Genomic DNA, 57,671 nt, shown 5'->3' with positions numbered 1-57,671 from the left:
TTGCCGTGGCCTGGCTGCTGCAGATCGACAGCTCCAGCCTCACCGCACCCAAGGACAACCTCGAACAGCTGACCTGGGTGCACAGCCTGGAATGGGGCTACTACAAGCATCCGCCCCTGCCGACCTGGCTGCTTTCGGTGCCGGTCCATTTGTTCGGCCTGTCTGCGCGCACCAGCTACGCCACCGGCGCGCTTTTCACGCTGGCGGGCCTGTTCCTTTTCTGGAAGCTGCTGAATGACTTGCGCGGCAGCCGCTACGCCACGCTGGCCCTGTTGGCGGCCATGTGCATCACCTACTACAACGAGCGGATGCACTTCTTCAACCATGAAGTGGTGCTGATGCCCTTCTTCGCGGCCAGCGCCCTGCTAGTGTGGCGTGCGGTGGGCAGCAGGCAGCTGCGCTGGTGGGCCGCCCTGGGCTGCTGCCTGGGGCTGGGCGCACTGGCCAAGTACCAGATGATCCTGGCCGCCGTGGCGGTATTCCTGTTCTGGCTGGCGTCAGGCGCCTGGCGCGAGCGGGTCCACATGATCGGCCTGGTGCTGGCGGCAGCCATCTCGCTGGCCATCATCTCGCCGCACCTGTACTGGCTTTTCCTGAACGACTTCGGGCCCATCCGCTATGCCACCGAATCCTCGCTGGGCGCCAGCCTGGGCGGTGGCGCAAGACTGCTCAATACGCTGCACTGGCTGGCCGACCAGCTGCTCAACCGTGCATTGCTCGCCTGGGTGCTGCTGGGACTGGTGATGGCCCTGCACCGCCGCAGCCGCCGTGCGCCGCAGGACACACCGCAGCGCCCCGGGACAGCCGATGCATCGCGCGCGCTGATCCTGTGCTTTGGCCTCACGCCCATCGTGCTGACGTGCGCCATCGGCATCTTTGCGGGCTCGTCGCTGCAGCTGCACTGGGGCACGCCCTTTCTGCTGCTGGCCGTTCCCGTCGCCATGGAGCTGGCCGGTGCCAGGCTGCACGCGTCGCGCATATCGATCACCACCGCCATCAAGTGCTTCGTGGCGCTTCAACTGGCCTTGCTGCTCGTGGCCCAGATGACCTCGGCGCGCAGTGAACTGCGGCTTAACAGCCGGCACTGGAGAAACTTCGATTCAAAGGCCTTGAGCCAGGCGCTTGCCGAACCCGCGCGCGAAGCGCTGGGCGGCGATATCCGCGTGATCGCAGGCCCCACGGCCGAGGCCAAGGCCCTGGCCCTGAAGCTGCGCGAAAAGCCACTGGTGCTGATCGATGGCCGCATGGACATCAGCCCCTGGATTTCCCAGCACATGGTGGATGCCTGCGGCGTGCTGCATCTGCAGCTGGCGGCATCGCAGCCGCCCGGCCATCAGCCGGTGGGCGAAGGATTTCCCTCCCTTTTCTGGCGTGTCACCCCGCCGGAGGAAGATGCGGGCAGCTGCGTCCCAAGCTGAACAGGGTGATGGCCGGGCCGGGCACTAGCGAACCAGCACGTGCCGCACATCGATGGCAAAGCCGCTCAAACCCTTGCCCGGGGTTTCGCCGTCTTCGACGTCCACATCGAACAACTGCCAGTGCGCTTGCCTGCCTTGCGGCAAAGGCAGACAGGAGATCTGCGGCCCCATGTCGATCATGGCTGCGATGTCATTGACAGCATGCACCTGTGCCGCTCGCAAGGGGCATCAGCAAGTCGTCGGCAATGCCCAACGCGCGCAGGCGGCCCAGCGCCTGCTGCGCATCGCTGAGCAACGGGCCTTCGTTGACGTTCAGATCTCCTTGGTGCAACTGCTCCAGCCAGCGGCTGTCTCCGGCAGCCGATACCTCGCTGCACAACCCGTGAACCAGTGCCGCCATTGCCACGGTGGGCTCTCCGCGGCTTTCGCTCAGAGCCCATAGCACGGGCTCGGCCATACCAAGCGATTCGTAATACGGGAACAGCCCGTGCAGTTCGGGATGCTGTTCGAGCAGGTACTCGCTGTAGGACTTTTTGGGCATGAGCGTGCAGTGTGTTTTCAGATCAGGGCTTGGGGATTTTCTGAGCAGATGGCGATATCTGGCTCATTGGCTCCGTGCTTTTTCTTGCGCCGGAGGAAGACAGCAGAATCCGGGTCATATTTGCGGGCAGCCTGCCTTCGGGGCTGAAGAGGCTTTCGCACCCTGAGGACCTGGCGACCAAATCGCGCTTCGCATCCTCAACCCAGGGCAGGCGCTCGCAGATACCCCATCAGCACCTGCACGATGCCATCCTCCAGGGCCTGGGGGGTGAACATGGCCGGCGGATCGATGACGGCGGCATGCACCAGGGACTCCATGGTCTGCAGCAGCATCCAGGTGGCCAGGTCCAGATCGCGGTGGGCGAGCTGACTGCGGTGCAGCTCCAGGAGCTGGCGCACCTGGCGGAAGATGCCGCCGTCCGCCGCGCTTTGCTCGCGCGGCGCGTCGAAGAAGGGGAACTCCTTTTCCAGCACCCGGTGCAGATCGGGCTCGACCCGGTGCGCCGCCAGCAGCGCCCGGACCATGGCCTGCACATGGCCTTGCAGGCCCTGCGGCCGCTCTGCCGCAAGCACGGCGGCAATGGCCGCGTACATCTGCGCGGCGTGGCGCTCGTGCAAGGCCGTGATCAGCGAGTCCTTGTTGGGAAAGTACTGGTAGAGCGAACCCACGCTCACACCTGCGCGCTCGGCCACCAGATTGGTGTTGGTGGCGGCGTAGCCGCGTTCTGCAAGAACGCGAGCCGCGGCCTCCAGAATGGCCTCGACCGTGGCAAGGGAACGCGCCTGCCGTGGCTGCTTGCGGGGCTGGGGCAGCTGCCGCTGCGCCGCCTGCGAATGCGAGTTTTCAATGCGAGCCATGGCTCATATTCTCCTGGACATGTGATCTGAGTTTTTACTCGTATTTGAAAGGGAATGCACATGTCTTCCGGAATTTCGCCATCCGCGGCCGCGTCGCCGCCGGTGAACGCATTTGCGCGGCTGCTGCCGCTGACGCTGGCGGTCTTCGTCAGCTTTCTCTGCCTGGGCATGCCCATGCCCGTGCTGCCCCTGCACCTGAGCCAGACCCTGGGACTGGGCACGCTGGGCGTGGGCACGGTGATGGGCTGCCAGTTCGCGGCGGCCCTGCTGTCGCGGGCCTGGGCCGGCTCTCTGGCCGACACGCGCGGCGCCAGGCGTGCCATGGTGCTGGGTATGTTGCTGGCCGCCGCTTCGGGCGTGGCCTACCTGATGTCCCGCGCCTTCGAGGGCGGACAGGCCGCAGTCTGGGTGCTGGCCGCCGGCCGCGTGCTGCTGGGCTGCGCCGAGAGCCTGATCATCACAGGCGCCCTGAGCTGGGGGATGGGAATGATCGGCCCGCAACATGCTGGCAAGGTGATGGCCTGGGTGGGCATTGCCATGTACGGCGCCTATGCGGCGGGCGCGCCGGCCGGCGTGGCAGTGCAGGCTGCCTGGGGCTTCTCGGGCATTGCCGTGGCCACCATCGTGCTGCCGCTGGCCGCCCTGGCCATGGTCTGGGGCCTGCGCGCCACGCCGGCTGCGGCCCAGCGCCGCACGCCGTTCTACAAGGTGCTGGGCACGGTGTGGCTGCCCGGCCTGGGGCTGGCCCTGTCCAGCGCGGGCTTTGGCGTGATCACCACTTTTGCGGCGCTGCTGTTCGCGTCGCGCGGGTGGGGCGCGGCCTCGCTGGCCTTTACGGCCTTCGGCCTGGCCTTCATCGGGGCGCGTTTGTTCTTCGGCCATCTGCCTGACAAGCTGGGCGGCGTGCGGGTGGCGCTGGCCAGCATTCCGCTGGAGGCAGCGGGCCTGCTGCTGATCTGGGGCGGCGGCGATGCGGCCTGGGCCTACGCGGGAGCCGCACTCACCGGCTTCGGCTATTCGCTGGCCTTCCCGGCCTTCGGCGTGGAAGCCGTCCGCCGTGCGCCACCCCAGGCGCGCGGTGCGGCCATGGGCGCCTATGTGGCCTTCTTCGACCTGTCCATGGGATTGACGGCTCCCGCCGCCGGGCTGCTGGCCAGTGTCACGGGCGTCGGAGACGTGTATTTCGCCGCCGCCGTGAGCGTGGCCCTGTCCATTGCCGTGGCCCTGCTGCTGCGCGTGAACGCAGCCCGGGGAGCCTCCCATGGCTGAGCCGCTTCACACCCCCGCCGGCACGCAGCGCGCCCTGGGCACCGTGGTGAACGTGCAGTCCATCACCCCGCGCATGCGCCGCATCACGCTGGGCGGCGAGCAGATTGCCGCCTTCTCGCGAGCGCCCGCAGCGGATGCGCCCGCCGCCTGGGTCAAGCTGTTCCTGCCGTCCGGCGAAGGTCGGGCCTATACGCTGCGCAGCGTGGACCGCCAGGCCGGCACGCTGGACATTGACCTGGTGCTGCATGGCGATGCGTTCAATGCCAAGCATGAGAACAACACCTCAGCTGGCGGCGACAGCCCCGCCTCCCGCTGGGCCGCCCAGGCCCGCGTGGGCGAGCAGGTGGCCATTGCCGGCCCACGCAGTGGCGGCTTCGCTCCACCAGCCGACACCGATTGGATGATGCTGGCGGGCGATGCCTCGGCCCTGCCGGCCATGCAGTCCATCGCCGCGAGTCTGCCGGCCTCCGCCCGGGTCAAGGCCTATGTGGAAATCGTCGACGACGGCGAATGCCAACCCATGGACAGCGCCGCCAACTGGCGCACCGAGTGGATCACCGCTGCGCCAGGCCAGCCCGGCCAGAGGCTGTGCCAGCGGCTCATGTACCGGCCGCTGCCGCTGGGCACCGGCTATCTGTGGATGGCCGGCGAGTCCGGCGCCATGCGCACGTTGAAGATGCACTTCCTGGACCGTGGCATCGCCCGCACCCAGCTGAGCACCAAGGGCTACTGGAAATCCGGCGAGGCGGACCACAAGGATCGCCAGGGTCGCTAGGGCCGCGCACGCAGCTTTCTCCCCCCATCAACAGCGCCACATCCCCCGGGTAACCACCCGGACGCGGGATGCAGGCGCTCACTAGAATCAAAAAATGAACTTTGACATCAACATTCAAATTCAATGAAAACCAATGGCTGCCAGACGGCGCCTCCCTCGGCCTCCGAACTGCATGCGGCGTATGCAGCCGGCACGCTGACGCCCATGCAAGCCACCGAGCACTGCCTGCGGGTGGCCTGCGCAAGCCAGTCCGTGTTCACGCGCATCACGGCGGACCGCGCGCTCGAAGAGGCCCGGCAGTCCACCGAGCGCTGGCGCTCGGGCCGGCCGCTGGGGCCGCTGGACGGCATCCCCATCAGCTGGAAGGACTTGTTCGACGTGCGCGGCACGCCGACCACGGCAGCCTCGGCCCTGCTGCAGTCGGCCGCGCCAGCCCGGGCCGACGCCGCCGTGGTGGCGCGTGCCGCAGCGGCCGGCATGGTCTGCCTGGGCAAGACCAATCTCAGTGAGTTCGCCTACTCGGGCCTGGGGCTCAATCCCTGCTTCGGCACGCCGGTGTTTGCACATGAGGGAGGCCACGACCGGGCGCCCGGGGGCTCGTCCAGCGGCGCTGCGCTGGCCGTGGCCCTGGGGTGCGGGCCGCTGGCCATGGGCACGGACACGGCGGGGTCCGTGCGCATTCCCGCCGCCTTCAACGGGCTGGTGGGCTATCGCGCCAGCAGGGGGCGCTATTGCCTGCAGGGCGTGTTTGCGCTGGCGCCGTCCCTGGACACCCTGGGGCCGCTGGCCCTGAGCGTGGCCGACTGCATGGCGCTGGACCGCGTGCTGCGCGGGCTGACCGACGACGGCCATGCGAACGCATCCCCCGCCGCGGACCTGCGCAATCAGGTGTTCTGCACGGACCTCAGCCTGCTGGATGACGACCGCGTGCAAGCTCCCGTGCGCAACAACCTCCTGTCCTCCCTGGCCTTGCTGGAGACCCGGGGTGCCCGCGTGGAGCGCCGCACGCTGCGCAGCCTGCGCGCCGTACGGACGCTGACCCGGCGCCATGGCTGGCTGGGCGCCCATGAAGCCTTTGCCACCCACCGCGCGCGCCTGGACGATGCCGATCAGGCCGCACGCATGGACCCGCGCGTGCGCCAGCGCCTGGAGGCGGCCAGGCATCTGAGTCCTGACAGCTACCGGACATTGATCGCCCAGCGCGCACCACTGATGGCCTTGTTTGCGCAGGAGCTGGGCGATGCCACCCTGGTGCTGCCCACCACGGGCCACAGCGCCCCCCTGCTGCTGCCGCTGCTGGACGACGACAGGCTGTTTGCCGAAACCAACCTCGCCACGCTGCGGCTGACCATGCCCGGCAGCTACCTGGACACGCCGGCCGTGGCCCTGCCCAGCGGCGTGCAGCGCATTCCCGGCCTGGACGGCAGGCCTGCGTTTCTGCCCACGGGCCTGCAGCTCATGCGCCCCCGGGGCGATGACGACCAGCTGCTGCGCATTGCGCTGAGCGTCGAACAGGTTCTTTCCCCCTCCACCGTTCCCATTGATAGGAGTGCATGACATGAGCAAGGAAATCCAGATCACGTTTGGCGTGGACGTCGATGCCGTCGGCGGCTGGCTCGGTTCGTATGGCGGGGAGGACTCTCCCGACGACATCTCGCGCGGCATGTTCGCGGGCGAGGTCGGCTCGCTGCGGCTGCTCAAGCTGTTCCACAAATACGGCCTGAAGACGACCTGGTTCATTCCGGGCCACTCTGCCGAGACCTTTCCCGAGCAGATGAAGGCCGTGGTGGACGCGGGCCACGAAATCGGCATCCACGGCTACAGCCATGAGAACCCGATTGCCATGACGCCCGAGCAGGAAGAGGCCGTGCTGGACCGCAGCATCGAAGTCATCACGCGGCTGGCCGGCCGCGCGCCCACGGGCTACGTTGCTCCGTGGTGGGAATTCAGCCCGGTCACCAACGAGCTGCTGCTCAAGAAAGGCATCAAGTACGACCACAGCCTGATGCACAACGACTTCCACCCGTACTACGTGCGCGTGGGCGACCAGTGGACGCGCATCGACTACAGCAAGCATCCGGACACCTGGATGAAGCCCCTGGTGCGCGGCAAGGAGACACGGCTGGTCGAGATCCCCGCCAACTGGTATCTGGACGACCTGCCGCCCATGATGTTCATCAAGAAGTCGCCCAACAGCCACGGCTTCGTCAATCCGCGCGACATAGAGCAGATGTGGCGCGACCAGTTCGACTGGGTCTACCGCGAGCACGACTACGCGGTCTTCCCCATCACCATCCACCCCGATGTCTCCGGCCGCCCCCAGGTGCTGCTGATGCTGGAGCGCCTGATCGAGCATTTCCAGTCGCATGAGGGCGTGCGCTTCATGACGTGCGACCAGATCGCCGACGACTTCCTGCGCCGCCAGCCGCGTTGATGCCGCATCCCACCTCAGCGAGGACACCATGAATACCTCCGCCATTGCCTCCGACGCCCCAGGCGCCGGCCATCCGGCCCCGGCCGGGATCGATGCCCCCTGGACCGCGCCTACCGTGACGCGCAGGCAGGTCAGCTACGCCACCTGGGTCTGCTTTTTCGCCTGGGTCTTTGCCGTCTACGACTTCATCCTCTTCGGCACCCTGCTGCCGCAACTGGGCGAGCACTTCCAGTGGAGCGCCGAGCAGCAGGCGCGGCTGAACACCTGGGTGACGCTGGGCACGGTGATCGTGGCCTTTGCCATCGGCCCCATCGCCGACCGGCTGGGCCGGCGCAAGGGCATCATCATCGCCGTGGCAGGCGCCGCGCTGTGCTCGGGCCTGACGGCGCTGGCCGGCTGGGTGATCGGGCTGTCGGCGGGCCTGGGCTTCGTGCTGCTGATCGTGGTGCGCTCGCTGGCGGGCCTGGGCTATGCCGAGCAAAGCATCAACGCCACCTACCTGAGCGAGCTGTTCTCCCTGGTCTATACCGACCCGGCCTCGCTGCGGCGGCGCGGCTTCATCTACTCGCTGGTGCAGGGCGGCTGGCCCGTGGGCGCCGTGCTCACGGCCGTGCTGGTGGCCCTGCTGTATCCGCTGGGCGAGCGCTGGTTCGGCCAGGGCGGCGGCTGGGCGCTGTCCTTCGTGTTCGCCATGTTCCCGGCCCTGGTGATCGCCGTGCTGGGCCGACGGCTGGTGGAAACACCCCAGTTCCTGACCGCGCGGCGCGTGGCCGATCTGCGCCGCGCCGGGCGCGAGGCAGAGGCCATGCGCCTGGCGCAGGAGCATGGCGCCAGCCCACAGCAGGAGCAGCACACCGGCCTGTCGGCCATGTTCCGCGGTGCCTCGCTGCGGCCCACGCTGTCGCTGGCCCTGGGCTTTTTCCTGAACTGGTTCGCCATCGTGATCTTCGCGGTGCTGGGCACCTCGGTGCTGGGCGGCGCGGGCGGCACGCCGGGCAAGGGCGTGGATTTCTCCAGCGCGCTGCAGGTGCTCATCATCTCCAATCTCGCGGGCTTTCTGGGCTATGTCTTCCATGGCTGGCTCGGTGACCGCATAGGCCGGCGCAACGCCGTGGCCATCGGCTGGATGCTGGGTGGCCTGGCCTTCGCTCTCATGCTGAACGCGCCCTCGGGCGACTTCTGGCGCATCGTGCCGCTGTACTCGCTGGGGCTGTTCTTCCTGATCGGCCCCTATGCAGCCGCCCTGTTCCTGATCGGCGAGAGCTTTCCCAGCCACATCCGTGCCACGGCCAGCTCCTTCGTCAACGCCATGGGCCAGGTGGGCGCCATCGCGGCAGGCTTTGGCGTGACCTGGACGCTGTCGCAAGGCTCGGACTGGGTGCAGGCGGCGCTGTACTGGGGCGCCATTCCCTGCGCGGCCTCGGGCCTGCTGATGTTTCTGGCGCCCCATGTCGATCCCGAGACCGTGAAGTGAGGCCGACATGAACCCGGACACCCCCAGCAACAAGGTGGCCCTCGTCACGGGCGCCGCCAGCGGCATCGGCCAGGCGCTGGCCCTGGCCTATGCGCAGGCAGGCATTGCCGTGGCCGGCAGCTACTACCCCCGGGATCCGCACGATCCCGGCCAGACCCTGGAACTCGTCGAACGCGCGGGCGGGCGGTGCGTCATGGAGGCGGTCGATGTGGGCGATGCCGAACAGGTCGAGCACCTGGCCCGGGTCGCAGTGGACCGCTTCGGCCGGCTGGACTTCGCCGTCGCCAATGCGGGTTTGCTGCGCCAGGCGGCCCTGGTCGAGATGAGCGATGCGCAGTGGCTGGAGGTCATCAACATCGACCTGGGCGGAGTGATGCGCACCTTCCGGGCCAGTGCGCGCCACATGGCTGCAGGCGGGGCCATGGTGGCCGTCTCCTCCATTGCAGGCGGCGTCTACGGCTGGGAGCAGCATGCCCACTATGCAGCCGCCAAGGCAGGCGTGCCCGGGCTGTGCCGCGCCGTGGCCATGGAGCTGGCACCGCGCGGCATACGCTGCAATGCCGTGGTCCCCGGCCTGATCGAGACGCCGCAATCGCTGGACCCGGTCAACTCGCTGGGGCCGGAGGGCCTGGCGCAGGCGGCCAGGGGCATCCCGCTGGGACGCGTGGGGCAGGCCCGCGAAATCGCCGCCCTGATCCGCTTCCTGACCAGCGACGAGGCCTCCTACATCACCGGCCAATCCATCATTGCCGACGGCGGCCTGACCGTGCGCTGGCCCAGTTGAGGACATCCGACATGAACACCTCCAAGCCCCTGGACGGCCGCCGCGCCGTCGTGACAGGCGCCGGCAGCGGCATCGGCGAGGCCATCGCCCTGGCCTATGCGCAGGCCGGCGCGCAGCTGTTGCTGGCCGACATCGATGCCGCCCGCGCCGACAGCGTGGCACAGCGCTGCCGCGCTCTGGGCGCGCAGGCCGAAACCGTCATCGGCGACGTGGGCGACGAGTCCACGGCCCACCGCATCATCGACCGCTGCGTGCAGGCCTTCGGCGGCATCGACATTCTGGTGAACAACGCCGGCATGCTCACCCAGTCGCGCTGCGCCGACATGTCCACCGCGATGTGGGACGAGATGCTGCGCGTGGACCTGCGCAGCGTCTTCCTGTGCGCGCGGCGCGCGGTGCCGCACATGCAGGCCCAGCGCTGGGGCCGCATCATCAACATTGCCTCGCAGCTGGGCATCAAGGGCGGCGTGGAACTGAGCCACTATGCGGCGGCCAAGGCCGGCGTGATCGGCTTCACCAAGTCGCTGGCGCTGGAAGTGGCACCCGACAACGTCCTGGTCAACGCCATTGCCCCCGGCCCCATCGCCACGCCGCTGGTCGATGGCATCAGCGCGGACTGGAAGCGCGCCAAGGAGGCCAGCCTGCCGCTGGGCCGCTTCGGCCGCGCCGACGAGGTGGCGCCCACGGCCGTGCTGCTGGCCTCCGATCCCGGTGGCAATCTGTATGTGGGACAGACGCTGGGCCCCAACTCCGGCGATGTCATGCCGTGAAAAGAAGCACCCCCTGAGTCGCTTCGCGCCTTCCCCCTCTCTTCGGAGGGGGGCGTACGGGCAGCCGGCGACACCCTCGGTGCGGGGCGGCGCGGCCGGCATAGGCCCTTCCTCGGTGTCTCTGCTCTTTGGCTGCGCCAGTTTCGCAGGCGGCTCCATTCGCAACCGAAAGGGTTTCTGTCATGTGTGGAATGTGCGGTTTGCTGCAGGCCTCCGGCCACTGGAGCCAGGCGCCGGCCGGATCGGCCGGGCGCCGCCAGCGGCTGATTCAGATTGCGCGCGCCAACCGGCTGCTGGCGCTGTGGCGGCTGCGGCTCAGCGATTTCCATGGCCAGTCCTATGTGCTGGCCGGCCCCACGGGGGCCAGCGTGCTGATTGCCGATTTCGGCGCGCTGTGGCCCGCCGCCGAGCAGATGCTGGGCCGAGCCCTGGATCCGCTGGCCATGCCGTGGCAGCCGGCGCAGGCACAAGGGCAGGCACAAGTGCGTGCACCATCACAGGAACACAGGGAGCAGGTGCCATGAGCGGCCTGACGGACCACCACGGCGAGCGGCTGCCCGTGGGCGTGCTCACGGGCTTTCTGGGCAGCGGCAAGACCACGCTGCTCAGGCAGTGGCTGCAGGACTCGCCCGCGGGCGAGACTGCAGTGCTCATCAACGAATTCGGCGCCGTGGGGCTGGACCATCTGCTGGTGGGCCGCATAGACGCCGACACGGTGCTGCTGGACAACGGCTGCGTCTGCTGCGCCATACGCGGCGAACTCAAGGACGCTTTGTGGCGCCTGCACCAGCGCCGCCTGCGCGGCGAGCTGCCGCCTTTTCAAAGGGTGCTGATGGAGACCACGGGGCTGGCCGCGCCCGGCCCCGTGATCGCCACCCTGATCGGCGATGCGCAGCTGCGCCAGATCTTCAGGCCGGCCTTCATCTCCACCGTGGTCGATGCACTGCATGCCCCGTGGCAACAGTCCCGGCGCCCCGAATGGCTGGCCCAGGTCGCGGCGGCCGACCGGCTGTACCTGAGCAAGACCGACCTGGCCACGCCACAGCAGGCCGAGGCACAGCGTGCACGACTGGCGCAGATCAATCCCCTGGCCAGCATCGTCACCTGCGGCCCTGGCGCAGCGGTACCGCCTGCCTGGCAGATGCAGGAATCCCATGCCCTGCAAACCGATTGGCTGGCACGCGCCATTGCCGGCACGCCGCGCGGCCGCACGGGCCAGCGCCAGGGCCAGGGCCAGGGTCTGCACGCAGGCGCCCAGGCGTTCTGCCTGGAACTTGACAGCCCGGTGGACTGGTGCGTGCTCACCCTGTGGCTGACCATGCTGCTGCACCGCCATGGCGACCGGCTGCTGCGCCTGAAGGGACTGGTGGCCGTGGCCGCGGATGGCTGGCCGCAGGGGCAGCCCACGGCGCTGCACGGCATGGGCCATCTCATGCACGCCCCCGAGCATTTGCCCGAGTGGCCGGGCGAGGACAGGCGCTCTCGCCTGGTCTTCATCACGGCCGGGCTCGATGAGCAGCAGGTCATGGCCTCCTGGCAATCGTTCCAATCGTTCTACCGCCTCCACTCGCAGGACAATGGCAGCCAGACCCCGGCAAGCCCCTCACCCCACACTGCGTGAACCTCCACGGCAAGGACCGCAACATGCGCAAGAACGATCCCGAACTGCGTGTCCTCGGCACCTCGGTGACGCTGACCGAAGCCCTGCGCCAGCGTGCGCAGCAGGACCTGGGCATACGCATCCATTTCGAGGTGCTGGACGGCTTCGACGCCCAGCGCCAGGCCGTGATGCGCCAGGACAGCTTCGACCTGTACGACCAGTGGTTCCACAGCGTGGATTTCCTGTGGCCCACCGGCACCCTGCAGCCCATCGACACGGCGCGCCTGACCTGTTGGGACGAGGTCAACGCCCTGCCCCGCACCGGCCGCATCACGCCGCAGGCGGCCTTTGGCGCGGGCTGCAATCCTGTCACGCGCCTGTATGTGCAGGCCGATGGCAGCGTCAGCGATGTGCCCAGCGCGCATATCTCAATGCTGCCGCTCACGCACAACGTCGACAGCTTTGTCTACCTGCCCGCCGCCCTGCCCGCGCTGTTCGACCAGGCAGAGGAAAGCTGGTCCTGGCTGGTCTCCCCCGCCTGCCGAGGGCGTGCTGCGCTGCAGGCCGATGCCGCCATCGGCGCGCTGGACGCGGCCCTTGCCCTGCAGGCCAGCGGCGACATGCGTTTCGGCGACATCAGCAACCTGGGGCTGGAGGAAATCGACCGGATGATGGCCGTGCTGCTGCAGCGGCAGGAGTCCGAGCAGTTCCGGGGCTTCTGGGGCAACTACGCCGATGCGGCACGGCTGATGATCGATGCAGGCGTTGCCATCCAGAGCCACTGGTCGCCGGCCATGGGCCACTACCGCGCGGCGGGGCTGGACTACCGGCTGGCCTGTCCGCGCGAAGGCTACCGCGCCTGGTACGGCGGCCTGGGCATCTCCAGCCAGGCCAGGGGCGACACGCTGGATGCCGCCTACCGCTACTTGAACTGGTGGCAATCCGGCTGGCCCGGTGCCGCGATGGCGCGGCAGGGCTACTACATCTCCAACCCGCTGCGCACGCGCGAGCACCTGAGCGCCAGCGAATGGGACTACTGGTACGCCGGCCTGCCCGCCGCCGAAGACCTGCAGGGCACCGACGGCCAGCTCGTGATCCCGCGCGGCAGCGTGCGCGACGGCGGCTCCTACGAGCAGCGCCTGGGCCGCATCGCCGTCTGGAACACCGTCATGGACGAGCACAACTACCTGGTGCGCCAGTGGGCCACGCTGCTGCGCCGTGCGCGCGCCTTATAGTCCTGCCCGATGACGGCCCCCGCCCGCGGCGGCACACGCACACGCACACGCACACGCACACGCACACGCACACGCACACGCACACGCAGATGAAGCAGGAATGAGAAGAGCCACACAAGCATCCACGCAGACTGCGCGGGACGAAGAGACCGGCGAGAGCGGCGAATCTGGCGATTCCGAGCGCCGGCTGCGCTATGAACTGATACGCCAGCGCCTGCGCCAGGCCATCGTCGAGCAGCGGGTGGCGCCCGGCCTGGTGCTGCTGGAGGGGCCGGTGGCCAAGGTCTTCGGCACCAGCCGCATTCCCGTGCGCAAGGCCTTCGAGCTGCTGCATGCCGAAGGGCTGCTGAGCACCTTCGACGGACGCGGCTACCTGGTCGCCCGGCCCGGGCAGGCCGTGCAGCCCCAGCGCCTGACACTGGACGCGCAGGCCCTGGGCCTGGAGGCGGGCCAGGCCACGATCCACATTCCATCGGAAAGCGAGCGCATCCACGACGAGCTGGAGCAGTCCATCTCCATCGCCATGATCTTCGGGCGCTTTCAGATCGATGAGAGCGCCGCCATGGACCACTTCAACGTCAACCGCGTGGCCCTGCGCGAGGTGCTGAGCCGGCTGGTAGATAGAGGGCTGGTGGAGAAAAGCACCTACGCCGCCTGGCGTGTGGCCGCGCTGACGGCACGCGCGGTGAATCAGGACTTCGAACTGCTCGCCTTGCTGGCGCCCGCAGCGCTGCGCGAAAGCGGGCCGCGCTTGGACAGGGACATGCTCGCCAGCCTGCGCCACGGCCTGCAAGGCGCGACGGCGCCAGGTGTTCCGGACACGCAGGAACCATTGCGCCTGGAGCAGCGCCTGGAACAACGAGTCGAGCAGCACCTGCACGGCGACTTCCTGGCCCGGCATCCCAACGACAAGCTGGTGGGCATGCTGCAGCAGTGCCAGATGCCCTGGCTGATCCACAGCACCTTCTGCCGCATGTTTCCGCAATCGCCCAACCCGCCGCTGACGGAGAACTGCCGGCAGATCGTCGATGCCTTGTGGGAGGGGGAGTACGAGCGGGCCGCACACGCGCTGCAGGACTATCTGGCCCAGGCGCGCAAGCGCGCCCAGCTGCAGCTCAAGGTGCTGGCCGTGCTGCCTGAGACGCAATTGCCCGCCTACCTGGTGCGGCAGACCTGATCTTGTGATTCCTGCAATCGGCTGCCGCTGCCAGGCGCGGCTGGTTGCATGTGGAACCGCTGGTTTGCCTGCCGTTCACCGGGCGTTTACGCAAGCACGGCATATTGGGCGCCCAAAGGACCGCACCGATGAACGCCCTGCGCATCAGCACCACCGTCTTCACCGAAGCCAGATTCTGGAGCCTGGTGGTTTTCTCGGTCGTTCTTCCCTGCGCCATCTACGCGGCCCTGCTGGCCAAGCGCAGCATCTCGCGCACCACGGTGCTGCTGTTCGGGCTGGCCCTGGTGGCCATGGCGGGGGTGGATGTCTACCTGCTGCAGAGCCTGGCATCGGCGGCCCGGCAGACGCCGTCGCTGTCGGACAACGCCATCTTCGTCTCGGAGCTGTCCACGGCGCTGTACCTGCTACCGGCCATGATTGGCGGGATCGGCGTGAACATGACCTCGCATGTGCTGATACAGCATCTGTTCGATGCGGAGCGCCGGTTCGACAGCAACCGCAAGAACGAGACTACCTGAGCCGGCCGGGCCCCGCCTGGCGCTATCGGACGCTATCGGGAGCATCCGGACTCGGCCCGGTTCAGCCCATCACGTCTTCGGAAAAGAGCTGCCAGCGCCCGCCCGTCTTGCGCCAGTACTGGCGCAGCGGCAGGCCTTCGGCGAAGGCCTTGCTGCTGGCGCGCAGGTTGACCACGCGGATCTCTCCCTTGGCATCTTTCCAGGAATAGATGGACAGGTCCTGCAGCGTCACGCCGGGGCGGTTCAGGTAGGCGGCCAGCCGCTCCTGCGATGCGCGCGAGGCGGGCGACTGCAGCAGGTCCGGCGCGTAGAGCGCGGCCAGCTTGCGCGGGTCGGCCCCGTCCCAGGCGCTCTTCCATTCCTCGACGACACGCACAAAGGCATCTGCCGCCTTCTGCTGGGCCTGGGCCTTGGGGGCCACCCACTGCAGCTTTTCGCGGATCAGCACCGGCGTCTGCCGGTCCACGGTCTGCATGAGCAAGGTGAGGTCGGGGTTGGCCAGCACCAGGCAGCCATCGCTGGCCTCGGGCGCGCGCGAGAACTGGTCGGGCGGCGAGCCATGCAGCCAGATGCCGCTGCCCGAGCGGCCCACGGCCTTGTCCCAGTCGTTGGGAAAGTTGACCGTGAGCGCACCCTTGCCATAGAACTCCGGCAGCCGGGGTCCGGGGATGTGGCGGCCCACGAAGTAGATGCCCAGCGGCGTGCGCTGGTCGCCTTCCTGCCATTTGTCCGTGCCCAGCTTGCCCACGGAGACATAGAAATCCCCCACCAGCCGCAGCCCGCCCGCCTCATGGGCGAACAGGTACAGCCGTGACTTGCTGGCGTCGATGGCAATCGCATGCCGCACCGACGCGCCCAGCATCAGGAACTCGCCCGGAACGGAGCCCGCGGGCGGCGCGCCGCTGTCGGCCTGCAGGCGGCGCTTGAGTTCGTTTTGCAGATCCTGCAGCTGGGCCTGCGTGGGACTGGCCGGGCCTTCCAGCCGCGCGACACTGCCCACGGACAGGTTGTGCCGCACCAGCACGCCCTGGCCCGGATGGCCGGGAGCGGAGGAGGCGGCGACGGGCGTGCCCGCCAGCACCTCGCCGGCACGACCGGTCTTGAAGCGCAGCAGGTCGGCATACACCAGCTGGGCTGCACGGAAATTGGGAACCTCGGCGGTGAGATCGCCGGCGGCCTTCAGCGCACCGTCCAGATCCCGCTGCTCCACCTGGCGGATGATGGCCAGCAGGCGCGCCTCCGCCTGGCTTTGCTGTGCGGGGGCGGCGGCCTTGGCATGGGTGGCTGCCACGGCAGCGGCACCGCCCGCCGTGGCCACCGCAGCGGCGGCCAGGGCAGGCTTGCCCGATGCCGCGCGCAACTTGGCTGCGCCCGCCTTGCCGGAGGCAGGCTTGGAGGAGACAGGCTTGGCAGCTGCCGTTTTGGAGGCCTTGGCCTTGGCCTGCCTGGCATGGGCTGCCGGGCTGAAGGACACCGCGGACAGCGCGACCAGCAGCACGGCCACCCCGGCGGCCCGCGCATGCAGGCGCAGCAGGCCGGTGGGTGGCAGTGCCAGGGGACGCGCTTTTTCAGGCATCAGGAGCCGGTTCCTTCATGGGTGATGCGCCATTGTCCCTTTTCGCGCTGCATGCGCAGGGTCTTGCGGGTAGTGGTCTTGAGCGCGCCCGATGCGTAGTACTGGCGGAACTGGGCCGTGGCCTTGTCGCCATCCACGGTCACCTTCAGGTCGCGCACATTGACGACGATGGCGGTGCGGCCAACGATGCGCTGGCGGCGCTGTTCCTTCCACTTGGCCAGGCTGCTGCCATCGGCCGGGGAGAAGTGGTCGCTGTAGGCGTCCAGGTAGCGGTCCATGTCCTGGCCGGCCCATGCGGTGGACCAGGCCTTGACGGCGGCTTCCACTTCCTGCGCGGCAGCCGATTGTGCGGCCTTCTTCTCATCGACGGCAGGCGCTGCCTTGGCAGGCTCGGCGGCGGCCACGGCGGTGGCGGCTGCTGCGGTGGCCGGAGCAGCGGCCTTGGCCGCTGCCTGCCTGGCTTCCTCGGCCGCGCGGGCCTTGTCCTGTGCTGCCTGAGCGGCCTTTTCCTGGGCCAGCTTGGTCTCTGCCGCCTTGGCTTCCGCCGCCTTGGCCTGGGCCAGCTTGGCTTCTGCAGCCTTGGCCTCGGCAGCCTTGGCTTCTGCAGCCTTCGCTTCCGCCGCCTTGGCCTGGGCGGCCTTGACATCGGCGGCCTTCACTTCAGCGGCCTTGAATTCGGCAGCCTTGGCCTCTGCGGCCTTGGCTTCGGCGGCGCGGGTCTCGGCCAGCTTGGCGTCGGCTTCGCGAGCCTGGGCGGCCTTGGCATCGGCCACCTTGGTCGAGGCGGCCGTTGCCGTTGCCGTGGCCTGGGCCGTCTTGACCTGGGCGCCGCCCTGCTTGGGGAAGATCTGCGTGATCAGGGCCAGCTTGGGCTGGATGGCCTGGCGCGACCCGTCCAGCTGCAAGGCCTTGGCATAGGCATCGCTGGCCATGCGCGCATACAGGTCGCCCAGGTTCTCATGTGCCGTGGCGTAGCTGGGGTTGGTGCGAATGGCCTGCTCCAGCACTTCCGAGGCCTTGCGCTCCTGGCCCTCGGCGGCGTACAGCACGGCCAGGTTGTTGTAGGGCTCGGGCAGGCTGGGGTAATCACGGGTCAGCGCCGTGAAGATCTTGATGGCCTGGGCGTTCTGGCGCTGCTCCGCCGCGATCACGCCCTGCAGAAAGCGCATCTGCACATCGGCCGGGTTCTGCTTGAGGTAGGCCTCGGCCTGCTTGGCGGCCTGGGGCGCCTTGCCCTGCTCCAGCAGCCGGGAGACCTCGTCCACCGCCTCCTGCGACGCATGGGCAAACGCCCCGCACAAAGCGGCCCCCAGGCTGAAGGCGGCAATGGCCACAGGTCGGGCTATCCGCAAATAGGTACGACCCGGCACTCGCGACGGAACTCTGGACGAAATCAGCATATGGGCGCTCTCTACGCAATGAAAGTTGGAAGACGGGCCTGTTCGCTTTTGGGCTTCTTGCACACGCCGATATGCGCCTGCAGCCAAAAGCCAGCGATTTTATAGGCGAAAGCCACCTTGCCCCGCTGCATGGGTCCTTGAGACAAGGGCCATGAAACACGGCGCAAAGCCTGCTCCGAGGTAACGGAGCGGACCGGGCGGCGTTACGTAACGTGTGCCGTAACAGACCGTTGCTGAGACATTGTGATCAATAACAAAAACCATACAAATCAATATCTTAGGAAGATTCCTAGGCCATCCAGACCTGCCACCGGCACATGGCATGCATGTTGCACAAAAGGGCTCGACAGATTTCACGGCTTCCAAGCCACCGTCTGACCTTGTCGTTTCAACCCTTGTCTGGAGAGAGCAAATGACCGCCCAATCGATGCAGCCCACTGGCAACACCACCGTCAGCCCCGTGCAGTTTGCTGACCAGCAGCCCTCCACCGTTGTGCTTGCACAGCTGGGCACATCGAACACGCAGCCCGGCGCGGCTGCGGTGCTCATGCCCCGGGGCGCCGGTCCCGCCACGATGTCCCAGGTCAGCCCGGGCGTGCAGATCGTGCGCAACGGAGAAACCCTGATGGCCCAGCCCGGCAGCGCGCTGCAGGTGGGCGACAAGATCATCGTGCCCGCCGACGGCAGCGCCAAGGCGCTGTTCCAGGGCAAGGACGGCCAGACCCTGGTCGGCACCTTCGAGGGCGGCACGCAGGCCACGCTGACGCAGCGCGACGGCGACGGCGCAGGGGCCATGGTGCTGGACCTGGCCTCTGGCAACGTCCAGGTGGCACCCGCCAATGACGGCGACGCCCTGGGCCTGATCGTCACCAAGGAAAGCGCCGCGGCCGCAGCCGGTGGCTCCGTGCTCAGCGACTTCCTGCTGGCCGGCCTGATCGGCGCGGGCGGCGTGGGCCTGATCGCAGCAGCCAACAGCAGCGACGACGATCCGGCGCCCCCGCGCCCGACCGACCCCACCAACCCGACGAATCCGACGGATCCCACGAATCCGACAAACCCCACCAATCCGACCAATCCGACGGACCCCACGAATCCGACAAATCCCACGAACCCGACAAATCCGACCAATCCTACGAATCCGACCAATCCCACGGATCCTACGAACCCGACCAACCCCACCAATCCAACAAACCCAACGAACCCGACCAATCCGACCAACCCCACGGATCCCACGAATCCGACCAATCCCACGAACCCGACAAATCCGACCAATCCTACGAATCCGACCAATCCCACGGATCCCACGAACCCAACCAACCCTACGAACCCCACCAATCCGACCAACCCCACGGATCCCACGAACCCGACCAACCCTACGAACCCGACCAATCCGACCAACCCCACGGATCCCACGAACCCGACCAATCCTACGAACCCCACCAATCCGACCAACCCCACGGATCCCACGAACCCGACCAATCCCACGAACCCGACCAATCCGACCAACCCCACGGATCCCACGAACCCGACCAATCCCACGAACCCCACCAATCCGACCAACCCCACGGATCCTACGAACCCGACCAACCCCACCAATCCCACGGATCCGACGAACCCGACCAACCCGACCAATCCCACGGACCCCACCAATCCGACGGATCCCACGGACGGCCATGGCCTGATCACCTCGGTGCAGGACGTGGTGGGTGCACTGGCAGGCGGCACGGTCGCCGGCCCGGTGGGCAACCTGATCGATACGCTGGTCAATCCCGGCAACGGCACGCTGTCCGGGGTGACAGGCCTGCTGGAGAGCCTGACCAGCACCAATGGCGGGCCGCTGGGCGTGCTGACCGAGCTGGTGGACGGCCTGGTCAATATCCAGAATCAGGGCCTGGAGCCCCTGATCAGCACGCTCAATGAGCTGCTCAAGGGCCTGGACGAAGCGGGCTCCGGCGGCTCCATCGGCACGGTAGTGGACAACGTGCTCGGCGGTCTGCTCGACGAAGACGGTGCGCTGGGCGGCCTCCTGGCCGGCGTGGGCGGACTGCTGGGCGGCCTGGTGGGCGGCGGAACGGGCAATCCTCCCGGCACGCCTGACAGCGGCGTGGTCACCTCCGTGCAGGACGTCGTGGACGGCCTGCTGGGCGGCACCGTGGCGGCCCCCGTGGGCCAGTTGCTCGATGCGCTGACCAATCCCACGGACGGACTGCTGTCCACCGTGACCGGCGCGCTGGAGAACCTGACCAATGTGGAAGGCGGCCCGCTGGGCGTGCTGACCGAGCTGGTCAATGGCCTCACCCAGGTGGACGGCGAAGGCCTGGCCCCGGTGATCGGCACGCTCAACGAGCTGATTGCAGGTCTGGGCAACGGCCTGGGCGAAGATGGGCTGGGCGGACTGGTCGGCAGCCTGCTGGGCGGCCTGGTGCCCGGTGGCGGCACGGGTGGCGGCACGGGCGAAGGCCTGGTCACCACGGTGCAGGATGTGGTGGACGGCCTGCTCGGCGGCACCGTCGCAGCCCCTGTGGGCCAGCTGCTGGACGCGCTGGCCAATCCCACCGATGGCACGGCCTCGGTCGTCACCGGCCTGCTGGAAGGCCTGACCAGCGTGGACGGCGGCCCCCTGGGCGTGCTGACCGAACTGGTCAATGGCCTGACCCAGGTGGACGGCCAGGCCCTGCAGCCCGTGATCGGCACCCTCAACGGCCTGATTGCCGGCCTGGGCAACGGCCTGGGCGAGGGCGGCATCGGCGAGCTGGTGGACGGCCTGCTGGGCGGCCTGATCCCCGGCGGCACGGGCGGCGGCAGCGGCGACGGCCTGGTCACCACGGTCCAGGACGTGGTGGACGGCCTGCTCGGCGGCACCGTCGCAGCCCCTGTGGGCCAACTGCTGGACGCGCTGGCCAATCCCACCGATGGCACGGCCTCGGTCGTGACCGGCCTGCTGGAAGGCCTGACCAGCGTGGACGGCGGCCCCCTGGGCGTGCTGACCGAACTGGTCAACGGCCTGACCCAGGTGGACGGCCAGGCCCTGCAGCCGGTGATCGGCACCCTCAACGGCCTGATTGCCGGCCTAGGCAGCGGCCTGGGTGAAGGCGGCATTGGCGAGCTGGTCAGCGGTCTGCTGGGTGGCGATGGCGGCCTGCTGGGCGGCGTGATCGGCGGCGACGGTGGCTTGCTGGGCGGCGTGCTTGGCGATGACGGCCTGGTCGGCGGTCTGCTGGGTGGCGATGGTGGCCTGCTGGGCGGTGTCCTTGGCGGCGATGGAGGCCTGCTGGGTGGTGTGCTTGGCGATGACGGCTTGGTTGGCGGTCTGCTGGGCGGCGATGGTGGCCTGCTGGGCGGCGTGCTTGGCGACGACGGCCTGGTCGGCGGCCTGCTGGGCGGCCTGGTTCCGGGCGGCGGCACAGGCAGCGGCGACGGCCTTGTCACCACGGTGCAGGACACCGTTGGCGACCTGCTCGGCGGCACGGCCGGCGCCCCTGTAGGCCAGGTACTGGATGCGCTGATCGACCCCGGCACCGGCGCACTGTCCGTGGTCACAGGTCTGGTGGAAGGCGTGACCCAGGTCAACGGTGGTCCGCTGGGTGTGGTGACCGACCTGGCCAACGGCCTCACACAGGTCCCGGGCCAGGCACTGCAGCCGGTGATCGGCACCGTCAATGGCGTGCTGGCCGGCCTGACCGGCGGCGATGGCCTGCTGGGTGGTGTGGTCGGCGGCGACGGCGGCTTGCTGGGTGGCGTGCTCGGCGATGACGGCCTGGTCGGCGGTCTGCTGGGCGGTGACGGCGGCCTGCTGGGCGGCGTGCTTGGCGATGATGGCCTGGTCGGCGGTCTGCTGGGCGGCGTGGTCGGCGGCGACGGCGGCTTGCTGGGTGGCGTGCTTGGCGATGACGGCCTGGTCGGCGGTCTGCTGGGTGGCGACGGTGGCCTGCTGGGCGGTGTCCTTGGCGGCGATGGCGGCTTGCTGGGTGGCGTGCTTGGCGATGACGGCCTGGTCGGCGGTCTGCTGGGTGGCGACGGTGGCCTGCTGGGCGGCGTGCTCGGCGGCGACGGCGGCCTGCTGGGTGGCGTGCTTGGCGAAGACGGCCTGGTCGGCGGCCTGCTGGGCGGCCTGGTTCCGGGCGGCGGCACAGGCAGCGGCGACGGCCTTGTCACCACGGTGCAAAACACCGTTGGCGACCTGCTCGGCGGCACGGCCGGAGCGCCTGTGGGCCAGGTACTGGATGCGCTGATCGACCCCGGCACCGGCGCCCTGTCCGTGGTCACGGGCCTGGTGGAAGGCGTGACCCAGGTCAACGGTGGTCCGCTGGGTGTGGTGACGGACCTGGCCAACGGCCTGACGCAGGTCCCGGGCCAGGCACTGCAGCCGGTGATCGGCACCGTCAACGGCGTGCTGGCCGGCCTGACGGGCGGCGATGGCCTGCTGGGTGGCGTGGTCGGCGGTGACGGCGGCCTGCTGGGTGGCCTCACGGGCGGACTGACGGGCGGCTCCGGCCTGGTCGGCGGCCTGCTCGACACGGTGGTCGGCGACAACGGCATCGTTGGCGGACTGCTGGACGGCGACGGCGGCCTGCTGGGCGGCCTCACTGGCGGACTGACGGGCGGTCTGACGGGTGGCTCCGGCCTGGTCGGCGGGCTGCTCGACACGGTGGTGGGCGACAACGGCATCGTTGGCGGACTGCTGGGCGGTGACGGCGGCCTGCTGGGTGGCCTCACGGGCGGATCGGGCCTGGTCGGTGGCCTGCTGAACACCGTGACGGGCGACAACGGCGTCGTCGGCGGGGTGCTCAACACCGTGGCCGGTGACAACGGCGTCGTCAGCGGCGTGCTGGACACGGTGGCAGGCAACAACGGCATCGTCAGCGGCGTGCTCGACACCGTGGCCGGTGGCAGCGGCATCGTCAGCGGCGTGGTCAACACCGCGGCGGGTGACAACGGTGTCGTCAGCGGGCTGGTGAACACCGTGGCCGGCGACAACGGTGTCGTCAGTGGGCTGGTGAACACCGTGGCTGGCGACAACGGAATCGTCAGCGGCGTGGTCAACACCGTGGCCGGCGACAACGGAATCGTCAGCGGCGTGGTCAACACCGTGGCCGGCAACAACGGCATCGTCAGCGGCCTGCTGGGTGGCGGCAGCAGCGGCGGCGGCCTGCTGGGCGGGCTGCTGGGGGGATCGTCCGGCGGCGGGCTGCTCGGTGGCCTGCTGGGTGGCACATCGCACGCGGCAGCGGCCTCGGTCGCCGAGCTGGATCCGATTGCCACCTCCATCAGCAGCCATGCCAGCAGCACGGCCGATGCAGCAGCCAGCGTGCTGACGCAGCAACTGCACCACAACACCCTGCTCTGAGCGGCCGCGGCGCCTGCGGGCGCCGCATCCATCCCCTGCGCCGCCGCCCCACGGTGGCGGCGCACGTCCCAGGAGATCCTCCATGTCACACACTTTCAGGCTGTGCACCATCGTGCTGCTGGCCGCAGGGCTGGCCGCCTGCGGATCCACCGCCACCACCAGCACGCAGCGTTCCGAGCACCACTACGCCTTCGGCAAGGCCCCGGCCCCGGCGCCGGCAAGCTCCGGCGTCGCGCCCGTGGTGGCCACCACGCAGGCCGACCAGCGCGGGCCCGCCAACGTCGCCCACATCGTCTACTTCGACTTCGACGCATACACCATCCGCAACAGCGACCGGGCCATCGTGGAAAGCCATGCGCAGTGGCTGCGCAGCAATCCCGGCCGCTCGGTGATGCTGCGCGGCCATACGGACAGGCGCGGCGGCATCGAATACAACCTGGCGCTCGGCCAAAAGCGTGCCGACGCGGTGCGCAACAGCCTGCAGCTGCTGGGAGTGAACCCGGCCCGCGTGGAGTCCGTCAGCTACGGCAAGGAGCGGCTGGCCGACGAAGGCACGAGCGAAGAAGCCCACCAGCGCAACCGGCGCGTGGAATTCGACTACCGCTGAGCCGCCGCGCTCCGCATCCGCCTGCCGCCGGGCCGCCATGAAGGAACAGATCCGCACGCGGTCGGTGTACCGCAGCCCGGCGTCCCGTCCCCACGGGAAGAGCAGCCTCCCAATGACCCTGACCGAGGCCGAGAGCATGTTGTCGCAGCAATTGGCAAATGGCCTGGAGTACCTCGCACGGCACATGGTGCTGCTGCCCGAACCCTACCCCGGCTGCATTCTTTTCTTCACGGTGTCGGCCGAGAACAAGGTTGCCTCCGTCTTCCACGTGCGCGCCACCACGCTGGAGGCTGCCTGGCGCGAGGGTGCGACACGCGTGCGCCAATGGGCCTGGGCCCGCAAGCGTGACGAGGTCGATCTGCGCATCGACTGGGCGCAGGACATCACGCCGCTGAAGGCGGACAGTCCGCTGCCGGACTGCAGCGCCTGGACCCAGGCGCCCATGCGCTCCCTGGCCCTGGCAGATGCCGGTCTGGAGCGTGCGCAGCTGCTGCAGCCCCTGCTGCCAGATCCGCACCCGCTGGGCAGTGAAACAGGCAGCGCCCAACGGCCCCTGCACCCGCCCTGCCTGCTGCTGCACCTGCGCGGCATCTATATCAGCGGGGAGCAGCCCGCCATGGCCGTGCCGCGCACCGATCCGCCGGAGCAGCGCCTTTGGCCCCACCTCGTGCCCGTGCACGCTGCGCTGCAGCAACTTCTGGCGCAGCAGGGCAAGGACGGAAGCTGGCCTGGTTGCGGGGATGTCTGCGACCACCTGGGCGTGACCTACGCCCTGCTGCAGGCCCAGCGCCATGCGGGCAGCGCCGCGCTGGCGCAGGCCATTGCGCTGGCCGTGGACCATGTGGAGCAACGGCTGCAGCCATTGCCCGGCGACTGCCTGCCCAGCGCGCTGGCCATGCTGGTGCTGGCCCGCCACCTGCGCAACAGCTTTGTCCTGGGGCCGGGAGCCGACAGCCAGGCCCGCGCCCGCATTCCGGCGCTGATGGACCCGCTGGCGGAAAGCCTGCTGTCCATGGCTGCCGCTTCGGCCAGCACCACCAAGGCTGCCGCCGCTGCCGCCAATGCCGCTGAAGCCGGCACACCCCGCTCCGGCCAGCCCATGCTGACCTGGGCCGAGCTGGCCATGCATGTCTATGCAAGCTCGCGCCCCCCCACCAGCGACAGCCCCACGCTGCGCGCGGCGCGCAGCGCACTGCCCGACACGGCGGCCCTGCCTGCCGCCTTCCTGCAGGCAGCGCTGCCGCAGCTGCTGGGCATGGAGGGCGGCAATGACGGCAATGGCGACGATGGCGACGATGGCGAATGTGTCGACAAGGCAGGCGCCCCCTGTGCACGCTGGATAGGCATTGCCCTGGTCGAGAGCCTGCAGCTCGACGCAGGCCTGGAGCCGCAGCCCACCGACCTGCTGCGCCAATGGCAGATCAGCCTGCAGCGCCATCTGCAAGGCATGGCCCAGCGCGCCATCTGGCCTGAACAGGCGCTGTACCTGCCGCCCGCCCGGCGCCGCCATGCAGCCTTTGCCGATGGCAGCCTGCGCCAGGTCCTGCAGTCCCCGCGCGAAATCGCCTGGCTGCTGGCATCCAGCCTGGCAGGCCTGGAACTGCTGGACGCTCTGACCCAGGCACTGCGCGCGGCCACCAGCCATGCCGCGGCCGAATCCGGGGAAGACGCGCTGCCTGCGCAGGCAGGCCATGGCTTGAGCGCGGGCGACGGCCCTGCCAAAGCTTCCTCGCCCTCGCAATCACTCTCCCTCGCGTCGCGGGCCGATGAGACTGCGGGCCAGCCGGCTTTCCCGCCCACAGCGGGCTCCATGTACCCGTCCATGTCCTGGGACAGAGCTTCCCTGGCCGAACTGATGAACGGGCGCTGGGTGGATGCAACGACAGATCCCGGCTCAGATCCCAGCAACGATAGCCGCACAGATAGCGGCACCGGCTGCGCGGGATTGGACGCCAGCCGCCTGCACCACCAGCCCGGCGCCGCCGTGCTGGTGCGGCGTGCAGGCATGGCGCTGGGCGTGCAGGCTGCGGCCCTGCCCACGCTGCGCGCCTCGGCGCTGATCAGCAGCAGCCCGCAGGGCCTGCTGGACCACGGCGTGCCGGTGCTGCATGTGCCTGATATGGAAGAGGGCCTGCGCAATCTGGCGCAGGCGGCCCGCCGCCGCATCCAGTCGCCCGTGGTCGCCGTCAGCGGCTGCGTGGGCAAGACCTCCACCCTGGGCATGATGCGCCAGTGCCTGCAGGACGGGGGAGACGCGCGTGGCGATGCCCTGCTGTCCCAGGGCACGGCGCTGCAGATGATCAATTGGAGCGAGGCCTCGCCCTGCGCCCTGCTGGAGCTGCCATTGCAGGCACTGCGCGGCGACCTGCCGCTGATTGACCCAGATATTCTGGTTATTACTAATCTTTCAATAAATAACACCCCCCATTCAGGGGAGTCCGAGCCCTCCGGACAGGCCGGTCTGTCCGGTGAAAGAAAATACGAAGCATTGCAGGAAGTGCTTGAAGCCATGCAGCTCATGCACAAAGGCAGTGCGCTGGTCACCGATCAGGACATAGGTGAAAACCCCAGTGTTATTGAGCATGCCAAACGCATGGGACTGCGCCTGATCACGTTTGGCCCCCATTGCAATGCACAGGTCCGTGAAATGGGGTTTCACAATGGAAATCTGCAAATAGGCATGGGCAGCCTGCGCCTGGGCATTTCCCTGCAATCCGACGGCCACCACATGGCACTCAATGCGCAGGCGGCCCTGGCGGCCCTGCATGCATTGGGCTATGCGCCCGCACAGGTGCAGGCCTCACTGGCCCATTGGCAGCCCATGATCGGAGCCGGGCAGCCGCAGCTCCTGCCCAGTGGAATCTGCCTGCTGGACCACAGCCTGAGCAACCACTTACTGTCCATGACGGCTGCATTTTCCCAGCTGCAGTCGGTCGCTCCCCATGTGAGCAGAAGGCTGATCGTGCTGGCGGGCATACAGCCCGGCCAGGCCAGCATCGACGCTGCGCAGCTGGCCCTGGAGCCGCTGGTGCGGGATGCCCAGGCCCGGCGCGTGCTGCTGTACGGGGAGCCGCTCAGGCCGCTGGCGGCAGCCTTGGGCGATCTTTTGCACGTCAATTGGTATGACGATCTGAATCAGCTGATTTGCTCGCTGCTGAGAACAACCCATAAAGGCGATACGGTTTTGTTGGCCGGCCGCGCCACGACCAATCTTGCCCTGGCGGCCGATGCCATACGGGATAGTTTCAGTGGGCACGGGGGCCATTTAATAGCGTCTATTCAGGCTCCCTGCTTTGATCCACATCAAAAACAAATGAACATGCATTCTTGATTGAATAAAACTTATAGAGGGCTGTATATAACTCGCTACAGTGTTTGTGAAACGAGTACCTTTACATTTTGTAAAGATGCTTACTAAGCCCATCAGAACATGATCCGATACCTTCTTCCCCGTCAGTTGGCCAAGGCCACGGCGATGCCGTCGGGAACGGAGACGGTGGGGGCTTTTGCATCTGCCATCGCCGAGTCCTTCGACCGGGCTGCGCACCAGCTGCGCCGGGCTGGCTGGCTGTCGCTGCCCATCAGTCTGCTGGGCCTGCTGCCGTCCATCTTCCTGCTGCAGGTCTACAACCGCGTCATTGCGCGTGGAGGCACCGCCACCCTCACGGCCATGGTGGCGGGCGTGCTGTTCTTCCTGGGCGTGGAATGGTGGCTGCGGCGCAGGCGCGCCCGCGCCCTGCGCGAAGCCGGCGCCATGATCGACCGCGACGTGTCCCAGGCGCTGATGCACTCCATGCTGCGCCACCCGCTGGCCGCGCTGGAGCAGCGCTCCTCCAGCCAGTGGCTGCAGCTGTTCCGCGACGTGAGCGCCATGCGCTCGGGCATGTCCGGGGGCCTGGCGACCTCGCTGCTGGACCTGCCCATGGCCCTGCTGGCCCTGGTCGTCATCGGCATCATTGCCTGGCCCGTGCTGCCGGTGATTCTGGTGGCCATGCTCATCATGGGCGTGCTGGCCTGGTGGTGGGCCGACGAGGTGCGCAGCGGCCGCGTGGAGGAAATCGCCCAGGCCCGCATGCTGGACCGGGGCACGGCCGAGATCTGCAATGCCCGCGCCACGCTCAAGGTGCTGGGCTACGACGCCGCCGCACGCCAGAACTGGCAAAGCGGCTATGACCGCTGGCTGGCCGAGAGCTTTGGCAAGAACGGCGAGATGGAGAACGCACGCGAGGCCAGCACCGTGCTGCTGACGCTGTTCTCCATTGCCGTGATCACCGTGGGCGCCATTGCCATCAATGCGCAGTGGATGAGCATCGGCAGCCTGATGGCCGTGAACCTGCTGTCGGGCAAGGCGCTGGGCCCCATCTCGCAACTGGCCAGCAACTGGCGCTCGCTGGCCCATGCCAACGAGGCCGCACGCCGCCTGCAGGCCGTGCTGGAGGAACCCGTCGAGGCCATGACCGACACCGTGGACCTGCCCCGGCCCCAGGGCCGGCTGCGCCTGGACCAGGCAAGCTTCCACTACCCGGGCGGCCATGTGGCGCTGGAGCAGGCATCGCTGGAGATCGGCCCCGGCGGGCTGCACGCCATCGTGGGGCGCAACGGCGCCGGCAAGTCCACCCTGGCCAAGCTGCTGGCCGGCCTCTACCAGCCCACGCAGGGGCGCATCTTCATCGATGAATACGACATGGCCCAGTTCCCGCGCGCCGAACTGGGCCGCTGGATAGGCTGCCTGGCGCAGCAGGTGTACTGGTTCAGCGGCCCCATCGTGGACGGGCTGCGCATGGTCAACCCCGATGCCGACGACCACAAGATCGTCACCGCCTGCCAGATCTCGGGCGCGCACGGCTTCATCAGCCGCCTGCCCCAGGGCTACCAGACCGTGCTGGGCGAAGGCGGTGCGGGCCTGTCGGCCGGCGAGCTGCGCAAGCTGGCCCTGGCCCAGCTGTTCCTGCGCAACCCCTCGGTGCTGATCCTGGACGAGCCCAGCAACGACCTGGACTTCGAGAGCGAAACCGCGCTGCTGCAGACGCTGCGGCAGATTGCGCTCAAGCACACGGTCATCGTCGTCACGCACTCGCTGCGCGTGGCCTCCATGGCGCAGCATCTCTACCATGTGCGCGGCGACGGCGGCATCGAGCATGGCTCGCCCCAGCTGCTGCTGCCCCAGCTGTTCGGCACGGCGCGCGAGCCTGCGGCTTCCGCAGCTCCCACAGCACCCACAGCACCCGCAGCATCCGCAGCATCCGCAGCATCCGCAGCGTCCGCAGCCCCCGCAACGCCGGCCGACCCGGCCCCGCATGCCGATCACCCCGCCGTGGCGCAGGAGCTTGCCTCATGAGGGCCGGGCGCTACGACGACCTCCCCCTGGTGCTGCGCCAGTCGAGCGAAGCGCAGGCAGCCGTGCACGGCCAGCCGCCTGCGGACGCGTCCGGCGCAACGCCCCCCAGCCCTGGCCGGACCGCCCTGGCGCGGGGCAAGTGGCTGCTCGTCATCCCCGTCGCCGCCCTGGTGGTCACCGGCCTGTTCTACCCGGTGGAGAACGTGGTGGTCGCCAGCGGCCAGGTCATCCCTTCCGACCGCGTGCAGACCGTGCAGCATCTGGAAGGCGGCATCGTCACCGCCGTCCATGTGCGCGAAGGCCAGGCCGTGACCCAGGGCCAGCCGCTGCTGGAAATCGACCTGGGCAGCAACAGCCTCAACCTCGAACAGCTCACCGCCCGCATGGCCACGGCCCAGGCCGTCAAGGCGCGTCTGGGCGCGGAAAGCCAGGGCCGGCCGCTGCAGCGCACCGCCTTCCCCGCCGACCTGGACGCGCAGGTGGTCCAGGCCGAACTGGGCGCCTTCTCGGCACGCGCGCTGGAGCACCAGGGCAGCCTTGCCGCAGCCCAGGCCCAGCTGCAGCAGGCGCGCGGCGACGTGGCCCAGGTGCAGGCGCGCATCGAGGGGCTGGAGACCAATCTGCGCCTGCACCAGCAGGAGGCCTCCATTGCCGGCCAGCTCGCCTCCGAGCAGCTGATAGGCCAGCTTGAAGTGCTGGACAAGCAGCGGGCGCTGGAGCAGGTGCGGGCCGAGCTGGCTGCCTCGCGCCAGACGCTTTTCAGCAACCGCGCCAAGATCGAGCAGGCCCAGGCCAAGCTGCAGGAGACCCAGGGCGCCTTCCGCCGCCGCGCCTCCGACGAGCTGGCCCAGACCGAACGCGAGCTGGCCAGCCTCAACGAAGACCTGGTCCGCGCCCGCACCCAGCGCACGCGCACGGCCGTGCTGGCGCCCACCAGCGGCTTCGTCAAGGGCCTGCGCAGCTCGGGCGCCGGTTGGGTGGTCAAGCCCGGCGAGCCCATCCTCGAAATCGTTCCGGACAAGGACGAAGTCATCGTCGAGGCGCGCCTGAGCCCCGCCGACCGTGGCTATGTGCGCCCCGGGCAGGCCACCCGGGTGAAGATCTCGGCCTACGACTTCCTGCGCTACGGCTCGGTGCCCGGCCAGGTCACCCTGGTGGCGGCCGATGCCGACCGCGATCCCAACCTGGCCGACTCGCCCTCGTACTTCCGCATCCAGGCCAGCCTGGAGCAGCCCTGGGTGGGCCGCACCGACAACCGCATCACCACCGGCATGCAGGCCGAACTCGACCTGCTGCTGGGCCACGAACCCTTTATCTGGTATTTGCTGCGGCCCGTGCTGCGCATCCAGAGCGAAGCCTTCCGGGAGCCCTGATGCCAGGCCGCCCGACCTCCCCTTCCATGGGCTGGCACGCCCGCTGCCACACCCGGCTGCGCCAGCTGCTGGCCGCTGCCTGCTGCCTGTCCGCACTGCAGGCGATGCAGGCCGCTGCCGCGCCCGTGGCTGCGGCGGACAGGGACCTTGATACGGACATCGGCATGGTTGCCGCAGCCGCACCCGCATCCACATCCGCAAACACGGCTGCAGCCGCACCGGACCCCGTGGTCCTGCGCCTGGCCCAGCACCTCACGCCCGGCACCCTGGCCAGCGACGGCGGGCAGCGCCGCCTGCTCGATGCGCTCTACGCCCTGATCGACGAATACCCCGACGTGCGCAAGGCGCGCGCCGCGCTGGAATCGGCCGGGCATGACGTGAACACCGCGCGCGGCGCGCGCTGGCCCACCTTCAAGGTGGGTACCAACACGGGCGATGCCAAGCTGCGCCGGGGCCGCGAGTCCTACACCGCCGTCAACGCCGAAGTGCGCATGGCCCTGCTGGACGGCGGCGCCATCGGCGCGGGCATCCGCTCGGCCGAATCGCAGGAGGCGGCCCAGGGCAGCGTGCTCTACGGCACGCGCCAGAACGTGCTGCTGGAGGCGCTGACCGCCCTGCTGGAGCTGCACCGCTTCGAGGACAAGGCGCGCGTGGCGGCCGAGTCGGCGCGCATCATCGGCCAGCTCGCGCGCATCGAGGAGCGCCGCGCCGAACTGGGCGCCGTGGGCCGCAACGACCTGCGCCAGGCCGCCTCGCGCCAGGCCGGCGCCCTGGCCCAGCAGCATGCGCTGGAGTCGCAGCGCATGGATGCGCAGGCCCGCTTCACGCGCTACTTCGGCTTCACGCCCCAGCCCGGCTGGCTGCCCCAGCTCAACGTGCCCGTGCAATGGATGCCGGCCAACGAGGACTCGGCACTGCAGGCCTCCGAAACCGTCAGCCCCGAGCTGCAGGAGATGGAGCAGCAGATCGAGAAGGCCCGCGCCGAAGTGGACCGCAGCAAGTCCCAGCGCTTTCCCACGCTGGCCGCCGTGGTGGCCCACACGCGCGACCCCAGCGGCGTGCTCTATGCCGAGGGCACGCGCTACGGCGTGGAGCTGAGCTGGAACTTCGGCAACGGCTTCGAGCTGCGCGACCGCATCCTCAAGGCCATCAACGAACTGCAGGCCCAGGAAGCGCAGCAGGAAACCGTGCGCCGCCAGGTGCGCGAAACCGCCTCCGCCGCCTGGGGACGCACCCAGTCCGGCCGCCAGCGCGAAAGCCAGCTGGCCGACGCCGTGCGCGAGGCGCGCGCCGCCTTCGAGGGGCGCCGCCGCCTGCTCGAAGTCGGGCGCGGCAGCCTGGCCCAGGTGCTGGACGCCCAGCTGGACATGCAGCGCCTGCTGCTGGACGAGGCCGACGCCATCTACGACCAGCGCATCAACGAACTGCGGCTGGCACGCACCACCGGCCGCCTCCTGCCCCAGGACCCGCCCGACCATTGGCTGAACGCGCTGTTCACCCCGCAAAAACCGATTCCGGCAGGTGGTGGTGCGCCAGGCACTGCCCCCATGGACGAGCCCGGGAACGCACCCGGCCCTGCGCCCGGGAATGCCCCCGACATCAAACCCGGCCCTGCGCCCTCGCGCAGCCGCCCCGAACCCCAGGACGCTGCCGTGGCCACCCTGTCCGCCAGCGCCATGCCCCAACGAATACAGCTGCGCCTTGAGCAGCAGTTGCGCCCCGTTTCAGACGCTTTTCCAACCACCGCCTCGCGACAGCAGTGGTGAAGTGAGAAGCGGCAAGTGAGGTTTCCCGTGCAGCGGCCGGCTTCTGCCCATCGCCAGCCGCCGCCATCGACAACGATGGGCTTTTGCAACCGAAAGGACGATGCCATGACCGACATCATCAAGAACTTCTGGAAAGACGAAGAAGGCGCCACCGCCATCGAGTACGGCTTGATCGCCGGCCTCATCGCCGTGGGGATCGTGGTGGGCGCCACCGCGCTCGGCACCAATCTGAATGGGCTGTTCACCCGGATCGCCACCAAGCTCACCGGCTTCGTTCCCTGAGCGCCGGCTCCGGCGCGATCTGGCCGGGCTCGGGCGGGGCTTGCCTCCGCCCCCGGCGCCAAGGCATTTTGCAAACCGAAAGGACCATGCCATGACCGAAATGATCAAGAACTTCTGGAAAGACGAGGAAGGCGCCACCGCCATCGAATACGGGCTGATCGCCGGCCTGATTGCCGTGGGCATCGTCGTGGGCGCCACCGCGCTGGGTACCGATCTGAACGGATTGTTCAGCCGGCTTGCCACCAAGCTCAACGGACTTGCCCCCTGAAGATGGAGTGGGCCTCGCTATGGCTGTGCGTCTGCATCACATGGCTCGCAACGATTGCGGTCATGGATCTGCGCATCCGGCGCGTGCGCAACTGGATGGTGCTGCTCGGCCTGGCCACAGGCGCGGCGGCACTGGCCAGTGGGGCGCAGCCGTTCCAGGTCTCGGCCTGGAACGCGCTGGCCGGACTGCTGGCGGGGTTTGTCGTGCTGCTTCCTTTCTATGCACTGCGCTGGATGGGAGCGGGCGACGTCAAGTTCGGCGCGGTCGCAGGGCTGTGGTTCGGGCTGAGCTTCGACCTGCTGCTGATCTGGACTGGCGGCAGCCTGCTGGCCGGCCTGCACGGCCTTCTGGTGCTGTCATTGCGCCACCTGAGCCACAGCCCCACCGGCCTGTGGCTGCAGGCCCGGCTGCCCCTGGCCTGGGCGGCCCGCCTGGCACCCCTGGGCGCTGCGTCTCAGCCCGCAGGCGCCACCGATGGACCGCGCCAGCCCCAGCGCTCCATTCCCTATGCCGGCTACATGGCCATTGCGGCCATTGCCCTGGCCTGGCGCCACAGCCAGCCGCTTGCCTGAACGGGAGATGCCCATGCAGATCGCTTTCCCCTCGCCACGCACCACACGGCCCGGCCCCGCCGCAAGCCGCCGCCGTGCGCTATCCGGACGCTTTCCTGCCCTGGCGGACCCTCTGCGCCATGGCAGGAAAGCGCCAGGGCAGCCCCCATGCCTGAACACCGTCGCCACCCACTTGCACCAGGAGCCCCAGCCATGAACCTCACCAAGATTCTTGCCGGACTGCTGGTTGGGCTGGCCATCGTGCTCGCAGGCCTTGCCTGGCTGCTGGGCAGCCAGCCCGCACGCCCCGTGGCCCAGCCCTCACCGACCGCCTCGGCGCAGCCGGCCCCAGAGCCCGTGCCGCAGCATGCCGTCGTGGTCGTGGCCCAGGCCATTGCCGCAGGCCAGCGCATCGGCAGCGAGGATGTGAAGCTGGCCCAGCTGCCCGCCCCCGTACCCGGCAGCTTTGCCGCAACCGACGACGTGCTGGGCCGCACCACGCTGATGGCGCTCACCCCGGGCACTCCGCTGTTCGAGCAGCAACTGCTCAGCGGTCTGGCGCTGCAGCTGGAGCCGGGACAGCGCGCCCTGGCGATCGCCATCCGGGAGCAGATGGCCGCGGGCCACCATGTGCGCCCCGGCGACTTCGTGGATGTCTACTTCACGCTGGACGGCAAGTCCGACCAGGCCCCCGTGGACGCGCAGACCCGGCTGCTGCTGGCGCGCAGCCGCGTGCTGGCCTACGGCTCCGGCAGCGTGGAACGCCCACCCATGCCGGCCGTCCAGCGCCAGGCGCAGCAGGACAAGGAATCGGCAGGCTCGTCGCTGCGCCGCGCCAGCGCTGCGGATCAGACCGGCCAGCGCCCTGAGAACGTGCAATCGGCCGTGCTGGCCGTGCCGCTGGACGATGTGGAGCGCCTCACCCTGGCCGAGAAATTCGGCCAGCTCACCCTGGCGCTGCGCAACCCGGACGACCTGTCCGTGCCCGATCCCAAGCTCTTCGCCGCCCTGCCCAGCGCACTGCAGCCGGTGGCGGGCCGCCTCCGGAAAGACCAGGCACTGGAGGGTGCAGACCGCGCCTTCGCCGGCCTTCGCATGCAGGACCTGGCCACCGGCGCCGACGCCAGGAACATCCGCAAGCCTGCCGCCCAGCCCATGACGGCCTTCGCACCCGCCGTGCGGCCGCCGCCGCAGCGGGCCCCGCGCGAACGCACCGTGGAGCTGCACAACGGAGCCGCGGTGCAGATGGTGAACTACTGAAAACACACAACAAGAGGGAGATGCCATGAAGTGCAAGAACATCTCGACGGCCGGAGCAACCCCGCTGCAGCGCGCGGTCTGGACACTGTGCGGCAGCATGGCCTTGCTGGCATTGCCGCCAGCGGTGTCGGCACCTGCGGACACCGCTGCCGTCCAAGGCATGCACAACCCCGGTGCCGGGGACATGCCCTTTGGCGACTCCCTGCAGCTGGTGGCCGGACGCCAGCACCTGATGCCGCTGGCCAGTATTCCGGGCCGCATCGCCGTGGGCGACCCCAATGTGCTGGACGTGAAACTGCTGCGCGCCACGCCGGGCTCCAGCGCCAGTGCCGGCTCCGGCTCCGGCTCCGGCTCCGGCGGAACCGAGCTGCTGCTCACGCCCAAGGCCCAGGGCAGCACCACGTTGGTGGTGTGGCCCCAGAAAGGTGGCGCACCCCAGCGCTGGGAGGTCCAGGTCCGCGGCCAGCACCTGCTGCTGGAAAAGCGCCTGACCTCGGTTCCAGAACATGCCCAGGCCGTGGCCGAACTGCGCCAGTACGCGCCCGCCCAGACGCTGCTGGTGGACAACTCGCAGATCGACGTCAAGAGCAACACCGTCCAGGTGGACGTGCAGGTGGTGGAGTTCAAGAAATCCGCGATGAAGCGCATCGGCGTCAACATCTACAGCGGCGGGCGCAACAACCAGGGCTTCAGCTTCGGCAGCTTCAGCCCCGGCGTGGTGGGCAGCATCAGCACCAATACCAACGGCACGGGGACAGGAACGGGAACGGGCAATACCGGCTCGGGCGGCACGGGAGGCACGGGCTCGGGCGGCGTGTCCAACAACACCTCGTCGGCCATTGCCAGCGCCATGAGCCTGGTGATGACCTTCGGCAAGGCCTTCAGCGGCGCCGGCATCGTCACGCAGCTGAGCATCCTCGAAGGCAATGGCATGGCGCGCGTGCTGGCCCGGCCTACCCTGCTGGCACAGACCGGCCAGAACGCCAGCTTCCTGGCCGGCGGCGAGCTGCCGATCCCGGTGCCCGCGCGCGACGGAAACATCGCCATCCAGTACAAGGAATTCGGCATCAAGCTGCAGCTGACGCCCACCATCCTGTCTGACGATCGCATCGCCCTGAAGGTCTCGCCCGAGGCCAGCGACCTGGACTTCAACAGCGGCGTGACCATCAGCGGCGTCACCGTGCCCGCCATCCGCACGCGCCGCGCCGACACCTCGGTGGAGCTGGCCGATGGCGAGAGCTTCGTCATCGGCGGGCTGGTCAGCCGTGCCACCACCTCCAACGTCAGCAAGGTGCCGGTGCTGGGCGATCTGCCCATCCTGGGCACCTTCTTCAAGAACCTCAACTACACGCAGGAAGAGTCCGAGCTGGTGATCATCGTCACCCCGCGCCTGGTCCACCCGCTTCCCGCCAGCACCAATCTCGAAGCCCTGCTGCCCGGTGCGCAATCCGAGCAGCGCAACGCCGGCAAGGTCTGGCTGCCCTACCTCGCCGGCGGAATGAGCACCCAGACCGCCGTACCCGGCTTCTCGTACTGACGACATGACAAGCAAGCCCACCGCAACCGATTCGCCTGTGGACGCCACAGGCTCGCCGGCCATCGGCTCACCCACCTCGCTGGAGACCCTTCTGGGGCTGCGTTCCTCGGCCTCGCTGGCCGGCAAGCCGCAGCCCGGCACCGATGCGCTTGCGCAGGACAAGTCACCACTGGACAGGATGACCGCGCCCGCCGCGCCCCGCCCGACGCCGCAGCCGCTCGACAACGACCTGCAGGTGGAGCTGCTCTTCATCCACGCAGGCACCCCCGAAAGCTCGCTGGCCCAGGCCTGGCTGCAGCACATGCTGGACGGCGCGCGGCTGCATGTGGCGCGGTTCCAGGACAACGTCACCGAGCAGGTGCAGCGCTACATGCCGCATGCCGTGCTCGTGCATTTCGACCCGCTGTCCACCGACGAGGCGGCCCACCTGGCCTCCCAGCTGCACATCTCCCACCCTCACCTGCCCTGCCTGGCCGTGGGCCGCACCAAGTACCCGCAGTGCATGCTGGCCGCGCTGCGCGCCGGGGTGCAGGACTTCCTCGACGTGGACGGCCCCGTGCAGGCCGCGCACCAGACGGTGATCGATCTGATCAAGCGCGTGCCCCCGTCGGCCTCGGGCATGCCCAACGCGCCGCTGACCGCCATCATGTCGGCCCGCGCCGGCCTGGGCAGCAGCCTCATGGCATCGCACCTGGCCTGGTACCTGCAAAAGCGCCTGCATGGCACGACGGCCGTGCCGGGCAAGGACGCCACGCCCCGCGAGATCAGCAACGAGACGCTGGACGGCCTGCTCATCGACCTGGGCTTTCCCAGCGGCGACTGCGGGCTGTACCTGGGCACGCTGGGCGACTTCGACTTCATCGAGGCCGTCAACAACCTGCGCCGCTTCGACCGGCGCCTGGCATCGACGGGGCTGGCCCGCCATGAAAGCGGCCTGCGCCTGCTCACGCTGCCGCGCCAGCCCGCCCGACTGCGCGACGTCTCCTATGCCGATGCCGACGCGCTGCTGCTGCGCCTGCGCCAGTACTTCCGCCACATCGTGGCCGACCTGGGGGCCGTCGTGCCCACGCAGCTGGCCATGCGCGTGGCGCTGCGCGCCAGCCAGATCTGGGTGGTCTGCGACCAGAGCGTGGCCAGCGTGGTCTCCACCACCGAGCTGCTGCGCCAGCTCGACGAGCAAAAGGTCGATCGCGAGCGCGTGCAGCTCATCGTCAGCCGGCACGACAGCCAGCTGGAGCTGGAGGCCCCGCAGATCGCCCGGCAACTGCAGCTGCCGCTGCTGGCCACCATTCCCGAGCGCCGGCGCGAACTGGTCCAGGCCGTCAACCAGGGCCAGCTGCTGCCCAGCCGGCTGCAGCGCGAGCCCTATGTGCAGGCCGTGGACAAGCTCGCCACCTTGCTGATCACCACCCACCACCAGGCCCATGCGGGCGATCAGGCCGCGCCCGCCCGGGGCCTGAACCGTTTCTTCCACCGAACAAGAAGCTGAACGCACCATGACGACCACGGCTTATTCCCATCTGGCCGACGCCCAGGCCAGCGAGTTCGAGCGAAGCGCGCTGTTCCTCGACCTGAAGAACCGCACGCACGAGCACCTGCTCAGCCGCATCGAGGAGCTGGGTGCCGAGTTCGGCCGTTGGTCGCAGGCCGCCATCGCGCAGTTCGTGCTGATGGAGCTGGACAGCTTCATCCGCCTGCACTCCGTGCCCGTCAACGAGCAGGAGGCGCTGCAGGTGGCGCGCGCCCTCACGCGCGAGCTCACGGGACTGGGGCCGCTGCAGCCGCTGCTGGAAGACCCGCTGGTCGAGGACATCCTCATCAACGGCCACGGCAACATCTACGTCTCGCGCGGCGGCGTGCTGCAGCGCGAGACGCTGCACTTCAAGGACGACGAGCATGTGCTGCGCATCGTGCGCCGCATCCTGGCGCCGCTGGGCCGGCGCCTGGACGAGTCCAGCCCCATGGTCGATGCCCGCCTGCCCGATGGCGGGCGCATCAACGTCATCATCGAGCCGCTGTCCATCGACGGCCCCTCGGTCTCCATCCGCAAGTTCCGCAAGGACCCGCTGACACCGCCCGAACTGGTGCAGCTGGGCACCTTCAACCAGGACATCTGCCGCATCCTGGAGATGGCCGTGCAGGCGCGCTGCAACATCCTGGTCAGCGGCGGCACCAGCTCGGGCAAGACATCCCTGCTCAATGCGCTGGCCAGCTTCATCCCGGGCAGCGAGCGCATCGTCTCCATCGAGGACACGGCCGAGCTGGCCCTCAACCACAACCACGTGGTGCGGCTGGAAAGCCGCCCCGGCGGCTTTGACGGCTCGGGCCACGTCAGCATCCGCGACCTGCTGCGCAACAGCCTGCGCATGCGGCCCGACCGCATCATCGTCGGCGAGGTGCGCGGCGGCGAGGTGCTGGAGCTGCTGCAGGCCATGAACACCGGCCACGACGGCTCCATGGGCACCATCCATGCCAGCTCGCCGCGCGAATGCCTGTACCGCGCCGAAATGCTGGCCGGCTTCGCGGGCTTTCAGGGCAGCGAGGTCAGCCTGCGCCGCCAGATCGCCAATGCCGTGGACTTCATCGTGCAGATCGGCCGCCTGTCCAACGGCCGCCGCCGCCTGCTGTCGCTGACCGAGGTCACGGGCATGACGGACAACATGATCTCCATGCAGGAGCTGTACCGCTACGAGCCCCAGGTGGGCCCTGACGGGCAGGAGATCGACCAGTGGGTGTCGCTGGGCATCTCGCCGCACTCGCCCAAGCTGCTGAGCTGGTGGCGCATGCAGCAGCAGACCGGCCACGGAGGCGTGCGATGACAGGCCTGGCACCCGCCGTCCTCATCCTCGGCGCGCTGGCCTGCCTGCTGCTGGCCCTGGCGCTGTGGGTGATCATGCGCGGGCGCCGCAAGGAGCATGAGCAGTCGATCAACCTGCACATGAAGCGCAGCGTGGACGGCCACCGGGAGGTGATCTCGCCCTCCCCGCCCATGGCCGAGCCCGCCTTCCGCGCCCCCGCGGCGCAGTCCGCGCCCTCACCCGCTGCCGTGCAGTGGCTGGCCCAGCGGCTGGGCGTCCAGTCCTGGGGAATCTCGTCCAACACCCTGGCCCTGTTCGCCATCACCGGCCTGGTGCTGGCCTTGCTTGCAACCAGCCAGGCAGGTGCTGCCGCGGGGCTGGTGGTGGCCGTGTTGTATGCCGTGGTGCTGGCCTTCGGCATCTGGCGGCGGCAGGCCAAGCGCCGCGAAAGACTGCTGCAGCAACTGCCCGGCTTCCTGGACAACATGGTCCGCCTGATCTCCATCGGCAACTCGCCGCATGCGGCCTTCCAGATGGCGCTGAACAACGTCCCCGATCCGCTGGGCGACGCGCTGCAGCAGGCGGCGGCCATGCTCAGCGCATCTCCCGACCTGGGGCAGGCCATGGGCCAGCTGGAGCGCAACTGGCGCCTGCCCGAATTCGGCCTGCTGGCCGCCGTGTTCCGCATGAGCGTGCGCTATGGCGGCCGCGCCGACCTGGTGCTGGAGCGTGTATCGGCCTACATCCGCGACCGCCAGTCCGCCGAGCGCGAGCTGCATGCGCTGTCCTCCGAGATCCGCATGTCGGCCTGGGTGCTGGCCCTGCTGCCCCTGGTGGTGGGGACGCTGATCATGGTGATCAACCGCGGCTACTTCATGCGCATGTGGAACGACGACAGCGGCCAGACCATGGTCCTGGTCGCCGCCGCCCTGGAGGCCCTGGGCGCCTTTCTTCTCTACCGGCTGGCCAAGCTGAGGTGAACCCATGACAGCACAGGTACAGGTACAGGTACAGGCCCACCCATCCGTCTGCGCAAGGAGCCACGCATGACCCCGCAGCAACTGTGGATCGCCAGCATCAGCCTGGGCGCGCTGGGACTGGTGCTGTGGGCCTGCGCCCTGGTGTGGAAGCTGTGGCGCTCGGCCCGTGCCTCCAGCCAGGTCGCCAAGATATTGCAGGCGCGCGATACCGCATCGACCCCGAAGGCCGCCACGAAGAGCGCCATGCAGGCCAACGACGCGCAGCTGCTCAACCCGCTGTCCATCAACGTGCGCTCCTCCGATTCGCCACAGGCGGTGGCCGCCAACCTCCCGCCCCCGGCCTGGCTGCAATGGGGCGTGGCCAAGGCCTTGCTGGCCGATGAGGACCGCAAGCTGCTGGACCAGGCCGGCGTGGGCACGCGCAACGGCAGCATGGCCTATGTGGCCAGCCGCATGGTGCTGTGCGTGGTCCTGCCCCTGCTGGCGCTGGGTGTGCTGCGCCCCGGCGAAAACGCGGCGCTGATCTACGGCTTTCTCGGGGTGAGCCTGGGGCTCATGCTTCCCAAATGGTTTCTGCGCTCGCGGGCCAAGGGCCGGCGCGAGCAGGTGGTCGAGGAACTGCCGCTGTTCGTGGACCTGCTGAGACTGCTGCAGGGCGTGGGCCTGAGCGTGGACCAGAGCCTGCAGATCCTGGCCTCGGAGTTCAAGGGCGTGCTGCGCGTCATCAGCGGCGAGCTGGCCCTGGCCAACCAGCTCTACAACACCGGCCGCACGCGCGAGCAGTCCTTCCAGCGCATGGTCAACATGAGCGCCGACGACGACATGAGCGCCATCGTCAACCTGCTGGTGCAGGTGGACAAGCATGGCGGCGCCGTGCAGGAGCCGCTCAAGGAATTCAGCATCCGGCTGCGCGAAAAGCGCCAGGCCAGCTTCAAGGAAAAGATAGGTTCCATCACCGTCAAGATGACGGGCGTCATGGTCCTCACGCTGCTGCCCGCCCTGCTCGTCATCACGGCGGGCCCCGGCTTCCTGGCCGTGATCAGGGCATTGACCACCATGGGAGGACGCTAGGCATGCGACACCAGGAAAACACCCGCGCAGGGCGGACGCCAGCGCCGGCACCCCTTGCACCCCTTTCAACTCTGGTAGCCCTGGCGACCCTGACCTTGGCCCTGGCCGGCTGCGCCAGCAAGGGGCCGCAGGGCTACGGCGCCCCTTCCGCGCAGCAGGAAACCGCCGCCCAGGCCCAGCAGCAATTGCAGAACGCCCAGCAGGCCACCCAGGTGGACAACGCCCAGACCTATCTGGACCTGATCACGCAGATGCAGCAGGCCGGCCAGTGGTATGCCTCGCTGGCGCACACCGAAGCCTTCGAGCAGCAGTACGGCGTGAACCCGGAGTCGCGCCTGATGCGGGCCGACGCGCTGCGCAACACCGGCCAGGTCGAGCAGGCCCGGCAGGCCTACCTGGCGCTGCTGCAGGGCGCCACCACGGCGCGGGCGCGGCGCGGCCTGGGCCTGCTGTACGCAAGCCAGGGCCAGTATGGCCAGGCCGTGGAGCAGCTGGACAAGGCGCGCCAGCTCAACCCCATCGACGCCAACGTGCTCAGTGACCTGGCCTACGCCCACATGCTCGATGGCCGGCTGGCCGCCGCGCAGATGCCCATCATGCAGGCCTCGCAACTCGCCCCGGCCAACGCACGGGTGCAGCTGAACATGGCGCTGTTCTGGCTGGCCAGCGGCAACCAGGCCCAGGCGTCGCAGCTGCTGCGCCAGCTGGCCCAGCCCCAGGCCAAGGGCGCCCTGCCCATGATCGACCAGACCTCGCTGCAGACCCTGCAGGCACAGCTGACCAGCGTGCGCGATGCCGTGCGCCTGCGCGGCGACAGCCTGCCCGCAGAGGCCGGTGCCGGTGCCGCTGTGTCCAGCGCCCCTGTGCTGCCTTCTGTGCTGCCCCCTGCACCGCCCCCTGTGCCGACCCTGGGCACCCGCCCCGAAGCACGCGCCACCGAGGCCCTGCCCGAGACCCTTCCGGCCGGCATCACCCGGCGCATTCTTCTTTCCGAGCCGCCCGGCGCCGCAGGCGCAGCACCGGCCTCGCCACTTTGAGGAGCACGACATGCCAGACACATACCGCATGGACCCACCGCGCCGCACTGCAGGCGCCAACGCTCTGGCCCCCTGGCTGCTGGCCGCCGGCCTGGCCCTGCTTCCCACGGCCGCGCTGCATGCCCAGGCCTTTGGCGAAGTGCAGAGCCCGCCCGAGCAGGTGGATGCACGGCCCCATGTGTTCGCCGAGCCCTCCACCGACTCCATCCTGGTCGGCTACACGCTCTACACCAACCCCGATGGAACCGTGATGTACCTGCCCCGGCGCGAGATCGACATCGGCGGGGGCACCCTGCGGCTGCTGGAAATGCAGCACAGCCAGCCGGGCCAGCGTGCACGCCCCATCGCGGGCGAGCAGGCGCGGCGCAGCTATGCGCGCTACCTCAAGAGCTTCGAGACGGAAATCCCCGCCCTGTACAAGACCGGCGTCGAAGCCGGCGGCAAGAACTGAGGCCGGCCCCGGCCACGGCTTGCAGGAACGACCATGACCCGGCGCCAACCCCGCGCTCACCGCTCCCACCGATCTGCCAGCCTGCGGCAGCGGGGGGTGTATGCGCTGGAGTGGGCCATCATCTTCCCGGTGTTCTTTGCCCTGCTGTATGCCTGCATCAGCTACGGGCTGGCGTTCCTGGTGCGCGAATCCATGCAGGCCGCCGCCGAAGACGCCGCGCGGGCCACGCTGCGCTACCAGACCAGCCGCAGCGCCCGCCTGGACGCGGCCCGCAGCCTGGTGCAGCAGCGGCTCGACTGGCTGCCCGCCGACCTCCGGCCCACGGCTGGCAGCATCGACGTTCGCATCTGCAGGCTGCAGAACAGCGAACTGTGCTCGGCCACGCTGACCTGCGGCGTGCTGGTTGCCGAACGCTGCATGGTGCGCGTGGGCTTCACCATCCCTTATGGAACCAGCCCGATAGCGCCCGCTCTGCCGGGCTTCGGCCTGGTCATGCCCACCACGTTGACGGCCAGCGCCAACATCATGGTGGACAGGGGGGGGCTATGAAGCTCCCCCTGAGTCGCTTCGCGCCTTCCCCCTCTCTCGCGTCGCGGGAGGGGGGCATACGGGCCACCGGCGACACCCTCGGGGCGGGGCGGCCCTTGCTCGGTGTCCCTGAGTTGGAGCATGCCATGCGTGGGGCACGCCCTGCTGCATCGGCCGAGTTCATGCCAGACACCGGCGATACCTTCGCGGCAGGGCTGCGCAGGCGGCAGCGCGGCGTGGCGGCGGTGGAGTTCGCGTTGATCGCCGGGGTGATGGTGATGCTGCTGATGGGCATGTTCGTGTACTGGCGCGTGCTGCAGGCACAGCAGTCGCTGGCGCGTGCCACGGGCGATGGTGCGCGCATGGTCCAGCATCTGGCGTTTGGCGGGATGGCGGGCTACAACCCGGCCAAGCCGGCCGAACGCGCCAACATCCTGCAGGCCACCAGCGATGTGGTGAACCAGAGCCTGGCGGCCAGCGGCATTCCAGCGGGCACGGCGCCCACCCAGATACAGATCGACTGGGGCACTTCCCAGGCCACGCTGAGCGTGGTGTACATGCTTCCCCCCGTGCTGGGCCAGGGCCTGCAGGTGGGCAGCCAGACCTTGGGCGAACCCACGCGCCTGGAGTCCCGCAGCCTGATCAGGCTTGCGCCCGGCAGCTAGACAGGAGGACCAGAGCATGCTCACCCACCTCCCCGCATCCGCACACCGCCCCCGAACGCGCCGGCAAGGGCGCCGACAAGGGCGCCGGCAAGGCGGCAGCCTGCTCGTGCAGTTCGCCCTGCTGGGCTCGGTGCTGTTCCTGTTGCTCGGCGTCGTGGACCTGGGCTACATGTACTACGCCAAGCGCGACCTGCAGCGCATTGCCGATCTGGCGGCCACCCAGGCGGCCCAGACCATCAATGCCGAGCGCAGCAACCGCGCCGCCTGCGTGACGGCGGGCGAGGATAGCATCACGGCCAACTGGCCGGTTCCGCTGACCCGCAACAGCACCCAGACCGTGGTCAGCTGCGGCAACTGGAACCCGGCGGACCCGGCCAGGCAGTCCAGCGGCGGCCGCTTCTTCGACGCCAGCTCCGGCCCGCTCAACGCGGCGCGTGTGACGGTGGGCGGCACCTCGCCCACCATCTTCCCCGGCCCCTGGAGCCGTGCCGTGGTGGCCGAGGCCATTGCCATGCGCAACGACTCGGTGGCGTCCTTCCAGGTGGGCTCGCAGCTGCTGCGCTTCAACAAGGACACGCCGCTGGGCGGGCTGCTGGGCCTGGTGGGGCTGGACGTGGGCATGCTGACCCTGCTGGACTCCAAGGGCCTGGCCGATGCCAAGATCAGCCCGGCCGGCCTGCTCAAGGCCCTGGGCGTGAACCTGGGCATAGAGCAGCTGCGCGCGCTGTCGCCCGAGGGCCTGGCCAACATCGCCAGCGTCACCCTGCTGAACGTGATCGACGCCTCCATCAGCGCCATCACCGACAACGCGCTGGCCGTGCAGCTCAATGCGCTCAAGACCCAGATCATCAACGCGGGCCTGAGCACCATCAAGATCCCGCTGGGCAGCCTGGATGACCAGAAGGGCCTGTTCGCCTTCCTGGGCGCCGGCCGCACCGATCCGCTGAACGCGGCCATGGACGTGCAGCTGGGCATTGGCGACCTGCTGAAGACGGCCATTGCCATCGGCGCCAACGGCCACGCGCTGCAGGCCAACCAGCTGGATGTGGCCGGGCTCATCAAGGCCCAGCTGACCATCGTGCAGCCACCCACCATTGCCGTGGGCCCCGTCGGCACACAGGGCTACAGCGCGCAGATCCGCCTGAACCTGAACGTGGACACGGACCAGCTGCTGGGCGGCGCGCTCAAATGGCTGGTCAAGGACATCCTGGGCACCCAGGTCAAGCTGCCCATTGCCGTGGACATCACCAACGCCACCGGCACGCTGACGGCGCTGCAGTGCAGCGCCAGCCCGCAGACCATGGACCTGTCGGTCAAGTCCTCCATCCTCAATGCCTGCGTGGGCAAGATGGACCCCAACAACAAGCAAAGCTGCGAGAAGGGCCTGCAAAATGAGCAGCTCATCACCCTGCTGCACCTGCCCGTGCTGAACGGCAAGCTGTGGGTGCCGGCCCTGGAGTACACGGACTCCACCACGGGCCTGGGCATGGAGCCGGGCTACGAAGATCCGGCCGACCCCAACTGGTCCAAGACCAACCGCTCCACGCAGGTGAACCAGCTGGCGCTGGGCGATACGGTCGACAACATCGTCACGGGACTGCTCAACCTGCTCAGCGGCCTGCTGCAGCCGCCGGGCACCACGCCCACCGACATCACCACGCGCCTGCTGGAGTCCTACCTGGATGCCGCCAAGGTCAACGGCCTGTACAACGTGACCAGCGTGACCAACCTGCTGCTCAACGGCCGGGGGACCGTGGGCGCCCAGGACTACATGCCGCCCCTGCTCACCTCCAATTTCACGTTCAACAACGCGATCGCTGTTAGCGGCATAGACAAATGCGGTCTCGTCCTGGGTCTACTTGCCGTATGCCCTTCCTCCACCTGGCCAAGCGGCACCTTCTCGGCCGCCCTCAATTCCTACACCAGCGTGCCGGGCGGCCTGCTGGGTGTGCTGGGCATCTCCACCTACGACAACGGCTACCAGAGCTGCGCGGGCCTGCTCAGCTCGCTGCTCAACTGGAATGGCTGCGTCAAGCACAACGTGACCAAGCTGCTGACCTCGCACCCGCAGTACCTGTACGCGATCAACCCGAACAGCCCCGAGATCCAGTCCCTGCTCAACCGCGACAACAACCTCACCTGCACCGGCGCCCTGTGCACCCTGCTCAAGCCGCTGATCACCGGCGTGCTAAAGCCCATCCTCAACGGCGTGGGCACGCTGCTGACCAGCGTGCTCAAGGACACGCTGGGGCTGGAGGTGGGCCGCACCGACATCAAGGCCCTGTCCATCGGCTGCGACACGGCGCAACTGGTTTTCTGAACGGCAGGCAAGGCCATCCAATCCATGAATCGACAACGAGGGAATGCAACGTGAATCTGGACGAGCTCGTCATCTATGTCTGGGAAGGCCAGGCCGATATCGCCGAGCGGGTGGAGCGCTGCGTGCTCAACCTGGGCGTGGACGTGGTGCGCGCCGACGGGCTGACCCTGCCCGCCGACACCAGCGAGCTGGGCAATGCGATTGCCGTGGTCAGCGTCTCGGTGCTGGAGGGCGCGCGCTTCACGCGCCAGGGCGTGGAGGGCACCTTCGGCATGCCCGTGCTGTGGGTCAGCGCCAAGCAGCGCGACGCCAACGCCGGCACCTATGCCATGGAGTACTCGCATGTGCTGCCCTTCGACTTCACGGGGGCCGAGCTGCGCGCCATGCTGGTGCGCATCCTGCGGCGCATGCAGAGCAACCAGCGCCAGGTGCAGCGCTCGGAGGACATCATCGCCGTGGCCGACTGCATGCAGCGCCTGCTGCGCGACGTGGACACCTTTGCCGACTGCGAGCACAGCGTGCTCATCATCGGCGAGACCGGCGTGGGCAAGGAGCGCATTGCCGAGCGGCTGCACGAGCGCAACAACCGCTACGGCCAGGGCCCCTTCGTGGTGGTCAACTGCGGCGCCATCCCGGACGGGCTGTTCGAGTCCCTGTTCTTCGGCCACGCCAAGGGCTCGTTCACGGGCGCGGTGAATGCCCACAAGGGCTATCTGGAGCAGGCCAACGGCGGCACGCTGTTCCTGGACGAGATCGCGGACCTGCCGCTGTACCAGCAGGTCAAGCTGCTGCGCGTGCTGGAAGAGCGCGCCATCACGCGGCTGGGGTCGGCCGCCGCCGTGCGGCTGGATTTCCGGCTGGTGGCGGCCACCAACAAGCCGCTGCGCGGGCTGGTGCGCGAGGGGCGCTTCCGGGCCGACCTGTTCTTCCGCCTGGCCGTGATCGAGCTGCAGATCCCCAGCCTGGAGGAGCGCGGCGAGGCCGACAAGCTGGCCATCTTCCACGCCATCCTGCGCAAGGTGGTGGGCGAGGCCACGATGAAGGAGCTGGGCGAGGCGCCCTTCTTCATCCTCGACGCCGTGGCCCAGATGTACTTCCCCGGCAATGTGCGCGAGCTGCGCAACCTGGCCGAGCGCATCGGCGTGGCCGCCCGCCAGACGCGCGACTGGAACGCCGACGGCGCCACGCAGCGCATCCTGCAGCACGCCCAGGCCCTGTCGGCCACCACCTTCCCGCCGGACGCGGGCGCCGCCGAGCCCCTGCTGGCCGACCGCAGCAACTGGGACATGGACGAGCGCAACCGCATCATCGCGGCGCTCAACACCAACGACTGGAAGCGCCAGAACACGGCCCAGCACCTGGGCATCAGCCGCAAGGTGCTCTGGGAAAAGATGCGCAAGTACCAGATCAGCGACGGCGAGCCCGAAGTGCCCGTGCCGGGCTGAGCACGCCCTCCGACACATCCCCATCCCCCCACGCCATGGAGACCTCCACGAACATGCAGGACAAGCCGGTCATCATCTTCGTCAGCGCCGTCTACCCCAGCCAGTACAGCCTGCTGTGCAGCCACCTTCGCGCCAGCGGCGCGGCCGACAGCTGGTTCATGACCATGCCCGGCCATGCCGAGAACTACGCCAGCCAGTGCGACCACCTGCTGTCGTTCCGGCCCGATGGCGACATCGTCGGCCCGCAAAGCTACTACTACTCCAGCAAGGTGGAGCGCTCGGCACGCATAGGCCGCGGACTGCTGCAGGGCCTGCAGGCCTTCGAGAAGGAAAAGGGCAAGCGCATCGACGTGGTGGTCGCCCACTCGCTGTGGGCCGCACCCAACCTGCTGTACGGCGAGATCGATGCCGCCATCGTCAGCTACATCGAGTTCCCCAGCTACCGCGTGCACGGCAACGAGCCCGACTACCCGCCCGACCTGTCCCAGCGCCTGGCCGACCGCAACATGGAAATGCTGCACTACCACCAGGTGCTGTGCAGCGACCTGACCATCACGCCCAGCGCCCATGCGCGCTCGCTGTTCCCGCCTCTGCTGCAGGAGCGCGTGGCCGTGCAGTTCGAGGGCTTCGACATCCAGGCTCCCGACGAACAGGCCGAGCCGCCGCCGCGCCAGGACACGCGCTTCACCGTGGCCTTCTCATCGCGCGACCTGTCCAGCTCCAAGGGCTTCGAGACCTTCATGCGCCTGGTCGATCGACTGGTGCGCGAGGGCGATGGCCAGCAGATGCGCTTCATCGCCCTGGGCGACCCCACGGCCGTGACCTACGGTTACGAACAGCAATGGGTGGAGCGCCGCTACCAGGGCAAGGTGGCCAGTTTCCGCGACCATCTTCTGCAGATCCACCCGGCCGCCCAGGTGGTGGAGTTCCCGGGCAAGCTGCCGTATGACGAGTTCGCGCGCACGCTGGCCTCGGTGGACCTGTTCCTCTATCCGCTGCGCTACGGCGTGGCCAACTGGGGATTGATGGAGATCCTGGCGCGCGGCGGCTGCGTGATCGGATCGAACTGGGGCTTTGTGCCGGAGCTGGTGCAAAACGATGTCAACGGCCTGCTGCTGCCCGACAGCGACGACGCCTGGATCGGCGCCATCCGCCAGCTGCGCGACGACCCGGCCCGGCGCCAGCGCTACGGCCGGGCCGCGCGCGAGACGGGCAAGCGCTTTCACATCTCCAACGTGGCTCCGCGCTTCATGGACCTGTTCCGCCTGGCCATGGCGCGGCGCAGGGCCGCCCCGCTGATGCTGGAGTGAGGTGCCGCACCGGCACGGGCCAGGCGCGGCCCAGGGCCGGGATCGGTCCAGGCCTCAGGCCCGCGCCTGCAGGAAAAATCCCGTGCCCATGCCGGTCTCGGCGGCCGACACCTCCGCTCCACCAGACACGGTTGAGGCCGCCACAAGAGCAGACATGCGCTCCATGCCGCTCCAGCTCAGGGCCATGTCCAGCTCGTCGCCGTCCTGCACCTCGGTCGCCTCCAGCACCTCCAGCACGTCTTCCACGCGCACCACCTGGTCCAGCAGGCCATGCAGCGAGGGCCGGGCGATGAAGAAGCCCTGCGCGCCATGGGCTCCCGCCAGCGCCACGGCCTCCAGGCCCTGGGCGGACTCGATGCCTTCCACGATCACGCAGGCGCCCCGGTCGGCGCACAGGCTGACCAGGCCCTGCATCATCCGGGCCGAAGGCCGGGCCTGCAGGCTCTGGTCCAGCACGGACTTGTCGATCTTGACGATGTTGGCGCGCAGCTTGCCCAGAATGTCCAGGCCGCCGCGCCGGGGCACGATGTCGTCCAGCGCCACGCGCACGCCCAGGATCTGCAGGTGCCGCACCAGGCCCAGCGCGGCCTTCTCGCAGGGGAAGGCGCCGGTCTCGGTGATCTCCAGCACCAGGCGCTGGGCGATCTCGGGCCGGTCCTCCAGATAGTCGAACACGCCATCCCACCAGGCGTCGTCGCAGAACGAGGCGGCCGACAGATTGCAGCCCAGGCTGTGGCCGGTCTTCATCTCCAGCGCGCCTATCATCGACCACAGCACGCTGCGGTCCAGCCGCGCGGCCAGGCCCAGGCGCTCCAGCGCCTCGATGGCATGGGGCACGGCATAGTTGTCGTAGGCAGAGAACACGCTGCGGCGCAGCAGGCACTCGTGGTAGAGCGTGCGGCCCGCGCCGGCCCCACTGCCTCCGCCTGCCATGCCTGCGGGGTCCAGCAGCGTCACGGGCTGGAATGCCAGCGCCAGGTGGCCCAGCCGCAGATCGTCCAGCAGGCGGCCCGCCAACTGCATGTCGGCCTGGTAGGCCTTGATCAGCCTGGGGTGCATCCTGCGCACCGCCATGTCCTGGACGCCCGCCGTGGCGTGGCCCTTGCCGCGTATCTCGTGCAGGCCCGTCAGGGAGACGCAGCCCAGCGCCTGCACCTCGGCGCGCAGATAGGCCTGGCGCGCGCCGTCCACCACCGGGTCGCGCACCAGGGCGGACTCCAGCGCATGCATCCAGCCATGCCGGGCCTGATTGCCGGGCAGCACCGTGTCAGCCATCGTGCGGGGATCGAACCCCCGAACCAGCACCGTGTCGCCCGCACGCTCCAACGATTCGGCATCGATGCCCAGGCCCGTGAGCCGCTCCACGCAGGCCCGCATGGCCTCGTCGCAGAAGCCGTTGCCGTAGACGCTGCGCCAGGTCTGCAGGGGCGACAGCCAGATGGCCAGGTCCACGGGGGTGTCGCCGGGCGGAGCTTCGATGATGTCGTCGTGCATGGTGTGCTCCTTCATTCAACGGCCTGCAATGGGTTGTGAATAGCAGTGAAATCCGATCGCCCGGCGCCCCCGGCCGGACGACCCGCCGCCGAGCACGCCGGCATCCACGGCCGACAGCGCCAGGTCCACATGGCCGGCCACCAGGTCAAAGACCACCGAGCAGGCATCCGCCTTGCGGCTGAAATACGCCAGCGTGGCGTCCGTGCCACCAGCGAAGCTGCCCAGCAGCGCCTGCCCGTCCTGCTCCTGGAACACGGCCTGCGCGCCCCCCTGCTGGGGCACGATGACGCGGTCGCCCTGCTGCAGCACGGCGCCGGCCTGGGCCGCGATCACATCGTTGCGCCGCACGATGCGCACGCCCTCGCTCACGCGCGTGAGCAGCGCCACCGGCGCCGTCTGCGCATGAAGGCTTCCGTCGCCCGCCTCGCGCGCAGGGGTGCGCGGCACGGCGGCAGACACAAACGAGGCTGGCACGTTCAACGGCTTGCTGCGCGCCCTGTCAGGGCTGGTGCGCAGTCGCGACAGGGCCACGCCTGCAAACGACAACGAGACAGCGGCCATGGTTTCTCCTCCGAAAGACAGCGATCGATGGGGTGCGTGGCGCAGCACCCGGTTTTCCAGACACTGCGACAAGCTTTTTGCATCCTGTTGCAACAAGCGTGCCATGGGCCTGGACGTCTTCATCCAACGCAAAGCCATCTGTAACCTATTGATTTATTTGGACACCCACGCACAGCCGCCGCCATGTCACCGCGCGGCGTTACGGGCGATGTCACGTAACGCCGGCGCGCCACGGCGTTACTTTCACGGCGGCCGCGCAGGACGACGCGGCCCTGGCTGCCAGGCGCGGACCCCCTTTCGGTGTATGTTCCAGCGCATCACTTTCAGGAGCCGGCCCTGTCCCCGCAAAAGTCCATCCAACGGGATCTGGTGATCCTCTGGCTCACCATCTCGGCCGTCGCCCTGGTGCTGGCGTGGCTGCTGCTGCTGCTGAGCCGGCAGGGCACCGACCAGCAGGTTTCCCGCGCCCGCGACGCCGCAGGCGTCAGCTGCAGCGCACTGCAGGCCGGGGCCGCGCGCATGGGGCTGGCGGGGCTGATGGCGGACACGCCCAGCGCACAGGCCCGGTCCGCCGCGCAGGCCGTGCTGGACCTGGCGCTGCGCGAGCGCCCCGGCATGGAAGGCGGCTTCTGGCGCGAGGGCCCCGGCGTGGTGGCCTATGCGTTTCCCACCTACGACGGCTCGGGCATCAAGCGCGATGCGCCCAGTGCGGAGATGGAGCGCATCGCCTCCACCGCCCAGCGCGCGCGGGACAGCGCGGGCCTGGTGACCGACCTGCGCCCCGGCCTGCGCGAGGCGGTGGTCTTTGCCGCCTGCCCGGCCCAGGCCGATGCGCCCGCCCTGGTGGCCTGGACACTGATGCGCGTTCCCCTGATCAGCGCCGACGTGGTCAACCCCCTCATCCTTGCCGTCAGCCTGCTGCTGGGCATGGTCCTGGTCTCGGGCCTGTGGCTGGGCAGAATGCTCCGGCGCTGGCAGCGGCAGTCGGCACAGATGGAGCAGCAACTGCTCAGCGCCGAACGGCTGGCCACCCTGGGCCGGCTGTCCGCAGGCCTGGCGCACGAGATCCGCAACCCGCTGGGCACCATGCGCATGAAGGCCGAGACCGCGCTGGCAGCGCCCGCGCCACTGCGCGAAGCGCGCAGCCAAGGCGCCCTGGAGGCCGTGCTGGCCCAGACCGCGCGCCTGGAAGACCTGGTATCGAGCCTGCTGGCCTTGACCCAGCCCTTCCGGGTGCAACCGGAGCCGGTGGACCTGCAGCAGCTGCTGGACGAAAGGCTGCAGGCACATGCCGAGCTGGCCCAGGCCAGGGGCGTGCAACTGGCAACGGCAGTGTCCGCCGGCCTTGCCCGGGACCTGCAAGATGGGCGCCGCCCGCTGCTGGACACCGTGCAGATGGCCAGGGCGCTGGACAACCTGCTGCTGAACGCTCTGGCGCACACGGCGGCCGGCGGCCGGGTGGAACTGGGCGCAGACCGCCGCGGCACCACCGTTTCCCACCGCAACAGCCCTCTGCAACTGTGGGTGGCAGATGACGGCACGGGCATTGCGCCCGAGCTGCGCGACACGCTGTTCGAGCCCTTCACCACCGCGCGCCCCGGCGGCACCGGGCTGGGATTGGCGCTGGTGCGCGAAATCGTGCTGGCCCATGGCGGCCGCATCGCGCTGGGCAAGACAACACAAGGCACACGCATAGAAATGGAATTTCCATGGCCCGCATCCTGATCGTTGACGATGACACGGCCTTCCGCGAAAGCCTGGCCGAGATGCTGGGCGACCTGGGCCACGCGGTCAGCGCGGCGCCCACGGTGGCGGCGGGGCTGCAGGTGCTGCAGGGCGGTTCGGTGGATGTGGCCATCGTCGATCTGCGCATGCCCGGCGAGGACGGGCTGGCCTTCCTGCGCAAGGCCCGCGGCCTCTCGCGGGCGCCCTGCATCATGCTCACGGCCTATGCCAGCGGCAGCAACACCATCGAGGCCATGCGCCTGGGCGCCTTCGACCACCTGACCAAGCCCATTGCCAGAACCTCGCTGGTCGAGGTGCTGGAGCGCGCCTTGCTCAGTGCGGGCCAGGCCGGCAGCCCCGAGAACGTGGCGCAGCACCCGGCGCAGAACCAGGAGCCGGAAGGCGATGAAGCCGAACTGGTCAGCGGCAGCGAGGCCATGCGGCAGGTCTTCAAGCGCATCGGCCTGGCGGCGGACAGCGACGCCACCGTGCTGGTGCTGGGCGAGACCGGCACGGGCAAGGAACTGGTGGCGCGCGCCCTGCACCGCAACAGCGCCCGGGCGGAGCGCCCCTTCGTGGCCGTCAACTGCGCGGCCATTCCGGCAGACCTGATGGAAAGCGAACTCTTCGGCCATGTGAAGGGCGCCTTCACGGGCGCCGTCAGCGACCGCGCCGGGCGCTTTCGCGAGGCGCAGGGCGGCACGCTGTTCCTCGATGAAGTGGGCGACATGCCGCTGCCCACGCAGGCCAAGATCCTCAGGGCGCTGCAGGAGCGCGAGATCACGCCCGTGGGCGCCAGCCGGGCGCTGCCCGTGAACGTGCGCATCATCGCGGCCACGCACCGCGACCTACCGGCTGCCGTCAAGGAGGGTCGCTTTCGCGAGGATCTCTGGTACCGGCTCCAGGTCGTGCCCGTGCACCTGCCGCCGCTGCGCGAGCGCCTGGGCGACGTGCTGCTGCTGGCCGAGCATTTCCTGCGCCAAGGCGGCGGCGCCTCGCCCAAGCGCCTGGGTGCCGACGCCGCGCGCCTGCTGCTGGCGCACGACTGGCCCGGCAACGTGCGCGAGCTGCGCAACGCCATGGAGCGCGCGGCCCTGCTGTGCCCCGGGCCGGTCATCGGGGCCGAGCACATCGGCCTGCAGCCTGCAGCGGCACACGGGCCCGCCATCGACTGGAACGGCCCGCTGGCCGCCGCCGTCGCCCAGCTGGAGCGCGAAATGGTCACGCGTGCCCTGGCCGCCGCCACGGGCAACCGTGCCGAGGCCGCACGCCGCCTGGGACTGTCGCGCCAGCAGCTGTACCGCAAGCTGGCGGAGTTCGGGCTGGGCTGAGGCCGCAATGGGCGCACGGACGCACGGACGGCGCCGCATGTGTCCGATACGGTGACACCTGCTGTCTCCACATCGGACACCGGGCCCGCAGCGCCCGCTGCAAGCCCTTGATTTCATGAGGATTCCTGATGGCATGGCACTTGCATTGACGGATGCGTGTCCATCGCCAACCTAGGAGCCCTCATGTCCCGATTTGTTCTTACCTCCGCCGTTCTGTGGCTGGGTTCCAGCGCATTGAATGCGCATGCCGTGCCGCCCGGCGCCTTCGCCCCTTCAGGCCCTGCAGCCCCTGCAGGGCCTGGCGCGCCGCATGCACAGGCCGTGCTCGAAAGCGCAGTCGCCCGGCTGCTGACCAATCCGTATGGAGAGGTGGACGGCCTGCGCCTGACCGACGGCACGGTGGTCCGGTTCCCGCCGCATATGTCCGACGCGCTCACGGCAGTCGTGAAGGTGGGCGACACGGTGCGCATCATCGGCCGCAGCGAAGCCGGTGGTGCGGTCAAGGCGGATGCCATCGTGAACTCGGCCAGCGGCCAGACCGTGTACGACCAACCGCCCGCCCGCGACGGCGCGCGCCCCATGCCGCCGCACCTGCGCATGGCCGGCCTGCAGACGCAGCAGGCCCAGGGCCGCATTGACGTCGTCCTCACCGGCCCGCGCGGTGATGCCAACGGCGTCATCCTGTCCGACGGCGCCATCGTGCGCTTTGCCCCCCATGCGCTGCAGCAGCCGCTGCAGCCGGGGCAGCTGTTTGCCGCCTCGGGCCTGGGCACGCGCAACGCGCACGGCACCTCGCTGGAGGCCACCAGCATGGGTGCCAGCCTGTCGGACCTGCAGCCGCTGTACGACCGCGCGCGCTGACGCCACCGCCCGGTCCCAGGGGCCGGGCGGGCTCCTGCCCCCATCCTGCTTTTCTGCTTTCCGGCTTTCCTGCTTGCCCGCTTTCACCGAACCCCACCATGTCCCCCAAGATCGCCCCCGTCCTGCTGCTGCTGATCTCCAACGTCTTCATGACCTTCGCCTGGTACGGGCACCTGAAGTTCGAGAACCGGCCGCTGTACCTCGTCATCCTGGTGAGCTGGCTGATCGCGCTGGCCGAGTACTGCTTTGCCGTGCCCGCCAACCGGCTCGGCCATGAGATCTACAGCGCGGCCGAGCTCAAGACCATCCAGGAGGTGATCACGCTGGTGGTGTTCGCCGTCTTTTCCGTGCTCTACCTGGGCGAGAAGCTCACCCTCAACCACCTGGTGGGCTTCGGCTTCATCTGCCTGGGCGCCTTCTTCGTGTTCAAGGGCCCCCTGCGCTGAAGGAAGCCGCCATGCACCGCACACACCACCATGCGCGGCGCTGGCTGCCGGGGCTCAACTTCTTCCTGGCCGACGTGCGCGACGGCCTGGGACCGTTCCTGGGCGTGTTCCTGCTCGCCCAGGGCTGGCGGCTGGACGACATCGGCTACGTCATGGCCCTGGGCGGCATCGCGGGCATGCTGGCCACCACACCACTGGGCGCGCTGGTCGATGCCTCGCGCCGCAAGCGCAGGCTGCTGGCAGCGGCCATCGCCCTGCTGCTGGCGGGCAACCTGGCCATCTGGATCGCACCGTCGCTGGCCGTGACGGCGGCATCGCAGGTCATCACCGGCGTGGTCGCGGCCCTGATCGCGCCCTGCCTGCTGGGCATCACGCTGCAGATCACCGGCCATGCGGACCTGCCCCGGCAGCTGGGCATCAACGAAGCCTGGAACCACGCCGGCAACGTGGCCACGGCCGCGCTGGCGGGGGCCATGGGCCTGCGCTGGGGACTGCCCTCCGTCTTCGTGCTCATGGCCCTGATGGGCTGCGCCTCGCTGGCCTGCCTGGCGCTGATGCGGCTGGATGAAACCCCGCAAGACACGCCGCCCCCAGAGCAGGCAGGGCCTTGCGCACCCGGCCTGCTGCACGTGCTCACGGGCACGCCGGCGCTGCGGGTGCTGGCCGCGGCCATGCTGCTGTTTCACCTGGGCAATGCCGCCATGCTGCCGCTGCTGGGCCAGGCTGCCGTGGCGCGCGGCCATGCCAATCCCAGCGGCTTCACGGCGCTGACCATCATCGTGGCGCAACTCGTCATGATCCCCATGGCCTTGCTCGCCGGGCGCCACGCCCAGCGCAGCGGCTACTGGCTGCTGGTCAAGGCGGCCCTGCTGTCGCTGCCGCTGCGTGGCCTGGCCGCCGCCACCTGGGACTCCGACTGGGCGCTGATTCCCGTGCAGGTGCTCGACGGCGTGGGCGCCGGGCTGCTGGGCGTTGCCCTGCCGGGCCTGGTCGCGCAGACGCTGCGCGGCACCGGCCACGTCAACGCAGGCCTGGGCGCCGTGATGACGCTGCAAGGCCTGGGCGCGGCCGCCAGCCCGGCACTGGCGGGCTGGATTGCGCAGCGCTTCGGCTTTGATGCGGCCTTTCTTTCCCTGGGCGGCATCGCGGTGCTGGCCCTGGCGCTGTGCTGGTTCGGCGCGCCTGCCGAACCAAGGGCCGCACACCTCCAGCCCAAGACCTGAAATCAGGCCATGCGCGGCCCGCTTTCAGGGCATCTGGAAACATTTGGGGGCCTGGAAACATAGGAGAATTCCTAGGACCCGAATCAGAACCCGCGCCATCGCGGACTTGCCTCCCAGCGGCCAGCGCCAGCCGCCCCCGAATGACTGTCAAGAACAAGAAGCCTTCCGCGCGCAAGCGCAGTTCCTCCACCGCCTCCAAGAAGAAAGCCTCCAGCCGCAGCGGACTGTGGCGCTCCATGTTCGCCGCCCTTGTGGCGGCAGCGGGCACCTTCCAGATCGCCAGTTGCAGCCTGGACCCGAACTGGCACCCCAAGCTTCCCGAGCCGCCCTTCCTGTCCACCCTGCCCATCCCGGGGCTGGAGCACCTGCGCAAGCAGCCGGAGACAGGTTCGGGCACGGCCTCCGGTGGCGGCAGCCCGCCAGCCGGCAGCATGGCCACGGGCTTTTCGCACTGCCGCGATTTCTTCCCCGGTGGCGAGCCCCCTGCCCTGCAGATCCAGCCCCAGCAGCGCGAGCTGTGCTTCAGCGCCTTTGCCGTGCTGCACAGCGGCCAGACCAAGACGCCCGTCTTCGTGGTGGAGCGCCTGAACCGCAAACTGCTGGACCAGGGCCAGGGCCTCAAGCGCAGCGACAAGTTCTATGCCGATGCCCGCCTGCCCCGCGCCGAACGCGCCGAACTGGACGACTACCGCCGCTCCGGCTACTCGCGCGGACACATGGCGCCGGCCGGCGACATGTACTCGCCCGAAGCCATGGCCCAGAGCTTCAGCCTGGCCAACATGGTTCCGCAGGACCAGACCCACAACGGCGGCGTCTGGAGCAAGGTCGAGCAGGACACGCGCCGCTACGCCCAGCGCGCCCAGGGCGATGTCTATGTGTTCACCGGGCCGGTGTTCGACGGCCAGCCGCTCACCATCGGGCCGGGCAAGGTCCATGTGCCCAGCCATATCTTCAAGCTGGTCTACGACGCCAGCACGGGGCGTGCCTGGGCGCACTGGCAGGCCAATAGCCCGGATACGCGGATGAGTGCGCCGATCAGTTATGAGGAGTTCACTCGGAGGACGGGGATGCCGTTGTTGGCGGGGGTGATGAGGGGGCGGGGTTAGCCTTCTGGCGTGGGCCAGGGGGCTGTTTCTTGCCCCTGCCGGGGGGTTGTTTTTCGAGGCCGGGTCTCGGCCCGGCGGCCGACCTACTTTCCTTTGTTTCGCCCCCTCTATGTCAGGATAGTTGTCGCCTCAGCTTCCCTTTGCAAAGCAGGCGGCACCATA

General features: G+C 69.0%; 48 protein-coding genes (1 of these 48 running past the window's edge). 41 read left to right on the top strand and 7 right to left on the bottom strand.

What is annotated here, in order from left to right:
- Window positions 1–1,418: the 3' portion of a glycosyltransferase family 39 protein gene (locus tag ACUTR7_RS18090; RefSeq protein ID WP_445609468.1), read on the top strand. The gene continues 115 nt to the left of window position 1, outside the view; the window shows 1,418 of its 1,533 coding nt (coding positions 116–1,533); its start codon lies off the left edge, out of view; it ends in the stop codon at window positions 1,416–1,418.
- 24 nt (window positions 1,419–1,442) lie between these two features.
- Here ACUTR7_RS18090 and ACUTR7_RS18085 read toward each other — a convergent pair whose 3' ends face one another.
- The 3 genes from ACUTR7_RS18085 to ACUTR7_RS18075 all read right to left on the bottom strand — a co-directional run bounded on the left by ACUTR7_RS18085 (window position 1,443) and on the right by ACUTR7_RS18075 (window position 2,816).
- Complete coding sequence (locus tag ACUTR7_RS18085) at window positions 1,443–1,598, bottom strand: hypothetical protein (protein WP_445609467.1); 156 nt, start codon at window positions 1,596–1,598, stop codon at window positions 1,443–1,445.
- 10 nt (window positions 1,599–1,608) lie between these two features.
- On the bottom strand, window positions 1,609–1,959 hold the full coding sequence (locus ACUTR7_RS18080; RefSeq protein WP_445609466.1) for a hypothetical protein: 351 nt from the start codon (window positions 1,957–1,959) through the stop codon (window positions 1,609–1,611).
- Window positions 1,960–2,156: 197 nt separating this feature from the next.
- Window positions 2,157–2,816 carry a TetR/AcrR family transcriptional regulator gene (locus ACUTR7_RS18075; RefSeq protein ID WP_349614264.1) on the bottom strand — a complete coding sequence of 220 codons (660 nt, stop codon included), beginning with the start codon at window positions 2,814–2,816 and terminating at the stop codon, window positions 2,157–2,159.
- 60 nt (window positions 2,817–2,876) lie between these two features.
- Here ACUTR7_RS18075 and ACUTR7_RS18070 point away from each other — a divergent pair, with 60 nt between their 5' ends.
- The 12 genes from ACUTR7_RS18070 (at window position 2,877) to ACUTR7_RS18015 (ending at window position 14,852) form a co-directional block, all read left to right on the top strand.
- Window positions 2,877–4,085 carry an arabinose transporter gene (locus ACUTR7_RS18070; RefSeq protein WP_099751208.1) on the top strand — a complete coding sequence of 403 codons (1,209 nt, stop codon included), beginning with the start codon at window positions 2,877–2,879 and terminating at the stop codon, window positions 4,083–4,085.
- On the top strand, window positions 4,078–4,860 hold the full coding sequence (locus tag ACUTR7_RS18065; RefSeq protein WP_071954632.1) for a siderophore-interacting protein: 783 nt from the start codon (window positions 4,078–4,080) through the stop codon (window positions 4,858–4,860). The genes ACUTR7_RS18070 and ACUTR7_RS18065 overlap by 8 nt, the downstream gene beginning before the upstream one ends.
- A gap of 123 nt (window positions 4,861–4,983) precedes the next feature.
- A complete protein-coding gene (locus ACUTR7_RS18060) occupies window positions 4,984–6,417 on the top strand; it encodes an amidase (RefSeq protein ID WP_445609465.1) in 1,434 nt (477 codons plus the stop codon).
- Window position 6,418: 1 nt separating this feature from the next.
- Window positions 6,419–7,294 carry a polysaccharide deacetylase family protein gene (locus ACUTR7_RS18055; protein ID WP_013803733.1) on the top strand — a complete coding sequence of 292 codons (876 nt, stop codon included), beginning with the start codon at window positions 6,419–6,421 and terminating at the stop codon, window positions 7,292–7,294.
- Between the two features lie 28 nt (window positions 7,295–7,322).
- Window positions 7,323–8,768 carry an MFS transporter gene (locus tag ACUTR7_RS18050; RefSeq protein WP_071954630.1) on the top strand — a complete coding sequence of 482 codons (1,446 nt, stop codon included), beginning with the start codon at window positions 7,323–7,325 and terminating at the stop codon, window positions 8,766–8,768.
- 7 nt (window positions 8,769–8,775) lie between these two features.
- Window positions 8,776–9,552, top strand: coding sequence for an SDR family NAD(P)-dependent oxidoreductase (locus ACUTR7_RS18045; protein WP_445609464.1), 777 nt, complete (start codon window positions 8,776–8,778; stop codon window positions 9,550–9,552).
- Between the two features lie 11 nt (window positions 9,553–9,563).
- Window positions 9,564–10,322 carry an SDR family NAD(P)-dependent oxidoreductase gene (locus tag ACUTR7_RS18040; protein WP_013803736.1) on the top strand — a complete coding sequence of 253 codons (759 nt, stop codon included), beginning with the start codon at window positions 9,564–9,566 and terminating at the stop codon, window positions 10,320–10,322.
- Between the two features lie 191 nt (window positions 10,323–10,513).
- Window positions 10,514–10,846, top strand: coding sequence for a hypothetical protein (locus ACUTR7_RS18035; protein ID WP_232245326.1), 333 nt, complete (start codon window positions 10,514–10,516; stop codon window positions 10,844–10,846).
- Window positions 10,843–11,943 (top strand): CobW family GTP-binding protein, encoded by a 1,101-nt coding sequence (locus ACUTR7_RS18030; protein ID WP_445609463.1) that lies wholly within the window; start codon window positions 10,843–10,845, stop codon window positions 11,941–11,943. The genes ACUTR7_RS18035 and ACUTR7_RS18030 overlap by 4 nt, the downstream gene beginning before the upstream one ends.
- A gap of 23 nt (window positions 11,944–11,966) precedes the next feature.
- On the top strand, window positions 11,967–13,157 hold the full coding sequence (locus ACUTR7_RS18025) for an ABC transporter substrate-binding protein (protein ID WP_063327984.1): 1,191 nt from the start codon (window positions 11,967–11,969) through the stop codon (window positions 13,155–13,157).
- 100 nt (window positions 13,158–13,257) lie between these two features.
- A complete protein-coding gene (locus ACUTR7_RS18020) occupies window positions 13,258–14,334 on the top strand; it encodes a GntR family transcriptional regulator (RefSeq protein ID WP_445609462.1) in 1,077 nt (358 codons plus the stop codon).
- Window positions 14,335–14,462: 128 nt separating this feature from the next.
- The gene (locus ACUTR7_RS18015) at window positions 14,463–14,852 is read left to right on the top strand and encodes a hypothetical protein (protein ID WP_013803741.1); all 390 of its coding nucleotides are present in this window, start codon (window positions 14,463–14,465) and stop codon (window positions 14,850–14,852) included.
- A gap of 61 nt (window positions 14,853–14,913) precedes the next feature.
- Here the strand turns inward: ACUTR7_RS18015 and ACUTR7_RS18010 are convergent, their stop codons facing one another.
- Both ACUTR7_RS18010 and ACUTR7_RS18005 read right to left on the bottom strand, forming a co-directional pair.
- Window positions 14,914–16,428, bottom strand: a complete 1,515-nt coding sequence (locus tag ACUTR7_RS18010; protein ID WP_445609461.1) for a L,D-transpeptidase family protein — start codon at window positions 16,426–16,428, stop codon at window positions 14,914–14,916.
- Entirely contained in the window at window positions 16,428–17,762 is a 1,335-nt protein-coding gene (locus ACUTR7_RS18005; protein ID WP_445609460.1) for a L,D-transpeptidase Cds6 family protein, read from the bottom strand. The genes ACUTR7_RS18010 and ACUTR7_RS18005 overlap by 1 nt, the downstream gene beginning before the upstream one ends.
- A 478-nt stretch (window positions 17,763–18,240) precedes the next feature.
- Here ACUTR7_RS18005 and ACUTR7_RS18000 point away from each other — a divergent pair, with 478 nt between their 5' ends.
- The 22 genes from ACUTR7_RS18000 to ACUTR7_RS17895 all read left to right on the top strand — a co-directional run bounded on the left by ACUTR7_RS18000 (window position 18,241) and on the right by ACUTR7_RS17895 (window position 48,762).
- Complete coding sequence (locus ACUTR7_RS18000) at window positions 18,241–23,175, top strand: hypothetical protein (RefSeq protein ID WP_445609459.1); 4,935 nt, start codon at window positions 18,241–18,243, stop codon at window positions 23,173–23,175.
- 82 nt (window positions 23,176–23,257) lie between these two features.
- Entirely contained in the window at window positions 23,258–23,782 is a 525-nt protein-coding gene (locus tag ACUTR7_RS17995; protein ID WP_012204004.1) for an OmpA family protein, read from the top strand.
- 112 nt (window positions 23,783–23,894) lie between these two features.
- Complete coding sequence (locus tag ACUTR7_RS17990) at window positions 23,895–27,113, top strand: Mur ligase (RefSeq protein WP_445609458.1); 3,219 nt, start codon at window positions 23,895–23,897, stop codon at window positions 27,111–27,113.
- 99 nt (window positions 27,114–27,212) lie between these two features.
- Window positions 27,213–29,120: a peptidase domain-containing ABC transporter gene (locus tag ACUTR7_RS17985; protein WP_445609457.1), complete on the top strand. Its 1,908-nt coding sequence runs from the start codon at window positions 27,213–27,215 to the stop codon at window positions 29,118–29,120.
- Entirely contained in the window at window positions 29,117–30,493 is a 1,377-nt protein-coding gene (locus ACUTR7_RS17980; protein ID WP_099734423.1) for an HlyD family type I secretion periplasmic adaptor subunit, read from the top strand. The genes ACUTR7_RS17985 and ACUTR7_RS17980 overlap by 4 nt, the downstream gene beginning before the upstream one ends.
- Window positions 30,493–32,259, top strand: a complete 1,767-nt coding sequence (locus ACUTR7_RS17975; protein WP_445609456.1) for a TolC family protein — start codon at window positions 30,493–30,495, stop codon at window positions 32,257–32,259. Before ACUTR7_RS17980 ends, ACUTR7_RS17975 begins: the two co-directional genes overlap by 1 nt.
- Window positions 32,260–32,364: 105 nt before the next feature.
- Entirely contained in the window at window positions 32,365–32,541 is a 177-nt protein-coding gene (locus ACUTR7_RS17970) for a Flp family type IVb pilin (protein WP_013803749.1), read from the top strand.
- A 91-nt stretch (window positions 32,542–32,632) separates the two neighbouring features.
- Window positions 32,633–32,809, top strand: a complete 177-nt coding sequence (locus tag ACUTR7_RS17965; protein ID WP_013803750.1) for a Flp family type IVb pilin — start codon at window positions 32,633–32,635, stop codon at window positions 32,807–32,809.
- A 2-nt stretch (window positions 32,810–32,811) separates the two neighbouring features.
- The gene (locus tag ACUTR7_RS17960; protein ID WP_013803751.1) at window positions 32,812–33,381 is read left to right on the top strand and encodes an A24 family peptidase; all 570 of its coding nucleotides are present in this window, start codon (window positions 32,812–32,814) and stop codon (window positions 33,379–33,381) included.
- Window positions 33,382–33,573: 192 nt separating this feature from the next.
- Entirely contained in the window at window positions 33,574–34,620 is a 1,047-nt protein-coding gene (gene cpaB / locus ACUTR7_RS17955) for a Flp pilus assembly protein CpaB (protein WP_198818705.1), read from the top strand.
- 25 nt (window positions 34,621–34,645) lie between these two features.
- Window positions 34,646–36,157, top strand: coding sequence for a type II and III secretion system protein family protein (locus tag ACUTR7_RS17950; protein WP_445609455.1), 1,512 nt, complete (start codon window positions 34,646–34,648; stop codon window positions 36,155–36,157).
- Window positions 36,158–36,161: 4 nt separating this feature from the next.
- Entirely contained in the window at window positions 36,162–37,646 is a 1,485-nt protein-coding gene (locus ACUTR7_RS17945) for an AAA family ATPase (RefSeq protein WP_445609454.1), read from the top strand.
- 7 nt (window positions 37,647–37,653) lie between these two features.
- A complete protein-coding gene (locus ACUTR7_RS17940; RefSeq protein ID WP_012203993.1) occupies window positions 37,654–38,976 on the top strand; it encodes a CpaF family protein in 1,323 nt (440 codons plus the stop codon).
- Window positions 38,973–39,935, top strand: a complete 963-nt coding sequence (locus ACUTR7_RS17935; protein ID WP_141829733.1) for a type II secretion system F family protein — start codon at window positions 38,973–38,975, stop codon at window positions 39,933–39,935. The genes ACUTR7_RS17940 and ACUTR7_RS17935 overlap by 4 nt, the downstream gene beginning before the upstream one ends.
- A 66-nt stretch (window positions 39,936–40,001) precedes the next feature.
- A complete protein-coding gene (locus ACUTR7_RS17930) occupies window positions 40,002–41,006 on the top strand; it encodes a type II secretion system F family protein (protein ID WP_445609453.1) in 1,005 nt (334 codons plus the stop codon).
- A 95-nt stretch (window positions 41,007–41,101) separates the two neighbouring features.
- Entirely contained in the window at window positions 41,102–42,043 is a 942-nt protein-coding gene (locus ACUTR7_RS17925) for a tetratricopeptide repeat protein (protein ID WP_445609452.1), read from the top strand.
- A gap of 10 nt (window positions 42,044–42,053) precedes the next feature.
- The gene (locus ACUTR7_RS17920) at window positions 42,054–42,494 is read left to right on the top strand and encodes a DUF3613 domain-containing protein (RefSeq protein ID WP_099734428.1); all 441 of its coding nucleotides are present in this window, start codon (window positions 42,054–42,056) and stop codon (window positions 42,492–42,494) included.
- Between the two features lie 33 nt (window positions 42,495–42,527).
- Window positions 42,528–43,043 (top strand): TadE/TadG family type IV pilus assembly protein, encoded by a 516-nt coding sequence (locus ACUTR7_RS17915; protein WP_047325934.1) that lies wholly within the window; start codon window positions 42,528–42,530, stop codon window positions 43,041–43,043.
- Between the two features lie 125 nt (window positions 43,044–43,168).
- Window positions 43,169–43,687, top strand: coding sequence for a TadE/TadG family type IV pilus assembly protein (locus ACUTR7_RS17910; protein WP_445609451.1), 519 nt, complete (start codon window positions 43,169–43,171; stop codon window positions 43,685–43,687).
- Window positions 43,688–43,703: 16 nt separating this feature from the next.
- Window positions 43,704–46,007, top strand: coding sequence for a TadG family pilus assembly protein (locus tag ACUTR7_RS17905; protein ID WP_445609450.1), 2,304 nt, complete (start codon window positions 43,704–43,706; stop codon window positions 46,005–46,007).
- 50 nt (window positions 46,008–46,057) lie between these two features.
- Window positions 46,058–47,452 (top strand): sigma 54-interacting transcriptional regulator, encoded by a 1,395-nt coding sequence (locus tag ACUTR7_RS17900; RefSeq protein WP_013803762.1) that lies wholly within the window; start codon window positions 46,058–46,060, stop codon window positions 47,450–47,452.
- 35 nt (window positions 47,453–47,487) lie between these two features.
- A complete protein-coding gene (locus ACUTR7_RS17895) occupies window positions 47,488–48,762 on the top strand; it encodes a glycosyltransferase (RefSeq protein ID WP_175403303.1) in 1,275 nt (424 codons plus the stop codon).
- Window positions 48,763–48,816: 54 nt separating this feature from the next.
- Here the strand turns inward: ACUTR7_RS17895 and ACUTR7_RS17890 are convergent, their stop codons facing one another.
- Complete coding sequence (locus ACUTR7_RS17890; RefSeq protein ID WP_096916871.1) at window positions 48,817–50,256, bottom strand: EAL domain-containing protein; 1,440 nt, start codon at window positions 50,254–50,256, stop codon at window positions 48,817–48,819.
- A gap of 15 nt (window positions 50,257–50,271) precedes the next feature.
- Entirely contained in the window at window positions 50,272–50,817 is a 546-nt protein-coding gene (locus ACUTR7_RS17885) for a hypothetical protein (protein ID WP_445609449.1), read from the bottom strand.
- 300 nt (window positions 50,818–51,117) lie between these two features.
- Here ACUTR7_RS17885 and ACUTR7_RS17880 point away from each other — a divergent pair, with 300 nt between their 5' ends.
- The 6 genes from ACUTR7_RS17880 (at window position 51,118) to ACUTR7_RS17855 (ending at window position 57,509) form a co-directional block, all read left to right on the top strand.
- Window positions 51,118–52,542: a sensor histidine kinase gene (locus tag ACUTR7_RS17880; RefSeq protein ID WP_445609448.1), complete on the top strand. Its 1,425-nt coding sequence runs from the start codon at window positions 51,118–51,120 to the stop codon at window positions 52,540–52,542.
- Window positions 52,527–53,873, top strand: coding sequence for a sigma-54-dependent transcriptional regulator (locus tag ACUTR7_RS17875; protein WP_445609447.1), 1,347 nt, complete (start codon window positions 52,527–52,529; stop codon window positions 53,871–53,873). Before ACUTR7_RS17880 ends, ACUTR7_RS17875 begins: the two co-directional genes overlap by 16 nt.
- A 183-nt stretch (window positions 53,874–54,056) precedes the next feature.
- The gene (locus ACUTR7_RS17870; protein WP_445609446.1) at window positions 54,057–54,734 is read left to right on the top strand and encodes a hypothetical protein; all 678 of its coding nucleotides are present in this window, start codon (window positions 54,057–54,059) and stop codon (window positions 54,732–54,734) included.
- A gap of 98 nt (window positions 54,735–54,832) precedes the next feature.
- Window positions 54,833–55,180, top strand: coding sequence for a DMT family protein (locus ACUTR7_RS17865; protein ID WP_445609445.1), 348 nt, complete (start codon window positions 54,833–54,835; stop codon window positions 55,178–55,180).
- Between the two features lie 11 nt (window positions 55,181–55,191).
- Window positions 55,192–56,403 carry an MFS transporter gene (locus ACUTR7_RS17860; protein WP_445609444.1) on the top strand — a complete coding sequence of 404 codons (1,212 nt, stop codon included), beginning with the start codon at window positions 55,192–55,194 and terminating at the stop codon, window positions 56,401–56,403.
- A gap of 140 nt (window positions 56,404–56,543) precedes the next feature.
- Window positions 56,544–57,509 (top strand): DNA/RNA non-specific endonuclease, encoded by a 966-nt coding sequence (locus ACUTR7_RS17855; RefSeq protein WP_445609443.1) that lies wholly within the window; start codon window positions 56,544–56,546, stop codon window positions 57,507–57,509.
- Window positions 57,510–57,671 lie beyond the last annotated feature (162 nt).

Source organism: Delftia sp. NA_296.1, assembly GCF_052692095.1.
This window is presented reverse-complemented; position numbering and strand designations above follow the sequence as displayed.

Excerpts from the sequence above, each read along its gene's own strand:
- ACUTR7_RS18060 (WP_445609465.1), top strand. The coding sequence starts at position 4,984 with ATGAAAACCAATGGCTGCCAGACGGCGCCTCCCTCGGCCTCCGAACTG.
- ACUTR7_RS17865 (WP_445609445.1), top strand. The coding sequence starts at position 54,833 with ATGTCCCCCAAGATCGCCCCCGTCCTGCTGCTGCTGATCTCCAACGTC.
- ACUTR7_RS17885 (WP_445609449.1), bottom strand. The coding sequence starts at position 50,817 with ATGGCCGCTGTCTCGTTGTCGTTTGCAGGCGTGGCCCTGTCGCGACTG.
- ACUTR7_RS18035 (WP_232245326.1), top strand. The coding sequence starts at position 10,514 with ATGTGCGGTTTGCTGCAGGCCTCCGGCCACTGGAGCCAGGCGCCGGCC.
- ACUTR7_RS18025 (WP_063327984.1), top strand. The coding sequence starts at position 11,967 with ATGCGCAAGAACGATCCCGAACTGCGTGTCCTCGGCACCTCGGTGACG.
- ACUTR7_RS18065 (WP_071954632.1), top strand. The coding sequence starts at position 4,078 with ATGGCTGAGCCGCTTCACACCCCCGCCGGCACGCAGCGCGCCCTGGGC.
- ACUTR7_RS18015 (WP_013803741.1), top strand. The coding sequence starts at position 14,463 with ATGAACGCCCTGCGCATCAGCACCACCGTCTTCACCGAAGCCAGATTC.
- ACUTR7_RS17985 (WP_445609457.1), top strand. The coding sequence starts at position 27,213 with ATGATCCGATACCTTCTTCCCCGTCAGTTGGCCAAGGCCACGGCGATG.
- ACUTR7_RS17930 (WP_445609453.1), top strand. The coding sequence starts at position 40,002 with ATGACCCCGCAGCAACTGTGGATCGCCAGCATCAGCCTGGGCGCGCTG.
- ACUTR7_RS18085 (WP_445609467.1), bottom strand. The coding sequence starts at position 1,598 with ATGATCGACATGGGGCCGCAGATCTCCTGTCTGCCTTTGCCGCAAGGC.
- ACUTR7_RS17860 (WP_445609444.1), top strand. The coding sequence starts at position 55,192 with ATGCACCGCACACACCACCATGCGCGGCGCTGGCTGCCGGGGCTCAAC.
- cpaB (WP_198818705.1), top strand. The coding sequence starts at position 33,574 with ATGAACCTCACCAAGATTCTTGCCGGACTGCTGGTTGGGCTGGCCATC.
- ACUTR7_RS17960 (WP_013803751.1), top strand. The coding sequence starts at position 32,812 with ATGGAGTGGGCCTCGCTATGGCTGTGCGTCTGCATCACATGGCTCGCA.
- ACUTR7_RS18070 (WP_099751208.1), top strand. The coding sequence starts at position 2,877 with ATGTCTTCCGGAATTTCGCCATCCGCGGCCGCGTCGCCGCCGGTGAAC.
- ACUTR7_RS17920 (WP_099734428.1), top strand. The coding sequence starts at position 42,054 with ATGCCAGACACATACCGCATGGACCCACCGCGCCGCACTGCAGGCGCC.
- ACUTR7_RS17980 (WP_099734423.1), top strand. The coding sequence starts at position 29,117 with ATGAGGGCCGGGCGCTACGACGACCTCCCCCTGGTGCTGCGCCAGTCG.
- ACUTR7_RS17910 (WP_445609451.1), top strand. The coding sequence starts at position 43,169 with ATGCGTGGGGCACGCCCTGCTGCATCGGCCGAGTTCATGCCAGACACC.
- ACUTR7_RS17915 (WP_047325934.1), top strand. The coding sequence starts at position 42,528 with ATGACCCGGCGCCAACCCCGCGCTCACCGCTCCCACCGATCTGCCAGC.
- ACUTR7_RS17975 (WP_445609456.1), top strand. The coding sequence starts at position 30,493 with ATGCCAGGCCGCCCGACCTCCCCTTCCATGGGCTGGCACGCCCGCTGC.
- ACUTR7_RS17990 (WP_445609458.1), top strand. The coding sequence starts at position 23,895 with ATGACCCTGACCGAGGCCGAGAGCATGTTGTCGCAGCAATTGGCAAAT.
- ACUTR7_RS17905 (WP_445609450.1), top strand. The coding sequence starts at position 43,704 with ATGCTCACCCACCTCCCCGCATCCGCACACCGCCCCCGAACGCGCCGG.
- ACUTR7_RS18055 (WP_013803733.1), top strand. The coding sequence starts at position 6,419 with ATGAGCAAGGAAATCCAGATCACGTTTGGCGTGGACGTCGATGCCGTC.
- ACUTR7_RS17870 (WP_445609446.1), top strand. The coding sequence starts at position 54,057 with ATGTCCCGATTTGTTCTTACCTCCGCCGTTCTGTGGCTGGGTTCCAGC.
- ACUTR7_RS17890 (WP_096916871.1), bottom strand. The coding sequence starts at position 50,256 with ATGCACGACGACATCATCGAAGCTCCGCCCGGCGACACCCCCGTGGAC.
- ACUTR7_RS17950 (WP_445609455.1), top strand. The coding sequence starts at position 34,646 with ATGAAGTGCAAGAACATCTCGACGGCCGGAGCAACCCCGCTGCAGCGC.
- ACUTR7_RS17970 (WP_013803749.1), top strand. The coding sequence starts at position 32,365 with ATGACCGACATCATCAAGAACTTCTGGAAAGACGAAGAAGGCGCCACC.
- ACUTR7_RS18075 (WP_349614264.1), bottom strand. The coding sequence starts at position 2,816 with ATGGCTCGCATTGAAAACTCGCATTCGCAGGCGGCGCAGCGGCAGCTG.
- ACUTR7_RS17945 (WP_445609454.1), top strand. The coding sequence starts at position 36,162 with ATGACAAGCAAGCCCACCGCAACCGATTCGCCTGTGGACGCCACAGGC.
- ACUTR7_RS17995 (WP_012204004.1), top strand. The coding sequence starts at position 23,258 with ATGTCACACACTTTCAGGCTGTGCACCATCGTGCTGCTGGCCGCAGGG.
- ACUTR7_RS17935 (WP_141829733.1), top strand. The coding sequence starts at position 38,973 with ATGACAGGCCTGGCACCCGCCGTCCTCATCCTCGGCGCGCTGGCCTGC.
- ACUTR7_RS18045 (WP_445609464.1), top strand. The coding sequence starts at position 8,776 with ATGAACCCGGACACCCCCAGCAACAAGGTGGCCCTCGTCACGGGCGCC.
- ACUTR7_RS18080 (WP_445609466.1), bottom strand. The coding sequence starts at position 1,959 with ATGCCCAAAAAGTCCTACAGCGAGTACCTGCTCGAACAGCATCCCGAA.
- ACUTR7_RS17895 (WP_175403303.1), top strand. The coding sequence starts at position 47,488 with ATGGAGACCTCCACGAACATGCAGGACAAGCCGGTCATCATCTTCGTC.
- ACUTR7_RS18040 (WP_013803736.1), top strand. The coding sequence starts at position 9,564 with ATGAACACCTCCAAGCCCCTGGACGGCCGCCGCGCCGTCGTGACAGGC.
- ACUTR7_RS17875 (WP_445609447.1), top strand. The coding sequence starts at position 52,527 with ATGGCCCGCATCCTGATCGTTGACGATGACACGGCCTTCCGCGAAAGC.
- ACUTR7_RS18030 (WP_445609463.1), top strand. The coding sequence starts at position 10,843 with ATGAGCGGCCTGACGGACCACCACGGCGAGCGGCTGCCCGTGGGCGTG.
- ACUTR7_RS18000 (WP_445609459.1), top strand. The coding sequence starts at position 18,241 with ATGACCGCCCAATCGATGCAGCCCACTGGCAACACCACCGTCAGCCCC.
- ACUTR7_RS17965 (WP_013803750.1), top strand. The coding sequence starts at position 32,633 with ATGACCGAAATGATCAAGAACTTCTGGAAAGACGAGGAAGGCGCCACC.
- ACUTR7_RS18010 (WP_445609461.1), bottom strand. The coding sequence starts at position 16,428 with ATGCCTGAAAAAGCGCGTCCCCTGGCACTGCCACCCACCGGCCTGCTG.
- ACUTR7_RS18020 (WP_445609462.1), top strand. The coding sequence starts at position 13,258 with ATGAGAAGAGCCACACAAGCATCCACGCAGACTGCGCGGGACGAAGAG.
- ACUTR7_RS17940 (WP_012203993.1), top strand. The coding sequence starts at position 37,654 with ATGACGACCACGGCTTATTCCCATCTGGCCGACGCCCAGGCCAGCGAG.
- ACUTR7_RS18050 (WP_071954630.1), top strand. The coding sequence starts at position 7,323 with ATGAATACCTCCGCCATTGCCTCCGACGCCCCAGGCGCCGGCCATCCG.
- ACUTR7_RS17855 (WP_445609443.1), top strand. The coding sequence starts at position 56,544 with ATGACTGTCAAGAACAAGAAGCCTTCCGCGCGCAAGCGCAGTTCCTCC.